This is a genomic window from Dehalococcoidia bacterium (assembly GCA_040902535.1).
GTDB lineage: Bacteria > Chloroflexota > Dehalococcoidia > DSTF01 > JACRBR01 > JBBDXD01.
Window position 1 is genome coordinate 42111 of the sequence record JBBDXD010000014.1, and the last position, 55051, is coordinate 97161.

Consider the following 55051-nt stretch of genomic DNA (forward strand, 5'->3'; position numbering starts at 1 on the left):
TGCGGCGCGCCAAAGCTGCGGCGGGTGCGCGCACCCGCGCGATTGGGGTGCGATTACCGTGGCAGCGTTATGCGCGCAGACGATCCTTCTCACGTACAGGACGCATCTAGTGTGGTGCAGGGATCACCGCAATTACTCAGGCCGCGGGGCCATTCAGGAGGGTTTGGAATGAGTCGGATTAGGGATTTCTTCCGCCGCGTGCGTGAGGAGCGCGGCATCACGGGTCTGGAGACCGCCATCGTCCTCATCGCGTTCGTAGTCGTTGCCGCCGTCTTCGCGTTCGTCGTGTTGAGCACGGGTCTCTTCAGTTCGGAGCGGGGCAAGGAGACGGTGTACGCGGGCCTGCAGAAGACCCGTGGTTCCATGTCGCTCACGGGCGGCGTCATCGCCACGAGCGATGGCACGGCAGTGACCAACCTGCAATTCGGGCTGACGCTCGCCGCCGGCGGCGACTCCGTTAACCTCGACCAGTCGGACGCCAACAACCGCACGGTCATCAGCTACATCGACACGGCCGTGAACACGCCCGACATGACGTACGTGACCACGGAGGTCGTCGGCGACGCCGACGAGCTGCTGGAGGCCGGCGAGCTGGCGCAGGTCGCCATCGACATGACCGCCGAGTGCGGCTGCACGATCAACGCGAACGAATCGTTCACGCTGGAGGTGAAGCCGCCGACCGGCTCGTACCTGGTCATCACGCGGACGACGCCCGCCTCGATGACCGAGACGATCGTCAACCTCAACTAAGACCAGACGTCACGGATCAGGAGGCCCCGCACGCGCGGGGCCTCTTGCTGTGCTCGCCGCGCCCGTGTGTCACGCAGGATTCGAGTAGGTGACCCCGCTGCGTGAAGTCGGGGGAATTCACCATGCGTTCTGGGGCGCCGCCACACGACCCTTCAATTGGTACTGGACGTACCGACTGGGCAGAAGGCATGGACAGCCGCAAGCCCGGGCCCGACCGCCACTCCCAACTGAGGCGGAGGGCGGACGGAAGCAAGGGAGTGCGCACCAGGCCTGCACGCGATCCGAGGACAGGCAAACGCGCTTCGTAAGGAGGTGGCGACGCGACAGTAGCAAACGACTGACCTCGATCGCGTCCCCATCGGAGGGACGAAGAACAATCGGACTTCCTTTCAAGGAGGAATGCAATGAAGCGGTTTATGGAGTCCTTTCGCCGCGGGAGCGAAGAGCGCGGCATCACCGGTCTTGAGACGGCCATCGTCCTGATCGCGTTCGTCGTCGTCGCGGCCGTGTTCGCGTTCGTCGTCCTGAGCACCGGTCTCTTCAGCTCCGAGCGGGGCAAGGAGACGGTCTACGCGGGCCTGCAGAAGACCCGCGGCTCAATGTCGCTCACCGGTGGCGTGATCGCGACATCCAACGGTACGGCGATCACGGACCTCTCGTTTGGTCTGACGCTCGCGGCCGGCGGCGACTCGGTCAACCTGGACCAGAGCGACGCGAACAACCGCACGGTGATCGCGTACATCGACACAGCCGTGACGGACAATGACCTGACGTACACGACGACGGAAGTGGTCGGCGACGCGGACGAGCTGCTCGAAGCAGGCGAGCTCGCACAGATCGACATCGACCTGGCGACAGCCTGCCCGACGTGTACTGTCGGCGCGAACGAACAGTTCACGCTCGAAGTGAAGCCACCGTCCGGTTCGTACCTGGTGATCTCGCGGACGACGCCTGCGTCGATCGCGGAGACGATCATCAACCTGAACTAACGGGACTCGCGCTCGAGTCTCACGGGCGGCCGCTCTTCGCAGGGCGGCCGCCCACCTGAGCAACCCACGCGAAAGGCGGAGTGCCGGTGGAACCCCAGCAGTTGGCCACGAAGGTCACACAGCTCGAGTCACGGGTCGCCACGCTCGAAGATGAAGGCAAGATCATCAAGGGCGAGGTCAAGCAGATCCTGACCGAGATCCGCAGCGCGATCCTCGTGCGGGAGAACCCGTTCGAGATGGAGAACGCGCGCGGCATGGCGGCCGGCGGGACAACCCACGTCATTTCAACAGCACCCTCCGCCACGAAGGTCGAACTCGTGATGCCGTCCGCGCCGGAGCCTGCACCCGTCGCTGAGCCCCAGCCGGAATTTGAGCCGGCGCCGGCCCGCACCCCGTACATCCCCGAGCCCTCGAAGGAGCCTGTGATGTTAAGGCCGCAGGCGCACATCGCGCCGTCCGAGCCGGATCGACCGCAGTGGAGCCTGCTGACCGTCGCAGGGCTATCGGCGTGGGCGGAAGAAGCCATGCGCCGCCTGGGTCCGCTGCGATTGGAGATCTTGCTGGACTTGTGCGAGGCCGCCGGCCACCTGACACCCGACGCGCGGACCGCACTTTCGCGCATAACGGAAATGGATACGGCCGAACCGGCGCAGGCGCCTTCCACCAACGATACGGTCGTCATTCTGCGGCAGCTCGAAGCGCTCGTGAACGACGATCAGGACTACGGCTCGCGACTGCAGCGCCACGCATAGCCGAACGAGGGAACGCGCGGCAAACGCTGAAGGAGTGGCGTCATCGACAAGGCAATCACGACCATCATGCTGACGATCGCGGCGATCGTAGCGATCGTCGCGGTCGTGAACGCCGTGCTGCCGTCCGTCAGCAGGACGAGCGGCGCGTTGATCTCCGCGTCCAACGTCGTGGAGGACCGTATTTCGAGCCAGATCGAGATCGTACACGCAACGGGACAAGACGCCGACCCGGACGCCGAAGTGTGGGTAAAGAACACCGGCTCATCGACGTTGGCGGCGGTCGACCGCGTCGATGTCTTCTTCGGGCCGGACGGCGACTTTCAGCGCATCCCGCAGGGTGACCCGGGTTGCACAGCGCCTTGCTGGGAGTACGAGATCGAGAACGCCGCAAGCTGGGAGCCGACGGCCACGCTGCACATCACCGTGCACGCGGACACCAACCTGGCGACTGGCACCACGTACTACGTGAAGGTGGTGACCCCGAACGGCATCGCCAATTCAAAGTTCTTCACGGTCTAGGGGCGCGACGTGGAAAACGGACTGCCCGCGCTGATGCTCGCCGCGATGATGATGCTGGCCACCGTGCTGATGGCGCGCGGCGGCTTCCTGGGGGCGGATGCGATCGGCATGTCGCTGCGTGAATCCGAAGGCCGATACGCGGAGCAGAGCCGCACCGGGCTTACCGTCACGGGCAGCAGCATCGACGGTACCGGCGCCAACGTGACGTTGACGGTGCGGAACGACGGCCAAACGCCGATTGCCGACTTCGCGGGCATGGATGTGGTGGTGCAGTACTTCGACGAGAACACAGACCGTTACGACAGGTGGGTGCCATACACGGGCGGCGCTCTGGCATCGAACACGTGGACTGCGGGGAACTTCCAGGACGATGTCTTCGAGCCGGGCATCCTCAACAGCGGCGAGTCGATGGACATCACCGTGCGGGTGAACCCGGTCGTCGGCGCGGGCAGCGTTAACTGGGCGATCGTCGGCACGGATAAGGGCGTGACGGTGCAGACGTACTTCGACGGGCCATAGGGGCGAGCATGGCGATCTACACAAAGCTCATGCCGGCGTTCCTGAAGAAGCCCCCGGGCCGCAGCGAAGCCGTCGAAGAGGCGGCGAACTGGCAGCGGTCCACGTCCCTGTTCGCCCCGGCGCCGATGGAGTACGACCTGATTACGCAGCTCACGTATATGTCGGCGCTGGCTACCGCGAACGTCGGCCGCGAGCACCTGTTCGAGAAGACGGCCGGATTGGGCTATTCAACGTCCGGCTACTTCCACCGCGTCCATTTGGTCGCGCAGCGCCTCAACTACGACTACGCGCGCGCATGCCAACTGGTCGCCGACGCGACGGAGAACAGCGTCGTCAACAGCCTGCTGCTTCGATTCGCGAGTTCGCTGTCATCGGGCGAGCCAGAATCTGTCTTCCTGGCGCGCGAGACAGAGATCCAGATCGAACAGTACTCCCGCAAGTACGAACGCGACCTGGAGTCGCTCAAGAAGTGGACCGATGCGTACGTCGCCCTGATGGTGTCCGTCACACTGGTCGTCGTCGTCTCGATGGTATCGATGATGATCTACAGCGTCGGCACCGTCTTCATCCTGGGGCTGGCGACTATGATGATCGGCGTCGCGGCGCTCGGTGACTGGATCATCTACCGCACGGCGCCGGTTGAGCCGAAGACGCATAAACGTGCCGTCCGGTCCCGCACCCAGGATCAGATGTTCGCGATCGCGAAGGTGTTATTGCCCGCCGGCGCCGCGCTCGGCGCGATCGTGGGCCTTGTCTTCAGCATCGGCGCGGGGATGGTCGCCGCAGGCATCACGATCGCACCGGTCGGCGTGCTGGCGTTTATGGACGATCGGCGCATCGACCAGCAGGACCGCGACATCTCGACGTTCCTGCGGTCACTGGGCTCCGTCGTCGGCGCGATCGGGACGACCGTCACCGAGGGCATGGACCGTCTCAATCAACGGTCCCTGGCATCGCTCGAACAAGGCGTCCGGCGTCTGCATGTGAGGCTGCGGAACGGCATTCGCCCTGACTACTGCTGGGACCGCTTCATCTCCGAAACGGGCAGTGAGCTTGTCGACCGTTCCGTCAGCACGTTCTGGGACACGACCAAAGTCGGCGGTGACCCTGACCAGATCGGATTCCTTTCATCGCTGTTCGCGCTGAAAATCTCGTTGATGCGAGAGAACCGCAAACTCGTATCACAGACGTTCATGTACTTGATGCTGCCCCTGCACACAGTGCTCGTGGGCATTCTGCTCTTCGTAACGGAAGTCATGGTCGTCTTCGCGCAACAACTCAACAACATCCAGACGCAAGCGCTGACCAATACCGACCCGACGACGACGGGCGGCATCGACGTCACGAACGTGCTGGCGTTCGCTTCTCCAAACGTCGCGTTCCTGCGTGGCTTTGCCTTGATCGTGACCATCTTTCTGACGGTCGTCGATACGTGGTCGCCGCACGTCACAGCGGGCGGGCACCACCACAAGGTGTGGGGGTATGCGGCCGTGATGCTCGTCATCTCAGGTGTGCTGCTGTTGGGCGTGCCGGCGATGGTACAGGGCTTGTTCAGCAGCGTTTCCGGTGGGTTGGAAGAAAACGACATCAGTACCGGTTAACTAGGGAGGTGATATGAAGAACTTCTTCAAGAAGGATCAACCGGACGAACGTGCTCTGGAGCTGCCGCTCCGCGAAGCGCGCGAGTTTGTGCCGTCCTCAGCACAGTCGCCCGATGCACGTCGCTTCAGTCTGTTCAACCCGGAAGAGGAAATCGATGAGTCGAACGACGAGGACCTGGTGTTTCTGGCCTCGTTGGTCGATGCAACAAACGCGCCGGTGAAGAAGCCGGAAGCACAGCCACAGCCTGCTGAGCAACGCATGGACGATATGGAAGTGTTCCGCGAAAGTGCGGCGCTTCGACAGCGGACCGAGATCGCCAAGCAACTGAAGGTCGACAACGTGGACATGGGGGATCTGCTGGAAGATCTCCAGACCACCCGGGCGGCGCTCCAGCACCGGCGAAAGGCCGCGTAGCGGATGCCACGATGGCTGCTTGGCTCACTCGTCGCCTTCATGGCGCTTTGGACGGTCTTCACCGCTGTTGCCGGCTGGTATGCGTGGCAGAGCACGAACTCTTCGAACGCGTCCGCACAGGACGGGCCGGCTGCGTCTGATGACGCTGGCCCTGGCGGCGAACGCAGTTCAGACACCACTGCTGCCGGCGTGGAGCCGGCCATGCCGGCGAGCCTGACTGCGACGCCACAGGAGACGCCGGCGCGCGCGGTCGGCATCGCGCGGCCGGTGCCTCGCGAGGCGACCTCCGGCGGCTTTGACGAGCGGGTGCGGCCGGCGAACGGAGAGGTGACGCGCAAACGGGCGGCGGCCGGGCGTTCGTCACTGGGCGTTGTCGTGCTCGATCCGGGCCACGGCCGCGGCGATCCGGGCGCAGTGCATTATCCTTCCGACGGCTCCGGCCGCTACGACGTCACTGAGGCGCAGTCGAACCAGCTCAACGCGGAGTTGATCCGCGTCGAACTCATCGCTCTCGGCTACGACGTGTATCTCACACGTGAAGGCGCCGGCCGCGGCCCCGGCGGCCCACTGCCGCTGCAGTTCATCGCCAACGACCTGTATTGGCGGGTGCAGCTCGCGTCCGCCGTCGATGCGGATGTGTATCTCGCGATCCACGGCAACGGCGCCGTCGTCAAGTCGATCAGCGGGCCCGAGACGTGGTATTGCGGCAAGCACGAGGAGGGCGCCGCGAACGAGCGGCTCGCTTCGCTCGTGCAACAGGCGATGATGGACGCGCTGCACGAGTATGGTTACGCCCCGCCAGATCGCGGCATCAAGGAAGACGCGCAGAGCCACCATTCCGGCGACTTCTGCCAGTTCGTAGTGACGCGGGAGACAGAGGTGCCGGCGGCGCTACTCGAGTTCCTATTCCTCTCGAACGACGCCGATGCGAGCGTGCTCGTCGACCCGCGTTCGCATGAACTGCTGGCGCGGCACGTCGCAGCGGCCATCGACGTATTTATGCGGGAGCGCCGCGGTGAGTAGCTTGGCGTTACAATCGCGGCCATGGTGAAGATCGTGGTGCTCGCAAGCTTCAACATGGACCTCGTGATGCGCACCTCGCGCCAGCCGGCGCCCGGCGAGACGCTACAGGGCGAGTTCGCGACGTACCTCGGCGGCAAGGGCTTCAACCAGGCGATCGCGGCGCGCCGTCTCGGCGCAGGCGTGAGCGTGATCGGTCGCGTCGGCGACGATGAGTTCGGGCAGCGCTTCCTGGATGCGCTCGACCGCGAGGGCATCGACCGCAGGTGCGTATCCGTCGATCCGGAAGCCGGCACGGGCGTCGCAACGATCGTCGTCGACGGTGATGGCGAGAACGCGATCGTGCAGGCGCCGCAGGCGAACACGCGATTGACCTACGACGAGATCGTTGCGGTTGCGCCAACCTTCGAGGTGCATGGCGTCAAGATTCCTCAACCGCTCGCGGAGGCGGATGCGTTTCTTACTTCGCTTGAGTGCCCGGTCGAACTGGGTGAGTTTCTTGCGTCCATCCTGCACGACCTGCGCACGGGAGTACCGCTGATCCTGAACCCCGCCCCCGCATCGCGCATTGAGAATCTCCCGGTACATCCATGGTCGGTGCTGGTGCCCAATGCCATCGAAGTCTCGACGATCACAGGTCACGCACGCGTCGACGTCGCGAGTGGCCTCGAAGCGGCACAACGGCTCGCGCGCATGGAGACCGCCGACTCTATCGTGGTTACGCTCGGTCAAGATGGCGCCGTGGTGGCAGACCACGGACGGCTGCTGCCCGTTCCGGCTTTCGACGTGAAGGTCGTCGATACTGTCGGCGCCGGCGATGCCTTCTGCGCGGCGCTCGCCGTCGCCATGGCCGAGGGCGCCGATCTCGCGGAGGCGGTGCGCTTCGCGAACGCCGCGGGAGCGCTCGCGACTACGAAGCACGGCGCAGAGCCATCGATGCCGCACCGGCACGAAGTCGAGGCGTTGCTCGCGAAGGGAGCCACCGTATGACGACATTCGATCCCGATCACGAACGGCACATCCTGCTCGCCCGAGAAGTCATCAAGAACGAGGCACGCGCGCTCGACGAGGCGGCGGCAAACATCGGCCATGACTTCGTCGAAGCGGTGGAAATGATCGCAACGAGCCATGGCGCGCTGGGCATCATAGGCGTCGGCAAGTCCGGTCACGTCGCCAGGAAGCTCTCGTCGACGTTCGCGTCAACGGGAACACCGGCAACCTTCCTCCACGCTGGCGATGTCGTACACGGCGATTTAGGCGGGCTGCACAAGGGCGATACCGTCATGATCATTTCGCACAGCGGCGAGACGCCGGAGATCGTCGCGCTGTTGCCGATGGTGAAGCGCATGGACCTGCCCATCATCGCCATCACCGACGGCGCGCGCTCGACGCTCGCCCTGGTTGCGAACATCGTCGTCGTGCCGGGCAATGTTTCGCGGGCGGACCCGATCGGCCTTGCGCCCACGGCAAGCTCCGCGGCTGCGCTCGCCATCGGCGATGCGATGGCGTTGGCGGTCGCCCAGCATCACGGGTACACGACGGCTGACTTTGAGCATAAGCCAGGCGGCGCGCTCGGCAGGCTCATGGAGTCCGTGTACCGCAGACCCTCTGACGGTTAGATGCCGTTTTCCTGCAGGAAGCTCACGACGGCTTCGTTGAACTGCTCAGGTTGATAGAGGTTGACGGCGTGCGCCGCGCCCTCGATCGTCACCAGGTGCGCGTTCGGCGCCTTCCCGGCGATGTACTCGCAGCCCGCCTTATAGCGCTGGTCGTCGGCGCCCCATACGACGAGTACAGGCACGTCGATCTTCTCGATGGCGTCGATCACCTTGGCGTCGCGCTGCGTGAGGATGCCCCGTCCAGCGAACGCCAACCCTGCCGCGGAACGCTGGTACTGCTTCGTGGCGTCGATCTCGATCCCGCGGCCGAAGCCCTCGAGTCCGCGCTCTTCAAACCGTTTGGCGTACCCGATCGAAAAGTCGTTCCAGCCGTCGCGCGCGTCGTCCTTGCGATATCCGGGACCTGTGTTGCACAGGACGAGCGCGCTGACCATCTCTGGATGCGCGACGTAGAACTCCAGCGAGATGTAGCCGCCCAGCGACAACCCGCCGATGACCGCCTTCTCGATCCCGAGGTGCCGCAGCAGTGCCGCCATATCTTCGACCGTGAGCTTCTCGGTGTAGGCCGCCTCGTCAGGCGGGCTGTCGGTGCCGCCGTGCCCGCGCATGTCCCAGGCGATCACGCGGTAGTCGCGCCAGCCTTCGAACTGCGGTTTCCACATCTGCAGCGTCGCTGCGTAGGCGTGCGTCAGCAGGATCGGTGAACCGTAGTGTGCACCGTGCTCTTCGTAGTTGATGCGGATCCCGTTGAGGTCGACGACCGGCATGCGCTCCCCAACCGTTGCAACGCGCGAAGGTCTCGTGGCGCCGCATCTTCGCGTACAGGCGCCCGGCGCACAAACTGGCACGGCAACGGTGTTAGAGCGTGAGGCGTCCAAGCCAGCCAAGCGACGGCGGCAGCTTTGGCGGCGGGGAAACGGGCGCCTTCGGAGACACGGACTGTCCCGGCTTTACCTTCCTCATCTTATGCACAGACTCGGCACGCTGCCCCGAATCTGAACGACGGCTGAGTTAACATTCATCGATGACCATCCACCCTTCCCGAGACGAATTCGCCTCGATCACGGAAAGCACACCTCTCGTCGACGAACTCCATGCGCGCATCGCGCGCCACGGGCCGATCACGTTTCGCGAGTTCATGGATGCGGCGCTCTACCACCCGCGCTACGGCTACTACATGGCCGGTGCCGAAGTGACGACGCGGGCCGGTGATTATGTCACGAGTCCCGAGGTGCACCCCGTCTTCGGGACGCTCGTAGCGAAGCAAATCATCGAACTCTGGCGCGCCCTCGACCGGCCGGCAACGTTCACGGTCGTCGAAGCAGGCGCGGGCCGCGGCGCGCTCGCTCGTGACGTGCTGGTGCGGGCCGCACGGGAGCCCGATTTTGGCGATGCGCTCAGGTATCGAATCTGGGAACGAAGCCCACGCGCGCAAGCGACACAACATGAGACCCTATCCGAAGCGGCGATGGATCATTACGTCGAGTGGAGCGCCGATTCTCCTCGTGACATCGTGGGCTGCATCCTTACGAACGAGCTGATTGACGCGTTTCCTGTGCATCGCCTGTTCCGGAGCGCCGACGGCTTGCGCGAAGTCTACGTAGCCTCCGACGGCCGTGGCTTCCGCGATCAGTTCGGCCCCCTCTCGGATCCGCGACTCACGGGGTACTTCGACGCACTCGGCTTGGTGCCCGGTATGGACTGCTACGCTGAAGCGAACCTCGATGCGCCCGCCTGGATCGCGGAGGTTGCGCGTTCGCTGCGCCGCGGTTACGTGCTGACGTTCGATTACGGATACGAAGCCGTCGCCCTATACGCCCCCTGGCGCCGCGATGGCACACTGCTCTGCTTCTACCGCCAATCCGTTAGCAGCGATCCCTATCAGCGCATCGGCAAGCAGGATATGACGGCGAGCGTCGACTTCACGACGCTGCGCATGGCGGGCGAAACGGCCGGTCTCCGCACCGTCGGTATGACGGACCAGGCGGCATTCCTTGTGGGGCTGGGCATCGCCGAAGGCGTCGCCGCGATCGCGAACGATCGGTCTCCGCAGATCGAGGAGTACTTCGCGCGACGAAACGTTGTGCTGGACCTCATCGATCCGGCGAAGCTGGGACGCATCAAGGTGCTCCTGCAGGGGAAGGACGCGCCGGAAGCGGCGTTTACAGGCCTCACTGATGCCTGACGCCATCGAAGTCGGCGATCCGGCGCCGGACTTCACCTTGCCCTCGACCGAAGGCGACGTATCACTGAGCGCGCTGCTCGGCTGCGGCGATCGCGTGGTGCTCGCGTTCTACGTCGAGGATGGCACGCCTTCGTGCCAGACCGAAGTTTCGCTGCTGAAGGATTCGTACGAACTGTTACGGGAGTTCGGTGCGAGCGTCGTCGCCGCGAGTGCGGATTCGCTCAAATCGCATCGCGCCTTCGCCGAACGGTTGAACGGCGTGCCGTTTCCGCTGGCATCCGATCAGGACCTTATCGCCGCGCGTGCGTACGGCGTTGTGGACGAGGGCGACCCGCGCCGCTCGCGGCGTGCGGCCTTCGTCATCGATCGCGACGGCCGTGTATTGCTGGCGCTCTCGCCATTTCAGCCCTCGAATCTCGCAAGCGCCGAGGCCATTTTCCAGGCGTTGGGTATGGAGACGTAGGCCTGCGCTACAAGCCCTGCTTGAACACCAGGTAATCAAGATCGCCCGGCGACGCGCCATGCTCGGACATCACCCCTGCGATCTCGGAGCGATGCTGCGTAGAGTGATTGATCACCTGGAAGAGCGTCTCGCCGAGCGGCAGCCGGTGGTCGTATCCCCAGCGCTTCCACCACTGCTCGGAACGGTGCCACCCCTCGTCCGTCAGCGCACCGAAGTAATCGCGCATCTCTGCGTGCGAAGCATCGAACGCCGCACGCAATGCGTCAAACGTCGGCGGCTTCGCCTCTTCGAACTCGCTGCCGGTCCAATTGGAATGCCAGAATTGCTGGGTGCCAAGGAAGTGCGCAAACGCGCCGGCGAGAGCCGCATATTGTTCGTCGGTAAGTGCACGCGCGGCTTCGAGGAGTTGGTAGTTCGCCCACTCGTTGTATGCGACGAGCTGGCGCGCGTGATCAGCGAGTCCCATCGTTAGCCACCCATTCGTCGAAGAAGTACACGATGTCGAGGTCTCCCGGCGACCAGCCGTGGGCAGCGAGCATCATACCGGTTTCGCCGCGGTGCGCCGCCCCGTGATTGACGACGTGCGTCAGGAGCAACCCGAGTGGTCGTTCGCGCGCAGTCCCTTCGCTGTCGCGGTAGGCGACGACGCGCGACCACTCGTCGGGTGGCATCCGGTCGAGAAGGGCGTGCCAGCGTGGGTACGATGCGTCGAATCCGGCGCGCACACGATCCATGGTCGTCATATCCACCGGGTCGAGATGCAGGAGCGCGATCCGCTGATACCAGGTGATGTGCGCGACGAGCACGTGCGCCATGCTTCCACGGATGCTCTCGACACCTGCACCGCCGGCATCCTCGAGCAGCGACGCCGGAACGTGGGATGCTGCGTCGAAGATCTTCGCGTTCGCCCACTTGTCGTAGGCGAACAGCATTCGCGCGTGTTCAACCAGACTACTCACTGGCGCAATCTCCGAATCCGTATCCCTGTTTCGGCGATTCTAACAACCAACAGCCGGCTGTGCTTCCGCCTGTGGGCGCCTAGAAGTTAAAATCATGCACCGTTTCCGACATGCCACCGCGCGAGGGCATCGCACGCCGGAGGGAACTCATGGCAAACGACGGCAATGTGACCGTCCGCCCCATCGACTTCATTCGCGACGAGGCGCCCCTCAAATCTTTTCTCGTCGAGCGCGATCGGATGCGCCTGGATCATCTAGAGCCCGCAGTGCAGGCCGGCGACTGCTTCGCAATGGTCGCAGAGGAGGACGGTCTGGCCATCGGGTGGGCCGTCGTGCACACGAATTTCCGCGAAGATCAGGACTGGAGCCCACCCGACGAGGACACGAAACGGTTCCAGTCGGGCGAAAACGCATATCTCGAAAACATCGAAGTCGCTGCCGGGATCCGCGGCAAGGGCGTCGGTACGGCGCTGCTTGAAGCGATCGAGCACGAAGCGAAGAAGCGCGGCAAGCAGCGGCTCTGGCTCCACACCAGCGAGAACAACGTCATGGCGCACAAGGTCTTCGACCGCGGCGGCTGGACGCATGAGACGAGCGTGTATCCGCCCTGGAAACCGTCATCGCGCACGCGCGTCTACACGAAGGAACTCTGAGCGACCATGTCTAAGACATTTCTTCGGCTGCTCATCGTCAACGCGGCCCTGCAGTTCTTTCTCACCCGGATACGAGCGGGGCGCGCTGAGGAGGAGGGCGCTGCCGAAGCGATGTGGATCCGCTATCCGATCACCGTTGCCATCAACGCATTGATCTGGACACTCATGTTCTCGACCCTCGGGCGGATCATTCGCCCGATGCGGTCGCGGAGAGACTGATGCGCACCATCCGCCACGTCGACGCCTTCACGACGGTACCGCTGGAGGGGAATCCGGCGGCGGTCGTCGATGGCGAGGACCTCTCGACGGACGTCATGCAGCGCATCGCGCTTAACCAACATCTGTCGGAGACGGTGTTCCTGCTGCCGCCGGAAGATCCGTCCAATCATGCACGCCTACGCATCTTCACGCCGGACACCGAGTTGCCCTTCGCAGGCCATCCCACGCTCGCTTCAGCACACGTGCTCGTGAGCGAGGGGCGCGTTTCACTGGCAGTTGGCGAGGCATTGCGGCTCGAAACCGGCGCGGGCGTCATTCCCGTCGAGATCGGTGCAGGTGAACCGCCGCGCTACACGATGACGCAGGCCAGGCCCGCGTTTCGGGATGCGACCGAGACGCGGGAGGAGATCGCGGCCTGGATCGGGCTGCGCCCCGAGGACGTCGTCCACGCCGAGCACGTGTCGACCGGGCTGTTCTGGCTGCTCGCGCAGATCTCGTCGCTCGATGCGATGATGCGCGTGCAGCCGGACTTCGGCGCGCTTGCCGGCAAGGAAATCTCGATCTTCTGCATCGGCGCCGAGCAGCCCGACGCACAGGTGCATGTGCGCACCTTCGCACCGGGCGCCGGCGTCACGGAGGATCCGGTCACCGGCAGTAGCAACGGCTGCATCGGCGCGCTCATCGCCCGGCTGGGGTTGCTGCCGCAGCGCGAAGGCGTCATCGAATACGTGGCGGAGCAGGGCATTGAGATGAAGATGCCGGGACGCGTGTTCGTGCGTTTGACGGGGACGGGCGACGAGATGCAGGTGCAGGTCGGCGGCTACGCGGTCACCGTGCTGCGTGGCGAACTGCTGCTCCCGGGCTGATGGCGCTCGCTGCGATCATCATCGCGACAGCGCGCGCCCCCTGGTCAGACGCAGCGATCGCACTCCTTCCGTGGAACGACGGCCAATCCTTGATCGAGTTTCACATCGCGCAGCTCAAAGCAGCGGGTGTCCGCGACATCGAAGTCGTGCTCGGACACGACGCGGAACGTGTGATTCCAGTCGTCTCGGGAGGAGACACCGAGCCGATCGTGAACGCGCTGTGGGAGCACGATGCGGCATCGTCGCTGCGCGCGGGCGCGGCGGCAGTCGTGCGGGGTACCACCGCCGCCTTCATCGTCGATGTGGCGGAGCCGCGTGCCTCCGCCGTCTTGCGCGCACTGATCGATGCGCACGCCGAAGGTGACTCAGACGTCACGCTGCCAGGATTCGGGGGTATGCATGGGACGCCGCTCATCATGAGCGATCGTGCGCTTGCAGCGCTGCGCAACGTCCGCGGAAACGCCGATCAATGGTCGATCGTCGAGCGGTTTCCCGATACGACGCGCGTGGTCGCCGTCGAGTCGGATCAGGGCCTGATCCGCATCGGCTCGCTCGATGACTATCACCGAGCGAAGCGTGCATTGGGTGCGGGCTAGTGGGAACTACAGCTAGTCAGGCCGGCACAGATGCACTCGCGGGTAGCAGGCGCTGGAACAACTCGTTGCTCAGCAAGCGGCCCCGTCGCGTCAGGCGAAGATGCGTCGTCGTGCGTTCGAGGATGCCGTACCCCTCAAATTCGACAAGCAGGTTCCCGTGCACATCATCGACCGTCCCCCCATAGCGTCGACAAAACGCCGCCATGTCCACGCCATCGTTGAGCCGCAGCCCCAGGATGAGCGTGTCGGCAATCGAGAGCTCTTCGGTGATCGACTCCGCACCGATCACATGCTTCATCGCCCCGCGCCCGTCCGACATCTCGTCCGCCGACTCGTCCACCAACTCGATGTAGCGGTTCGGGAGCAGCACGGTCGAGAAGCGTGCGCCGTTAAGGAATGAATGCGCGCCCGCGCCCAGGCCCAGGTACTGCCGGTTTCGCCAGTACACAAGATTATGCTCGCAGCGACGTCCCGGCAGTGACCAGTTCGAGATCTCGTACTGGTCGTAGCCGGCCCGAGCCATGCGGTCCAACGTCCACTCATAATGGTCGGCCTGCATGTCGGGGTCGGGCGCTGCGACGCGCCCGCGTGCGACATCGCGAGCAAGCGGCGTGCCCTCTTCGATCGTCAATGCATAGAGCGACAGGTGCTCGGGTCTCAGAGCGATCGCTTGTTCCAACGTCCGCTGCCAATGCTCGAGCGGCTGCTGCGAAAGGCCGTAGATAAAGTCGAGGTTGACGTTCTCGAACCCCGCTGCGCGTGCGGCCGCATACGCATCGCGTGCCTCGGCGCCAGTGTGAATGCGGTCCAGCGACACCAGCTCCTCATCATCGAATGACTGGACGCCGATCGACAGGCGATTGAATCCAAGATCGCGTAATCCGCCCAGATATTCCGCCGTGAGGCTGCCGGGATTGGCTTCCAGTGAGATCTCGGCGGTTGGCTCGAAGGCGAAGATCCCGCGCAACCCCTCCATCAGGTGGGCCATCTCCTCGACGGGCGCGAGGCTCGGCGTGCCGCCGCCGAAGAACAGCGTCCCGATCGTTCGCGCACCGACGGCATCCTTCCAGAGGGCTGCATCCTTCAGCAGCGACTGCGAGTATGCAGGGATCAGGTGGTCGTGGCCGGCGTACGAGTTGAAGTCGCAGTAGCCGCACTTCGCCGTACAGAACGGGATATGGACGTAAAGCCCTATTGAGGCGTCGAGAATCACGCTACAGCCTAGCAGCCACGTTCGCCGGCGAGCAGGTTCACGTCACTGCAGCGAGCCATCCGACGGCAATGACCACGGAGGCTATGCCGATGCCGCCGAAGCCAATCTGAAGCGCGAAGTCATCCCTGCGGACGGCGTAGATGGCGATTGCGCCCGCAAGGCAAATGGCGCCAGACCCGGCGGCAGGCGCGTACACGGCCAGCTCATAGTCGAGCAGCGGTACGAGCGCGACGCTGATCAGCAGCGCCAGCGCAAACGACGACCACCCGATCGCTGCAGAGCGAGTGGCCCCAAGCCGGTGAGCCAGCCCGCGCACGCCGAAGCGCGCGTCCTCGCGGAGGTCCGGGAGCGTGTTCGCCAGGTGCAGCGCCAGTCCGATGAGCGCGCCGAGCGGCGCCAACCACAACAGCGAATTCTCCCATTCGCCGAGCGTCACCCACACCCAGATCGGCAGCGTCGGGATGGCGACCATGAATGGGACCGCGCTGAACATCGAACGCTTGAGCCGGACGTCGTAGGCCAGGCCGCATGACAGACCCAGCATCGCAAGCGCGAAGCTCGCGACGCCGAGCGTGATGCCAAGGATCGCCGTTGCGGCGACGAGCGCGATCAGGAGCGCGGTGGCCATCTCCGGCCGGATGACGCCGGCGACGAGCGGCTTCCATGGCTTGGTGCGCGCGTCCAGCTCGCGGTCGAACAGGTCGTTCGTGGTGCCGATCGCACTTTGCGCAAAGAGCATGAGCAGCATCATTCGGACCAGGCGCGACGCATCGGGTGCTCCGTCTGCGGCGACGAAGGCGAGGCCTGCCGTCGCCGCGACGTTCAGCAGCGTTGGGAATGGGTGGATGATGCGCAACGCCTGCACGGGGCGCCGCGGTGCTTCGACAGCCCCCGGCCCCGTCCGCGCCATCGGCGCCGCCTGCGGCTTCATCGGCGTTCCGCCTCTCTCGGTGTCGATAATACTCCCGCCCGCGAGCGGCAGGCAGCATGGAGGACGAATTGTGCCCCTTTGTGATGCCTGCTTCACACGGCGTGCTTGACAGGTCGGACGATCCCGCAATATGTTAGAAAGTGCCCGATCCGGACGGGCGCACATGAGCACTGAATGGACCAAGGAGGTGCTTCATGAACAACCGCATCCGTTGGGGTGTTTGGCAAGTTGACTGGTGAGCCCTGTCTTCACAATGGGCAGGGCGCGCCGACAAGGCAGGCTCCAAGAACATTCGCTGGCATACGGGACTTCTGATGAAGCTAAATCCCAGCCGTGATGGGGGTTTCCTATCATGGGGTCTGCCAAAGACACAAGACTACATAGTCGATGAAAAAGGCTTTCCCGATCGGAAGGCCTTTTCATTTGCCCCATGAGCGACGAAGCGCTTTCCAACCAGTCCAACCTCTGGCTTGCCGATACGCTCTGGCGCCTCGGTGCCGTGCAGTTTGGCGACTTCACGCTCGGCCGCACGACGGTCAATTCGCCGATTTACGTGAACCTGCGGCTGCTGATTGCGCATCCGACGGCGCTGCAGAAAGCCGCGCACATCCTGCAGCACGAAATCATGGCGCTGCAGGCGATGCGCCATCCGCAGATCGACGAGTTCGACGTGGTCTGCGGCGTGCCATTCGGCGGTATGACCATCGGACAGGCCTATTCGCTGGCATCAAAGGTGCCGCTGATCTACCTGCACCCTCACAAGGACGACCTGGAGTTCGACGTCGAGGGGATTTACCACCCGAGCCAGACCGCGCTCATCATGGACGACCTCATCACCGGCGGCGGCAGCGTCCTCGTTACGGCTAATCGGCTACGCGACGAGGGGCTGTTCGTTCGGGACGCCGTCGTGCTCTTCGACCGGCAGTCGGGGGGCCGCTCAAAGCTCGAAGAACTCGGCATCCGCCTCGTGTCCGTCCTCACCCTCGACGTCCTGCTGACCTACCTGCGCTCGAGCGGGAAGATCGGCGACGACTGGTATCGCAAGAGCATGGCGTACCTCGAAGCGACGCGCGAAGGGTAGGGGTGCATGGGGCAGGAGGCGGGTGTCGGGCTAGAGGAGCCTTCGTATCGGCTTGCGGCCCGGCCTGGGGTCGTAGTTCGACTTGAACATCTCAAGCTTGTCCCGTTCGATCAGGTACTTGCCTGCGAAGAGAACCGCGGGCACCTTCTTCTGCTTAATCAGGCGGCGCAGGCTCTGAGGGTGGATCCCCAGCGTGCGCGCCGCCTCCACGAGGTCCAGATAGTTCTCGAACGGGCTGGTGACCATCCGCGGCCCCACTACTAATCCGCTATATCAGATGACCGATTGTAACATGAAGTGTCAAGCGAGGGAAGCGCGCAGCACGGGCGGTTTCGCGGTCTATGTCAACGGCGGAATGGCCATAAGCCCCGCCGTTTGGTGTCTGCCGCAGGCAACGAATCCGGTGCGCGCTCGGGTGATGGTCGCAAAGCCCGCTCGATCCGCCGGTGCAGCATCATCATCGACTCAGCGACCTCCAGCGCGGCCTCCGGCTCCGGCGCGATCTCCGGGAAGATGTCTCGCGCCGTCTCCGTAAATCGTCCGACCGTGCTCTCGGCGCCGCTACGCATATGGTAGAGGCGCAACTCGTTGACCGAGCCGTAGATGGCGGACAGCAGACGCTCTACCTGGTAGTCGTCGACTTCGATGACGGCGGCGTCCTGAAGGAGTTGATTGCCAAGCGCGAGCTTCACCTCACGCAGGCCATGTTCGAGGGGTTGCTTCGTCGCGGGATCTAGCTCCGAACCAGGTCTGCCCAGGTGATAGACGAGCGCCAGAAATACCAGCTTGGGTTCGTCGTGAGTGAGCTTCAGGGCGATAGTCACCCAGTCATTGTAATGGCGGACGCTCGGCGAAACGAAAAGAGAGGCCCCGGAACGAGACCTCTCTTCGAAAAACCCTACAGCGCGGCGCGCTGAGCTACTTGTGCTTGCGCTGCCAGCGCGTCTTCTTCAGCATCTTGCGGTGCTTGTGCTTGCGCATCTTCTTACGGCGCTTTTTCACAACAGAGCTCATAGGCGCTCTCCTCCTCTCGAAGAGTTGGCGCGAAGCCGATGGAACAGCGATTCGGGCCGGGCGAGAGTATATCGGAGCGAGCGCTTGCGCACGAGGGTTCGCTTCCGCGCGTAGATGAAGCTGTGATAAACTCAGGTCAAGGCCGACCGGTGCGACACTCCGGGCCATGGTAGCCGGAGCGCTGCACGGGGCGGCTCATTTTGTTAGGGAGGACGCACATCGTTGACGGAATTGAGTAGTGGTGAAGTCGCCGATCCGGAGGTAGCCGCCTCCGACGAAGACTTCACGATGCAAAGCTGGCTGGACTCGCAGACCGACTTCCGGACGCTCCGCCGCGGAGAGGTCGTCGAGGGGACGATCATGGGCATCCAGCGTGATGGCGTGCTCGTCGATCTCGGCGCAAAGTCGGAGGGCGTGATCCCGCCGCACGAAATGCACTCCCTTGGCGCTGATCCGCTCAGCAAGGTGCAGGTCGATGAGAAGATCCTGGTCTACGTCATGCAGCCTGAGGCGGACCAGGGACAGATCATGCTTTCGGTGGACCGCGCCCGCGGCGAGCGCGGCTGGCGCGTGCTGCAACAGCGGTACGAAGAAGGCGAAGCGTTCGAGGCGGAAGTGACCGGCTCGAACAAGGGCGGCCTGCTCGTAAACGTCGAGGGCGTGCACGCGTTTGTCCCGTTGTCGCAAGTTGTCGGCGTGCGCCCGGATCAGGAGGGTGAGGGCGGACTGTCGTCGGTCGTTGGCAAGCAGTTGCGGCTGAAGGTGATCGAGATCAATCGCCGCCGCAACCGCGTGATTCTTTCTGAGCGCGCGGCGCTGCAAGAATGGCGGTCCCAGCAAAAGGATCGGCTGCTCTCGGAACTCAAGGAAGGCGAAATTCGCAAGGGCCGCGTCTCGAGCGTGCGGAGCTTCGGTGTGTTCATCGACCTCGGCGGCGCCGACGGCCTGGCGCATCTCAGCGAAGTCTCGTGGGATCGCAACCGGTCGCCGGAGGACATGTACAAGATCGGCGACGAAGTCGACGTATACGTGATGAAGGTCGACCCCGATACGAAGAAGATCGCCTTGAGCCTGCGTCGCGCGCAGCCTCAAGCGTGGGATGACATCGTCGACAAGTACGAGGTCGGTCGCGTCGTGCCGGGCATGGTGACCAAGCTGGTGACGTTCGGCGCATTTGCACGCATCGAGGGGCCCGTCGAGGGGCTGATCCACGTCTCGGAACTCGTCGACCGGCGCATCCAGCACCCGAAGGAAGTCGTGCGCGAGGGCGATCTGCTGCCATTGAAGATCGTGCGGATCGAGCGCGACCGGCATCGGCTCGGGCTGAGCCTGCGCGAAGCGCGCGAAGAAGGCGAGCGCATGGGCTTCCGGTTCACGGACGCCGGCGAGGTTATCGAAGTACCAGAGGACGTGCGCAGAGAGTTCGAAGAACGAGAAGGCGTAGCGATTCCGCAGCGGTCGCCGGAGGAGATTCGGAGCGCGCTCGCGGAGAACGCCGAGCCGGCGGGCGTCACGACAGCCGACGACGAAGTGTCAGCGACGGCAGCGCCGGAGACGCCGGCAGCCCCCCCGCCGCCGGTGGAAGAAGAAGCGCCTTCGACGGCAATGGCGGAAGCGTTCAAAGCGGCCAGCGCTGCGGTCGACGCAGACGACACCGACGCAACGGCGGAGCCAGTAAGCACGGCGGCGTCGACCGAACCAACGGAAGCGACGCCCGCGGATGCGACGGAGGCTGTCGACGACGCAGGTGCTGCCGACATACCGTCGGCTGCTGCTGATGCCGGCGAGCAAGAGCCGGCCGCCGCCGACACCAGCACCGCCGCCACACCCGTGACGGAAGAGACAGACAAAACCGAATAGCGCGCGCAACGCGAAGTGAGCCCGACGGATCCGGGCCGCGGGTGCGGCCCGACGGAGATAAGGGGATCGCCGGTCGAGACGCATCTGTAAGAGTCCGAAGACCGATGTACGTACCGGCCCGCGAGCCGATCGCAACATCGTCCTACTAGACTCGCCGCTTCCGTTGTGCTAGAATCGATAGGCAAGGTTAGCAATTATATGGTTGGAGCGGAGCGATGGCTGACCGGTTCGATAAATTCACAGAACGCGCCCGCAGAGTCCTCACCCTGGCCCAGGAAGAGGCTCAGCGGTTCAATCACAACTACATCGGCACGGAGCACCTGCTCCTCGGCCTCGTCCGTGAGGGCGATGGCGTTGCCGCCAAGGTATTGGCCAACCTCGGCGTTGAACTCAACAAGGTCCGTTCGGCGGTCGAGTTCATCATCGGCCGCGGCGACCGAGCTGTGCTCGGCGAGATCGGCCTGACGCCGCGCGCGAAAAAGGTCATCGAGTTAGCGGTCGATGAGGCGCGGCGCTTGAATCACCACTACATCGGCACAGAACACCTGTTGCTTGGTCTTGTCCGCGAGGGTGAAGGCATCGCGGCGGGCGTGCTCGAAAGCCTCGGCGTGAACCTGGAGCGCGTGCGCGCGGAGACGACGCGCATTCTCTCGCAGAGCATGCCGCAGAGCGCCGGCGCCGGCGCGCGGTCATCGACCCGCACGCCGACGGTCGATCAGCTTGGCATGGACCTGACGCAGGCGGCACGCGCGGGCAAGCTCGACCCGGTGATCGGACGCAGCAAGGAGATCGAGCGCGTCATCCAGATCCTGTCGCGCCGCACCAAGAACAACCCCGTACTCATCGGCGAGCCCGGCGTTGGCAAGACCGCTATCGCCGAGGGGCTTGCGCACCGCATCGTCGCCGGCGACGTGCCGGAAACGCTGCAAGGCAAGCGCCTGCTCACGCTCGACATTGGATCGCTCGTCGCGGGCACGAAGTACCGTGGTGAGTTCGAAGAGCGCCTGAAGAAAGTCATCGAAGAGATCAAGTCGAGCGGCAACTGCGTGCTTTTCGTCGATGAGCTGCACATGCTTGTCGGCGCGGGCGCGGCGGAGGGTGCGGTCGATGCGGCGAACATCCTGAAGCCATCGCTTGCACGCGGTGAGCTCCAGTGCGTCGGCGCGACAACGCTCGACGAGTACCGCAAGCACATCGAACGCGATGCTGCGCTCGAGCGCCGCTTCCAGCCGATCGTCGTCGAGGAGCCGACCGTCGAAGAGACGATCGAGATCCTCAAGGGCGTGAAGGGAAACTACGAAGAGCACCACAAGCTGACAATTTCCGACGAAGCGTTGAAGGTCGCGGCGGAACTGGCATCGCGCTACGTCGCGGACCGCTTCCTGCCCGATAAGGCCATCGACCTCGTCGATGAAGCATCGAGCCGCGTGCGCATCCGGCGCTCCGCGACGCCGCCCTCACTGAAGGAAGCGTCGCGCGGGCTCGAGTCGCTGCGTCGCGAGAAGGACGCGGCGATCTCATCGCAACAGTACGAGTACGCAGCGGAGCTGCGCGATCGCGAGGTCAAACTCCAGGAGAAGATCGAGTCGATGGAGGAAGGACTCGAGGTCGCGCGCGAGGGCGAAAAGCCCGTCGTGACCGAAGAGGACATCGCCGAAGTCGTCAGCATGTGGACCGGCATTCCCGTCGCGCGCATCGCGAGCGAGGAGTCCGCACGGCTGCTGCAGATGGAAGACGTGCTGCACAGCCGCGTGATCGGCCAGGACGAAGCGATCACGGCGATCGCGAAGTCCGTGCGGCGCTCACGCGCCGGCCTGAAGGATCCGAAGCGCCCGATCGGCGTCTTCATGTTCCTGGGCCCGACCGGCGTCGGCAAGACGTACCTGCCGCGCGTGCTCGCGGAGTTCATGTTCGGCAGCGAAGACTCGATGATCAAGCTCGACATGAGCGAGTTCATGGAGAAGCACAACGTCTCGCGGCTGGTCGGTGCGCCTCCCGGCTATATCGGTTACGACGACGGCGGGCAGCTCACGGACACCGTGCGGCGCAAGTCCTATTGCTTGATCCTGCTCGACGAGATCGAGAAGGCACACCCCGACGTCTACAACATGCTGCTGCAGATTTTCGATGACGGGCACCTGACCGACGCGAAGGGCCGGCGGGTCGATTTCCGGAACACGATCATCATCATGACGAGCAACGTCGGGTCGGACTTGATCCGCCGTGAAGGCAACCTGGGATTCAGCGTCCAAAAGGACGAGGTGAAAACGGCGGAGCAGCAGTACTCGAGGATGAAGGACAAGGTGCTCGAAGAGCTGAAGCGCGTCTTCCGCCCGGAGTTCTTGAACCGCATCGACCAGCAGGTGGTGTTCCACACGCTGAGCAAGGAGCACATCCGCAGCATCGTGGAGCTGGATTTGAAGGACCTCGAGAAGCAGCTCATCCTCAAGGGCGTGGCGCTCGAGATGTCGGGCGCCGCGAAGGATTGGCTCGGCGAGAAGGGCTACGACCACGTGTTCGGCGCCCGGCCGCTGCGCCGCGTGATTCAGAACGAACTGGAGGACCGCCTTTCGGAGGCGCTGCTCCAGGAGCGCTTCGGCCCCGGCGACACGGTGTTCATCGATGTCCAGGGCGAGGACCTCGTCATGGAGAAGAAGGAGCCAGAGCCCGCAGAGCCGGCGCTGACGTAAGCCCGGCGAGACCGAATCGACAGAAGCCCCTCGCGGTTGCGAGGGGCTTCTTGTCGGTTACCTTTTGCGCGCTCAGGCGTTATACGAACCATGAGAGCGCCCTTCTTAGCATCGCTCACGATTTTGGCGCTGGCGTCCGCCGCTCCGACATGCGTCACGTCGTCTTCGCAACGCGGTGACGCCGGGCCATGGGTGGGCGAAGTTCGCAACACTGGAAACGAGTTCGTGTCAGAATCGCTGGTGCGCGCCGAAATTGTGGATCCGAGCGGCACACACTACTCCGTCGCCGCGCCCACCTGTCCGCAACAACTCGCCCCCCGCGAGACGGCAACGTTCCAGATCTTCGGCCCGGAGGCGCACTTCGGCCTCCAACCTCCGCTGAAGGCCACCTTCGTCGCTGAGAGCTTCACCGTCGATCACGGACGGCGTACCGTAGACATCCGCCCGGAGATCATCGAACGCGATCCCGCGCGCCACTACGTTCGTGCGGCTCACGAACAATACCGACGAGGACCTCCGCGGACTTACCATTTGCGCGAACCTGCGCGCTCCCGACGGACGTCTGCTCGAAGTTGGCAATTCCTACGTCCGGCCCAGCTCGCTCGCCCGTGACGAGAGCGTCACCGCGATTATCTACTTCAACTCGTTCCCCGCCGACGCAAACGTGGAGTTCTTTCCGCAGGCGAACCGCGGCTGTTGCGCGGTGCCAAAGATTGATGCGCGGGACATCCGCTTCGAGTCGACGCAGATCGTCACTGGCGCATCGGGCGGGCGATTCCTGCTCGTCGCGGCGAGCGCCGTGAACACGACAGGTTTGACGTTTGACGCGTCGCAGTTCGACGCCTACGTCGAAGGATCGGCCGGCGACCGCATAGAATACGCGACCGCGGGATGCGACGGCGTGATGGGGGCGGGGGGCGAACCCGTTCCCATGACGTTCCTGCTGCCGCTTCCCGGGTCGGCCGCTTCGCCGACGCCCGTCATCTCCGGCATCGAAGGGCGGGTTGCGCAGTTCGATTACCACAGGCTCCGTACCCGCAACGTACGCCGCGACGGCAACACCGTCGGCGGGACCATCGTCAATGACACCGACCGGCGCCTCTGGGTCTCGGGGGTCTGCTTCGTCCTTCGCGAACAGGGGGGCCAGCTGCTCGGCAGCGCCGCGACGAGCCCCCAGGTCCCGCTCGAGCCCGGCGAGTCGGTCACGCTCGAAGCGATCGTGCCGTCGACTGTTGATCCGGAAGTGGCCGAGATCATCGCTTACGGCGACGACGCTCCCCGTGTCCCTCCTCCCTCGTGAAGCGCCCGTAGCACTCCATAGCGCCAGGCGTTTCCGCGGCCGACGCCGCCGGATAAGATCATCTCAGCAGCGAACACCAGCGGAAGGACACGATCATGGCGGTGCGCGGGTACGTACTCATCGAGGCGGAAGTCGGCAAGGCGAAGGCTGTCGGCGAGGCGATACGCGGCGTCAAGCACGACGAGGCGCGTGTGCTCGCCGTCGATACGGTGACCGGGCCGTTCGATGTCATCGTGCAGCTCGAGGCAGATGACCTGGACAAGCTCGGTAACGCCATCACGGAAGGCGTGCAGAAGGTCGAAGGCGTGCAACGCACGACGACGTGCCTGGCAGTGAAGCTCGGGTGACGCCGAAGCTATAAGTTCTAAGTTGTAAGTAGATCGCCACTGCGCGCGCGACGCACAACTTAAGCCTTACAACTCACCTAGTCGCATTCCTCAGAAACGCCGCGCGGTTCCTCGAACTGCGGCGGTGACTGCGCATCTCCCGTGTACAGAAAGATCACGTTGTCGTTGTCGTATTTGAGGAGTTTGTGGTCGTCCGTGGTGGCGAACCACGCTTCGTGCGACTGCCCTTCGGCAAGGATCGCCATGTACCAGGCGTCGAACGACCCGGCGGGGGTTTCGACGCGTTCCTGGCGAATGACGCTCAGCGTCACGTCGCGTCGCAGCCGCCTGTTCGGGATCGACGCCGTGTAGATCACGTCGTGATCCTCCTCGAACTGGATCGTCCGCCACAGAAACAACGACGAGTCGTTGTCGTACGCGTTCTCGGGCAGCTTGAGCGGATTGCATCGCTCGCTTTCCGGGTCTTCTTCCGTGGCCGGGTCGAAGTTGCGTTCCCGGATGCGTACGCCGTAGGAGCCGTCGCTCAGCTCGCTGTACTGCGTATCCAGCAGCACGCGGCGATCATCCTCGGCGTCGACGATCTCGCGCGCGCCGGCGAGTGGCTCGAGCGTCTCGGCATCGACGAGCAATACCGAGCGGTCTGAATTGCCATCCTCGTCGTCGAAGTCCTGGATGATCGCGAACCGCCCCGCCTGCTCGATCACGCTCAGCGAGCCCGATCCCTGCTCCTGGCCGTCGTCATCCATCAGGATGTACTCATACGACTCCGGCGCGGTCCAGGGTACATCGATGACGATCTCGTTTGCCGGTTCCAGGTCCTCGTCGCCGCAGGCGAGGACGCCCATAGCGACGGTCAGGGTCAGGGTCGCGGCAAGCGCGAGCCGTCGCAGCGTCATGCGAGCGCCGCGGCGGCGTTACTAGCGCGTTCCAGCGCATCTTCGATGTCGGCGCGCTCGATGCCGAAGTGCGTGACGGCGCGGATGCGTCCGGGCACCGGTGCGGACGTCAGCACGCCGCCCTGCTTCAGCGCACGCGCAAAGCTCATCCAGTCGACGCGCACGTCGAAGATGACGATGTTCGAGTCGATGTTCGTCGGGTCGAGGTCGACCATGGGCAGTGCGGCGAGGCCGCGCGCGAGCAGACGTGCGTTTTCGTGATCGTCGGCGAGCCGCCCGACCATGTTCTCCAGCGCGTACACGCCGGCGGCGGCGATGATGCCGGCCTGCCGCATGCCGCCGCCGACCATCTTGCGCATCTTGCGCGCGCTGGCGATGAACGCGCCTGAGCCGCAGAGCACGGACCCGACGGGCGCCCCGAGCCCCTTCGAAAGGCAAAAGCCGACGGAGTCTGAGGGCTCGGAAAGCTCGGCGACGGTCTTTCCCAGCGCAAGCGCAGCGTTGAAGATACGGGCGCCGTCAATGTGGACGCGCGCACCATGGCGGTGTGCGACCTCCGCGAGCGCCCGCGTGTCGTCGGCGGTGATCGCCGCGCCCGAGCAGCGGTTGTGCGTATTCTCGAGGCAGAGGAGTGACGTGCGCGGCAGATGCACGTTCTGGCCTCGCACGGCGGCTTCTACATCTGCTGGACTGATTCGTCCGCGCGCGTCATTCGGGACGGCCCGCAGCTGAACGCCTGCCACGCCGGCCGCGCCTGCCACTTCGTAGTGCAGGATGTGCGCCTCGCTGCCAACGATCGCTTCGTCGCCGCGCGCGCAGTGCGCCATGATGGCGACGAGATTGCTCATGGTGCCACTCGCGACGAGCAGCGCGGATTCCTTGCCGGTACGCTCGGCGGCCAGTTCTTCCAGCCTTCGCACTGTGGGGTCTTCGCCGTAGACATCGTCGCCTACGGCCGCCCCGGCGATGGCGCGGCGCATTGCGTCCGACGGCAGCGTCACAGTGTCAGATCGCAGGTCGATGATGCGGCCGGCCATGGTATTAACCCCGTTCCCACAGCGTCTTGAAACCCTCGCCGCCGCGTATCGCCGTGATCTCAGCGCGGCGCTCAGCGGCGATCAGTTCGCGCATCGCCGCCTCGCAATCGTCCGATGTCGCAGGCCCCCCGATCGCCACGGCGCGCCGCGCCAGGTGCTCCCACAGTCCCGAGTCGACGAGAGATCGCGCGTGACGCGGCCACTGAAACGTCAGGATGCGTTCAGGTGGCGGGAATCCTGGCCGCAGGGCGCGCAACGCCTTGAAGCGCTCCTCGCCCGACGCTACGGGCGGCACGACGCGCACCAACGGGCCGTCGGCATCGTTCGTCCGTGTGTCTACGAGCAAACGCCGGTCTGTGAGAGAGAATCGCACCACGAGGACCACCGCGCCGTCGATGACACGGCGCACCTCTTCCAGGTCAATGCCAAAATCGGTGCTCACAGTTCCTCGCCCAACGTCATTTTAGATTCGCACCGGTGGCCAAACAAGCGTGCGATCGTCCGACGGACGCGAGGAAGGCCGTCCGTCCCTTCGTACATTCCTCTAGCCTAGAGCGCGCTCTTGTAGATTGCTGAAAGGTCCTCTGCCGTCGCAGGTCGCGGTGCGGCGATAAAGATCCCCTGCGACTTCTGCGCATCATCGACAAACTGCGGCACGTCGGACTCGCTCATGCCGACCTCGCTGAGCTTCGAAGGGATGCCGATCTCCTTGCGGAGCGACCGGACATTCTTCACGATCTCCGCCGCTGCTTTGTCAGCCGGCATGCCGTGCGCGTTGATCCCCATCAGCGGTGCAATCTCCAGCATTTGTTCCTTGAGAAAGTCCTTGTGGTAGTCGAAGACCTGCGACAGCAAGATCGCGTTCGCGACGCCATGGGCGGTGCCGAGGCGGCCGCTGACGACGTGCGAAAGTCCGTGGACCTGGCCGAGGCCGGATGCCATCGATTGGCCAGCGATGTTCGCTGCATACAGCATGTTGCGCAGTGCAGCCGTCCGGTCAGGCCCGTTCACCGCCGTGCGCAAGTGGGCGCTGATCTGGTGAATGGCGCGCGTCGCGAACATGCGTGTGAACGGCGTGTTGCCCGGATTGACGTATGCCTCCATCGCGTGCGTCAGCGCATCCATGCCCGTCGCAGCGGTGATCGGCGGCGGCATCTTCGCGACCAGGTTCGGATCGAGGATTGCGACGTTGGGCGTGGTGTTCAGCAGCAGGTGCTTGTAATGCGTATCGGGGTCTGTGATCACGGCTGCCGGCGAGATCTCCGAGCCCGTGCCGCAGGTCGTGGGAATCGTGAACAGCGGCTTCATGCTGGCCGGAAACGGCACCGTGCCCGCCCCAAACAAGTACGTCTTCGCGGAGCCGCCGAGCTGCGCCGTAACGGCGATGCCCTTGGCGGCGTCCATCGCGCTGCCACCGCCCACCGCGACGACAAAGTCCGCCCCGGCGTCATGGAAAGCCTGCGTGCCGCCATCAACCTCGGGAATCGTCGGATTGGGCGTAACGTTGTCGTAGACGCTGTGCGCGATCTCGGCCTCATCCAGCGACGAAAGCACCGAATCGAGTATCCCCGCAGCCTTGATGCCCGGGTCCGTGACGACAAGCGCGTGTTTGTAGCCGGCGGCCTTGGCGCGCTGCCCGAGTTCGGCGATCGATCCATCACCGAAGACGGTCTCGACGCGCAAGGCGAATGATGGCATGTGTCCTCCTGTCTGGACGGATGTGTACGTCTGCCTCCGAGGCGGAGACACTATGCATAACGGCGACGCTTCGATCAATCTGCCGGTGATCGGTGCCGGAGGCGGGCCGTCGCCGACGCATTCGGGCCGGTGTTTGCAAGCCATTCGCTAGTATGGTTGTGCCTATGCCGGATCGTTCAATGGTAGGACAGCGGCCTTTGAAGCCGTGAATCTAGGTTCGAATCCTAGTCCGGCAGCCAGTGCTCACTTCCCGCGTGGTGCCACATGACGCAGATCGTCCGGCTCGAAGGTGCGCGCACACGCATTTCGATCGCCCCTGAACTCGGTGGGCGCATCGCGCAGATCGAGGCGCTCCATCGCGGCGCATGGGTGTCGTTGCTGCACGAACCGGTCGAGATCATGCCGGGCGAACGCGATCCGATGACCTGGGGCTCGTTTGTGATGGCGCCCTGGCCCAACCGCGTCGCGAACGCGCGCTTCGATTGGCGAGGGGAGACGATCCTCCTGGCGGCCAACGACACACCGCACGCCATCCATGGCGTCTGCTTCGACCGGCAATGGACTGTCGATGCGCAGACGGATAGTGCGTGTGCGCTGCGCATCGTGTTCGACGAGACGTGGCCCTTCGGCGGCCATGCTGTGCAGCACATTGAAGCTCTCGATGATGGTGTCGCGCAAACCATTGAAGTGCATGCCGCGCGCACGCCGTTTCCGGCCGGCGCGGGCTGGCACCCGTGGTTCCGGCGCCAGATCTATGGCGCTGAGCATGTGCACGCGCAGGTCGACGCGTCGACGCGATACGAGTTACGCGATCAAGTTCCGACCGGGCGTCTCCTTCCGGTCGATGGCGAACACGATCTTCGCGCGTATCGCCCGCTGGATGCACGCCGGCTTGATGATTGCTATCGATGCCCGTCGGGCACGTTGCGGCTGCGCTGGGACGACCTTGAGCTGTGGATGGAGTCATCCGCAAACGTCGACCACGCGATGGTCTACACGCCCGAGCACGCCGTATGCCTTGAACCCCAGACGTGTGCCGCCGATGCGTTCAACCTCGCCGCGCGCGGCGTGCCGGGCGCCGGTGTGTTTGTGGTCGAGCCGGGCCGACCACTGGTCGCGACCACCACCTGGCGCTGGGCCACCGCCGAGCCTCAATGGCAACAGATCCATCCAGGCGGCGCCGATGCTTAGCACGACGGCCGGGCGCGCGCGCTCCCGCGCCTTCGGCGACCGCCATGGTGCGGCTCACAAGCGGCGCCTCGGGTGGGGGAGCGAACGACCTCGTCTGCGGCGAGGTCGTTTCCTGTATGTCTAGAACGCGCCCTGCTTTTGCAGCCACGTCCAGAACGCGGCGGGTGCTTCCATCGTGCTGAGACGGCCCATGCGGACGAGCGCCCAATCGTCGAACTCGTGTGACTCCTTGATCTCGCGCAGCGTCACCGGTCGCTTAGCGTGCTTCACGTACTTGAAGTCGGCGACCCAACTCCTGCCATCGTTCGCATCGGGGCGTGGTTCCGAAACGACTTCAGCCAGGCCGACGACTGCCGTTTCCTTCTGCGAGTGATAGATGATCACCTTGTCACCGGGCTTCATCGCTTTGATTGCGTTGATCGCGGCCGGATTGCGGACGCCGTCCCACTCGGTCTGCCCGTCCTTCTTAAGATCGTCGAGCGAGTACGTCTCGGGATCGGTCTTCGCGAGGAAGTAGGCCATGCCTTTGGCTCCACCGTTGCATCAGCATTGCGGCGAGCGTACCACGGCGGACGGCTACTTGCGGAGTTGCACAGGTATATACGTGAAGGCCACGGTGTCCGGAGATTCCGTTGCGCGCGTGTACGTCAGTTCGTGTCGAAGCCAGCCGTTAGCCTCGTCCAGCCACGCGAGAGGCGCCATGAGTGAGCGCATGTCGCGCCCGACGGCCTCCTCGTGCAGGCGGTCGAGGAGCATATTGAGCTCTTCGGCAAGTTGGGAGACGCGATCCATCGGTCGTCCTCCTTGACGTGGTTGAGGGAGCGTCGCCGATTATACGCCGCTCGCCACTCGGTGCAATGGGGCAGCGGATTAAGAATTGGTGTAATCTCGACTGCTGTCCCGGCGCCCGCGATGAGCTACCATAATCGCAACCGTCACTATCCGTTATCGAAGCCGCCAAAAAGAGACGCATGGACCTCGAAGATCTTCACCTGAGCGCCGGCGTGGTCAGCGTCGATGGACACAGGCTGGGCACGCTGAGCCGGTTTGTCGTCGATACCGAATCGTGGCGCCTTACCCATATCGTCGTGGACACGGGCATCTTCCGCAGCGGCGAAGCGCTGTGGAAGGGCGGATGGGGCATGTCCCACGACCGCGTCGTGCCATTCGGCGCCCTTGCAGCGGCCACGTCGGACGAGATTCACCTAACGATGTCCGCGGACGAATTCAAGGAGTTGTCGACCGACTACCTGGAGGAGTATTTCATCCGCGTGCCCGATGCGAAGCCCGGCTTCCCCGACTCGTCCGATGTCCAGCGCTTGGTGATGTCGATTCCGGGCGAACCGGGCCCGTACCTGCTGCAACAAACGATGGCGCTGCGCCCGGACGAAGCCGAGATCGGCAAGGATGCGCCGGTATGGCGACTCAGCCCGCATCAAAAAATCGGTGAAGTCGAGCGCGTTCTATACGACGATACAAGCAGCAAGCTGAGCGCACTCGTCATTCGGCGCGGCTTCGTGTTCACGAAGGATGTCGTGTTAGCCATGCAGTACGTCGACGAGGTTGTCGGCGATATCGTCCGCGTCAGTATCGACGATGACACCCTCGGCAAGCTGCCCGAGTTCCAGGCGCCTGACTAACAGTCGTGCTTCATTTGCGCTCGGTTCTCCCGTGACGTCCAACGGAACTGTGCTCCGCGCGCGCGACCGCATATTTCCGTTGGGCGCGCGCACGTACATCATGGCGATCCTCAATCTCACCAGCGACTCATTCTCAGGCGATGGAATCGGCGCCGACCTCGACGCCGCCGTGCGCCATGCGGCGGCCGCAGTGGCCGATGGCGCCGACATCATCGACGTGGGCGCCGAGAGCGCACGCGCCGACGTGCCGGCACGCGCACCCGGCGAGGAGGCAGAACTGGTTGGCGAAGCGATTCGTCGCATAAGCGCGGAGACGGGTGCGATCGTCTCCGTCGATACCTACAAGGGCGCCGTCGCCGATGCTGCGCTGGAGGCGGGAGCGCACATCGTCAACGACATTGGCGGATTCAAGATCGATGCCAGCACGACGCGAGCCGCCGCAAAACATGGCGCCGCGCTCGTGATCAACTACACGTATGAGCGGCCGAAGGTGCGTCCCGTAGAACCGCCCCGCTACGACGATCTCATTGCCGAACACCTCGCGCTCCTTAAGGAGCAGATCGCCGTCGCCGAGCGCGCCGGCCTCGCGCCCGATGCGGTGATCGTCGATCCCGGGATCGCGTTCGGAAAGTCACACGACGAGGACCTGCAGGTACTGCGACGGCTTCGCGAATTCACGTCGCTGGGACGCCCGGTCCTCGTCGCAGCTTCGCGGAAACACTTCATCGGCAGCGTGACAGGACTGCCACCGTCCGCGCGCGATATCGCGACCGTCGCGGTGACCGCGCTCGCGATTGCCGCCGGCGCCGACATTGTGCGGGTGCACGACGTGCGGGCGAACGTGGAAGCAGCGCGCATAGCCGACGCTATTGTGCGAAGCGCGCCGGGAGATTACGCGGCGACGGGGGAGTCGTGGCCTTGGGCGTCCAGCGCTCAGCCGATCGCCGGGACGACGATCCAGCCTCACGAACCGAAGACATAGGCACGCGCAGGCGCTAGCTGGTCATTCCCTCGAGGCCGACAAGCGCGCGACCGTGCTCTATCTCGCCCATATGGCGCAGACCGTGCTGGTAGACGAAGCATTCCAGGACGTCGAGCTTGCGGAGCGGCGCGTCGGGTCCGATGACGATGGCGCAGAAGATGTTCTGCATGTTCGGAGGCAACTTCGGCAGCAAGACCTGCTCGAGCGTCTCCTGATCGAGGGACGCCAACACGTTGTCGGTGCGCGCGAGCACCTGCTGCTGGTAGGCGCCCCACGCGTCGAGGTCTCCGAAACGCAGGTGCTGCATCTCGTCGATCGTCTCTTCGCGGCCCAACGCATCGACCGTGACGCCGACCCTCTCCGCCCAGCCGCCCGTCTCCCACAGCGGCGCCTCGGCGAGGAAGGGGCGGCTGATGGCCTGATCCTGCGCACGGATGTAATGGCTCAGACTGAACGCGATCGGCAACACGCGGTCGCGCTCCTGGTAGTTGACGTGATCGAGCGTCATGTCTTCGATGCAACGTGACCAGAGCGTGTTCATCGCGCGGATGCGGTTACGAAGCGATGCGACGAAGATGTCCGACACGAGCGACCGTTCCTAGCCCAGGTACATGCCCGAGATCGCCCGGGCGATGACAAGCCGTTGCACCTCGGATGTACCTTCGAAGATGGTGTAGATCTTCGCATCGCGCGCCCAGCGCTCGACCGGGGCTTCGCGGACGTATCCCATACCGCCGAGGATCTGGATCGCCTGCTCGGTGACCCGGACGGCGGTCTCGCCTGCCTTGAGCTTGGACATCGAGCCTTCGGCGGCGGTGAACTGCTTGCGGTTGCGCGCCATCCACGCGGCGCGCCAGACCAGCAATCGTGACGCATCGATCTCTGTTTTCATGTCGGCGAGCGCGAACGAGATCGCCTGGTTCTCGATAATCGGACGTCCGAACTGGCGTCGCTGCTTCGCGTACTCCAGAGCGTATTCGTACGCAGCGCGCGCCGTGCCAAGCGCCATGGCGCCCACCGAAGGTCGCGTTGCCTCGAACGTCGCGAGCGCGGCCTGGGTACCGGTGCGCTTGCCTTCGCGGGCGCGGGCGAGCCGCTCGTCGAGGCGCTCCTTGCCGCCGAGCAGGTTCTTGCCGGGCACGCGCACGTCATCCAGGTACACCTCGGCGGTGTGCGATGCCTTGATGCCGTGCTTCTTGAACTTCACGCCCTGCCGCAAGCCCGGCGTATCGGGGCCGACTACGAACGATGCCTGTCCGCGCGTCCCAAGCGTCGGGTCGACGGACGCGACGACCACATGGACCGCAGCGATGCCGCCGTTCGAGATCCAGGTCTTCTGTCCGTTGAGCACCCACTCGTCCTTCGCCTCGTCATAGACGGCGCGCGTCTTCAGCGACGACACGTCAGAACCGGCGTCCGGCTCGGAGACACAAAATGCGCCGAGCTTCGGCTCATCGACGGTGCCGAAGCACTGCGGGATCCATTCTCCGATCTGCTCCGGCGTACCATTGCCCGCGAGGGCGGCGACCGCCAACGACGTGCCCATGATCGCCATGCCGATACCGGCGTCACCCCAGAAGATCTCCTCGATCGAGATCGGGAGCATGAGGCCCGTCGGGTCGGCGGTCATGTGTCCCAGGAACTGCGGGCCGTAGATCCCGACCTTCGCCGCTTCCTGGATGATCGGCCAGGGCGTCTCCTCGCGCTCGTCCCATTCGTGGGCGGCCGGGCGGATCACGTTCTCGGCGAACTCGTGCAGCCACTGCTGCATCTGGGTTTGTTCGTCGTTCAGCTCCAGCGAGAACGCCGGAGCCGCGGCTACTTCGGTGGTCATGTGCTACCTCTGCTCATCGATGAACCTGAGGCAGTGTTACCTAAATACGCTCAATCCGCGAGGTACGGACAGCAGAATCCTGATTCGGGATAGCCAGATCGTGCTAACCCAGGGATACCTTCTGCCGGTCCTGGGCGACGATCAACTCACCCTTAAAGATGTCCCGCATGCCCACGACGAATTGCTCGACGAGCGGTCCTTCGTTCGGGATCGGCGGGATCAGGTGCGTCAGCACAAGCTTCGGCACGCCGGCGTCGCGCGCCATCTCTGCGACGTCGTGCGTCGGTGCATGGTAGGCGCACGCTTCCTCCAGCATCTGCGCCATGCGCTCGTTGTCGGAGCCTCTCAGCATCTTGATGCGATCAGCCATCATGCCAAGATGCACGGCCTCACTGACCAGCATGTCGGCGCCTTTCGCCGCGTCGACAAGTGACTGCACGCGCACCGTATCGCCGGAGAACACGACTTTCTTGCCCCGCGCCTCCACCTTGAATCCGAACGCGGGCACCACCGGACGATGGTCAACCTCGAACGAACCGACCTCGATGGCATCGACCGTCGCGACATGCGATACCGCAGACGTCGCCGGTATCTCGTGCACGATGACTTCGATGCCGTCGCGCGAGAGCTTCTCGCCGTGATGTGCGAATCGATAGCGGACGTCAGGGTTGAGGCCGGCGCGAAAACCCTCGATCGCCTCCCGCGTCCCTTCAGGACCGTAGACGTGCAGCGGCTTCGTCGACCCGCCGAGCGTCCAGCGCATCATCATGAAGTCCGGGAAGTCCGTGATGTGGTCCGAATGCATATGCGTGAAGAAGACGTTATCGATCATCCCGAGCGGCACGCCTGTCGCAACGAGCCGTCGGGCGGCGCCCCAGCCGCAGTCGATGAGGACGGCGCGTCCCTCGGACACGACGAGCTGTCCCGCTCCGCAACGGTTGCCTGACGGCAGCGGACTTCCCGTCCCTAGCAGCGTGATCTCCATGTCCGGCATCGGGTTCTCCTCTATTTAGTCTTGCTGCAATTTCCTCATTGAACGCGCCCCTGTCTACGTCGGCGCTTCGACGGCCAGCCGCGGATCGCGTGCCGCCGGCATATTGTCGTAAAGGTCGCGGACCAGATCCTTCTTGATCGACGCGTATTTCTCGTCGTTCCAGAGGTTACGCCACTGGTGCGGATCCTCACTGTGGTCGTACAGTTCGCCTTCCGAGCCGTCGTACAAGATGTCGGTCGATGGCAGGCTGCCGTCTCGGCGTCGCATCGCGATACCGCCGAGCCTCGGATCCAGTGACGCGTCGAGACCAGTATCGTCGCGCGTGCTCGGCTCGTAGACCGTACACGTGATGCCGTCGCGGTGAATCGTGCGCAGGTGCATGCCGTAGCCGGGAAATTGACTGTCCCACTCGGTGATCATGCGCTCGTGGCCGGTACCGGGCGTCTTCGGCAGAGCCTTGCCCTGCATCCAGTCCGCCGCGGGCAAGCCTGCGATCTCGCAAAACGTGGGCGCGAGGTCGACCTGGCCGACCGGGTCTTCGATCTCGGCCCGCGGCACGGCGGCGGAAGGTCCGGGCCGCCAGATCAGCGGGATGCGCATCAGCGCGTCGCAATGGTACGGGCCTTTGAACATCAGTCCGAAGTCGCCTTGCAGTTCCCCGTGGTCGGTCGTGAAGAAGACGTCGGTGTCATTGGCCCAGCCCCGCTCCTCCACCCGTTTGATGACACGCCCGCAGGCCTCGTCGATGAGTTCGTTCTGGATATGCATCATCGCGTTGATTTCGCGGACCTGGTCGTGCGTCATGAGCTTCGGCACGAAGCGCGCCGGACCGCCCTCGACGTTGCGATAGCGCCCCTCGAAGTACGCGAGCCAGTGCGCGGGCTTCTGCGCCAGGATCTCGACGCATTTGTCCACGCTGCCAGGATGCCCTTCCGGCAGATCGAGGTCCCGCCAGTTGACGCGATTCAACTCGGACTCGGGCGGGTCCCAGGGATGGTGCGGGTCGGGGAAGCTCATCCAGATGAACCAGTCGCAGTCCGCCGGCAGCGAGTTGATGTGGCGGATAGTGCGTTCCGCAACCCAGTCGGTGTGGTAGTACTCACGCGGCAGCGGGTTGAACTTCACTTCCGGCGCGCCGGTGTCGCCGCCGCCTTCGTCGTTCATGCCCTTCGAAGTGAAAAGCTGGTAAAACCCGCTGACGTACGCCGGGTGGTTGTCGCCGAGCCACTTGCCGTAGTGCCACTGCGGTTGCGGGCCGTGCATCGCAAGTTCCATGTGCTGAAAGCCGCGATACGGCCCGGTCGAGTTCTCCCGCGCCAGGCGATTTTCGGCCCACTTGCCGGCGAGATCAAACGCCGGCTGAAAGTGCGCCTTCCCGATCAGCGCCGTGCGATAGCCAGCTTGCTCGTGCAGGTAACCGACGACACTCGGCGCGTCCTCCGGAAGCGGCACGCCGTTCGCGACGACACCGTGCGTGCGCGCGTACTGCCCGGTGATCATGCTCGAACGCGCCGGCATGCAGACGACGTTCTGATTGTTCGCGCGACGGTAGTTGATGCCGTTCGCCGCCAGCGCATCGGCCACCGGCGTGCGCGCGATCTTGCCGCCGTTGCACCCCAGGGAGTCGTAGCGCATCTGGTCGGTGGTGATGAAGAGAATCTTGCGGCCCACGGCTCAGCCTTTCGATGAGGAACGTGATTGCGGCGTCGTCGCGAGCAGCACGGTGCGCTCGAGTCCCGCCTCGCGGTGCGTATGCGCCTGCTGATAGTCCTTGCGGCTCACCATCTCGATGAATGCGCCACGTGATGGGTACTCGACCAGCGCGATCGCGTCCCAGGCCTGAGAGTCGTCGCCGATCAACACCTGGTCGCACCGTCCGATGTACAGCACGCGACCGCCGCCTTCGGCGACCATCTTTGAAGCCGCACTGCCGTACGCGTCGTATTCTTGTGCACCGTCACCGGCCTTGAACTTGAGCAGGTTGAGCATCACGACCGGGCCTTCTTCGGCGCTCGCCGCAAGCTCCCGAAACTGTTCGGCGTTCGGCGTGATGCTGCTCATTTGCTCTACTGTCGCCGCTAGCCACCCATGCCGATGTCGATCTTGTTGATCTTGTCATCGGCATTGAACGTCAGGGTCATCTTGATCGGTCCGAAGGGCAGGCCTGTGCCGACCGAACTCACGTTGTCGCCTTCCGCCTGCGGATCGCTCCACGTGATCTCCATGCCCGGCATTTCCGGTTGTGACCGCATGCCCGCTTCAACGGCCGCTTTGCCGCTCACGGCGCCGGTCATCGGGTTCGATGCGACGACGTCGTCGGCGAGCATCTTCGACACGTCGTCGAACTTCCGGTCGGTCGAGAGCGCCATGAACTCCTTCGCGAGTGCTGTCCGGTCTGCCATGGTTGGTGTTCCTCCTTCGCGCTTACGTGCGCCTCATGAAATCCACGACCACGTACGCAAGTTCCTCGCCGTGGTCTTCCTGGATGAAGTGTCCACCACCAGCGATGGTTGTGTGAAGCTGTCCTTTCGCGCCGGGCACGCGCGCCTGGAAGGCCTTGTCGGCGTTGCGCGTGATCGGGTCGCTGTCGCCGAACGCCGTCAGGAACGGCTTGTCCCATCGATCGAGCACCTTCCACGCTTCGCGATTGGGCTCGGATGCAGGGTCATCGGGACGCGTGGGCACGAGCGCCGGGAATCTGCGCGCGCCTGCTTTGAAGCTGTCGTCCGGGAACGGGGCGTCGTACGCCGCCACGACGTCGGCGGGCAGGTCCGTCGTCGTGCCGTTGTTGATGATACGGCCGATCTCGAACGACGGCGCCGTTTGCGAGAACTTCTGCCAGCGAAGGAACGCCTCGCCCGGCGGCAGGTCACCCGTGGGCAGAAACGTGTTGGCCGCTACGATGCGTGCGAAACGATCCTCGTGCTCGGCGACGACACGCAGCCCAATCAGCCCGCCCCAGTCCTGGCAGACGAGCGTGATACGGCGCAGGTCGAGCTGCGCAACGAACGACGCGATCGCGTCGACGTGCAGTTGATACGTGTAGTCGTCCTGGCTGGCGGGCTTGTCGCTCCGGCCGAAGCCGAGCAGATCCGGCGCGACAGATCGATAGCCAGCCCCTGTGATGATCGGGATCATCTTGCGATACAAATACGACCACGATGGCTCTCCATGCAGCATGAGCACCGGCTCTGAATCGCGCGGACCGTCGTCGATGTAATGCATGCGTATCCCGTCGACGTCTGCGTAATGCGGTTCGAAGGCGTAGCCGGGCAGGCTCTGAAACCGCTCGTCGGGGGTGCGCAGTACGTTCATAAGTGTGGCTACCCCTGTTCCAGCAGCGCTGACAGCATGCGTTTCATGACGCGTCGTGCTTGCGCGATTGAAAGCCCCTGGTGCGCACGCAGCGCCTCCCACGTCGACCAGGACGCAGCGGCGGTCAACGCCTCCGTGACGTCGCGCCGCGCGGCAGGAGGCAGCCGCTTGAGTTCGATGGCGAACACTTTCTCGATCTCGAGGCGACCGCGACCGCGTATCCATGAGAGGTGCCTCGCGATTACGGGTGACGACGGCTCGAAGGACAGCGCGGAGCGTCGCACCGGCGAGATCACCTCGAGCGCCGAAGCACGCGAAGCTACCAGCGCGTCGATGCGATCCGCCAGCCCGCCCTCCCGCCGTACGCGTCTCAGGTCCGTCAGGTGACGCTGCATCTGGCGCCGCGCGCCCGTGGCAAACAGCGCCTCCAGGTCTTCGAAGTGGTGGAATACCGTGCGGAGCGACACGCCAGCGCGCTCAGCGATGCGTGGCGCCGTTGGCCGCAGGTCTCCCGTCTCAATGAGGTCGAGCATCGCGCTCACGACGGCATCGTGCGTGCGTTCGCCGCGTTCGGCGCGTCCATCCCGTACGGGTGCGGGCGTCGTTGTTTCTGTCATGGGCACGACGATACCACTACTTGCACTGATAGTGCAAGAAGATTTTATCATCGCCTCTCAGGACGTCTAGCTGCTCACATTCCCGCTCGGCGCAAGGGTAGGCGCGCCAAAGCGGTTCGTGCAGCGACGAGAGATTGCCGCGATGTGATCGGACCATCTCAGATGTGCTCGAGCCGATCGCGCCGATCCTGCTCGCGCGCGTCGATGAGACCGCCGGTCACCGATATATGCCGGCCGCGCGCCGGGCACTTGTCTGAGCGAACGTGTATCGTGCGCCCGTGCCGCGAGCTTAGTCCGGGAGCAATGCCTTGAACCTCGTCGAATTCATCCACGCCGAACTGCGTCGCCTGCACACGATGCTCGACCGCTCGACCGCCGATCTCACACCGGAGCAATGGCACACGATTCCGGCAGCCAATCCGGCCGCAAATCACCTCGCGTTCGAGATGTGGCACTACGCACGGACCGAGGACAACGTCGTGCGATTTATCTTGCAGGGGCTGCGCCCAACCGTCTGGATGGAAGGCGGATGGGCGGAGCGGCTGGGATTGCCACCCGTCACGCAGGGCACCGGTATGCCTGCTACCGATGCGCAGGCGTTGCGGATCGACGACCTGTCGCTCTTCGGCGAGTACGTCGACGCCGTTTGGGCGAGCACCGAAGCGTATCTTTCGAACCCCGACGAGTCGGCGTTCGACACGCTGGTGACGGTGAAGCCGCTCGGGGATATGCCGGCCATCCGCGCACTCGGCCAGGTGTGCATGACGCACGGCTTCACCCATCTCGGCGAGATCGAACTCGTGCGCACGTTGCTGGGATTGAGGCCCGCGATCGGGGTGTAGAGGGCCGCTGTCCTACAACGCACAGCCGTTCATAATCCGAAGGACAGGACCGAACAGACAAGGAGCGATTGCCATGACCTACCGGCTGTGCATCGGCGTCAACTGGCAAGGCGAGTTCGACCGCGAGAAGGTCTTCGAGCGCGTAAAGATCGCCGATGACGCCGGCGTCGAGTCGTGCCTCGTCGCGGAGGCCTGGGGGCGTGACGCGTTCACGCTGCTGACGCAACTCGCCGAACGCACGAACCGCATTCAACTCGGTACGGGCATCGTGAACTACTACTCGCGCAGTCCGGCAGCGCTGGCGCAGCACTTCGGTACGCTCGACGAGTTGAGCAACGGCCGCATGATCATCGGCCTCGGCGCGTCGAGCGCGAACGTCATCGAACACTTTCACGGCATCAAGTTCGAACCGGCGCTCGCCCGGATGCGCGAGACCGTACAGATCATCAACATGCTCATGGCGAATCAGAACCTGGTGTACAAGGGGAAACTGTTCCAGATGGAACGCGGCTTCACGTTGCGCTTCCAGCCGGTGCGCGAGCACATTCCCGTCTACATCGCTTCGTTCCGGCCCAAGGCCACGAAGGTCGTCGCGGAAGTCGCCGACGGCTGGATGCCGACGATGATTCCGATTCAGCAGGCGAAGGCGCAGGTCGACCGCTTCATGGGTTACGTGCGCGAGGCCGGCCGCGATCCATCGACGATGACCGTGCGCTTCGGCGGCGTGACGGTTGCGAAGGACAGGGAGCGCGCCCTGCATGGTGCGAAGGCGGGCACCGCGTTCTACATCGCACGGATGGGCGATTTCTACTACCAGCAGCTCAGCGACATGGGTTTCGCCGACGAGGCGAACGCGATTCGCAAGGCGTGGAAAGATGGCGGTTCGGGCGCTGGCATCGCCGCCGTGACTGATGAGCTGTCTAACTCACTGGGCTTCATCGGTTCGGTCGATGAGTGCCGCGACCGTCTCGCCGAGGAGGAGCACGCGGGCATTAACCTCCACTCCGCGGGCGTCGCGGGCTACGACGCGATCGAAGAGGGCAAGATCTTCGAGCAGTTGATGAAGTAACTCCAGCTACTCGTCGTGCTCGGACGGCTCGGGCTTCGCGGAAGTGACGTACTGCTGCACGAGCGGCAGCCAGTCCTTCTCGTCCTTCTCGCCGAAGTCCCACCAGACCTGCTCACCCTGGGCTGTCTCGACGACGAGGCACTGCTGACGGCTGGACGGCATGCCCATCGTCGCGCCGGGCCACGGATACAAGCCCGTCGACGTGACGTCGGCGTAGGGCACGGACATCCACTTCGCGTCACCCTTCTCCGCTTCGAAGAGCAACCGGCGGTTCGTCATGTGCAAAACGCCCTTCTTCACTTGTTTGCCGTAGAGCAGCGTGGCCTTCGTCGCTTGCTTCACCTCTTCGCCGGAAGGCAGCGCCATGGAGGGCGGCGCCAGCGGTTTCGGCGCACGGTCCTTCTTGCCGAAGAACGGGATCCTCATCGCATCGACCTCGCGTACTTCATCGCCGGGCGCAGCTGCGTGCGATGGCGCCGGTCGTGGTTCGAGAACATCAGCACATAATCGAGGATCGTATGCCGGTTGGGACGGGGCTGCCACCAGAATTCCGCCGTCAGTTCCAGGTGCTTCGGTTTGAGTTGCGACAGCAACAGCAACGTCTCGTGACGCATCGAAAGATACTCGTCGATCAGCGCGCGATCCGGCGAGTATTGGCGCTCGCCGACACGCTCCGCGTTGCCCGCCTCGACATCGGGCCACTCATCTACGCTGTCCGTCTCGATGATGTGGCGCAGATGGCCCTGCAGCACCCAGTCGCCCGTCGCGATGTGCGCCAGGAGTTGGCGATTCGTCCAGCCCGGGTTCACCGATGGTAGTTCCCACGCCGCAGCGTCGACGCTATAGATCACGTACAGGCTTTCATCCGGCGCCAGCGCGTCGACGCCTGCCTGGATCGCAGGCAGGAACTTCAGGTTCTGCGGATACCAGCTCTGTTCGCGCGCGCGCCGAACGTCAGCCAGGTGCAGGCGGTCGTGATAGCCGAGCCAGATCCGTTCGCGCACCGAGTTGTGCTCCGCACCGAACGCCGGCAGCGACAGCGCGAGGTGCCGCGGCTCCAGCAGCTCGAACAGGCTGAGGAGCAGTTGGCGTCGCGAGTGCATCTCTTCGATGAGCTGTGCGGGCGTGCGCTGGCGGCCGCGTTTCACGGCGCGTTCGCGGGCAGCGCGCGCTTCCTCCGGTGTGATCGGCTTCGCGTCCGCGCCCTCGCCCCGGAGCAATCCCTTGGCCGCGAGCGCCCAAGTGTGGTCTGCCGCGGCTATGTGCGCGAGCACGTCGTGCAGCGTGCGCGAGCCGTAGGGGACGAACTTGCCCCATTCTTGCGGTTGCACGCCTTCCAGCGTCTCGGTCAGGACATCACGCGCCATCTGCATGTCCTGCACAGCGTCGTGAACGTAGGCCTCCATGGGCGCAGTGTATCGATGCCGCGCCATCACAGCATCGCCGGATACGTCACGCGCCCATGCTCGATCCGGGCGAATCGCGTCATCCGGTGCGTATCGGCGTTCGATGCGGACATGATGTGATCCACGGAATGGCCGCGCGCAGTGAGCGCATCGGCGATCAGCGAGCGATGGCATCGCCACGGCACCGCCTCCGCGCACATGATGGCGGCTCTCGACGCGCCGGCGAGCGCGATCAGGCGTTCGAGCGCAGCCGCGAAGTCTGCGGTGAGCATGTAATCGGCGTATCCGCGGAACGACTCATTTTGCCACGCCATGTTCGCCGAGTCTGCACGCGGCTTGCGGAAGCCACCGAGCTCCGGCAGATGCACGTACGCGATGCTTCGCTCCGGCAGCGCCGCGGCGAGCGCATCGCTGTTGAAGTGCGGATGCCGCCGCGAACGGGGCACCGTGCGCACGTCGACCAGCGTCTCGATGCGCCATGCTGTGAGCATCGATACGAACTCATCGAACGTGCGCGTCGAGTGGCCGACCGTCCACAGCTCGACCGCGTCGCTCATCCCGTCTGCGGCTCCGCAAGCCCGAACGCCCATCGGAACTGCGTAACGAGCAGGTCGAGCGGAGCGTCCCACTCACCTGCGAAGCGCATCCCGAGGTGGATCAGCCGTGCGCACTGGTTCGCGAATTGCACGCGGTCGACGAAGCCGTCGTCCGCCGGCCGCGCGTAATGGGCGAGCACCTGCTCGACGAATGGCATCCCGAGCCACAGCGCTACGCCTACGAACTCCGTCGCTGGATCGCCGATCGCCGCGTCCGCCCAGTCGATAATCCCGTGAAGATCATCGCCTTTCGGCGTCAGGATGTAGTGCTCACCCTTCAGGTCGTGATGCAGGAGCACCTCGGGCAACGTTGACGGACGCGGCGGCTCCACCTCCCCAAGCAGGTAGCGCTCGACCTCGTCCGTGAGGAGCGCCGGTGCTTCGCGACGGATCAGATCCGCATAACCCTCGATGCGCCGCCTCAGCTCCGATGCCGGAGGCGCAGCGTGCGGCACGACGCCGCATGCCCGGGCATCGGCGAGCGGAAACGCGTGCAGGATGGACAGCGCGCGGCCCAGCGTCTCCGCGCAACATGCACGATCGGCGCCGACGGGCCGATGCGTCTCCCCCGACAGCCCTTCGACCTTTCGATACGCCGCAACCCCGTACGGGAAGCGCTCGTCGGGCTCATGCACGTACTCGAACACGGGGATCGCGACAGGCAGCAGTGGCGCCAGCCGTGGCAACAGTTCCCGCTCGATCCCGAGACACCGCGCCGACGTGTCGTCGCGCGGTACGCGGATTACCACGTGGCCGTCGATCTCGTAGTTCGTGAAGTCGCCACGCTCGTCCATCAACCTTACGTGGCCAAAGGTCAACGACGGAAAGCGCGCACGGAGCGCCGATAGACCGCTGAAGTCAGGGATCGCAGACTGCATATTCGCCGGTATCCGCTCCGCCGCGTACTCCACTCCGTCGATGCGTTCCGCGCATCGCGTTATGTCGTGTTATCGTCCTCGCCAGATTCAGATCTGCTATTCTGGACTCAACGGTATCATGCGAGACCATACGGGCTGTGAACGAGGAGGCGGGAATGTCCAGGGCGAAGGTGGCAGTGCTGTTCTCGAAGCCTGAAACGGTGCACGAGGACTACGAGCGGCTCATGGACATGGCGGACTTTCGCCAGCACCTGAACCCCAACGCCACGACCATCCTCAAGGACAACATCTCCTGGCACTTCCCGTTCCCGTCCGCCAACACGACGCCCTGGCAGCTCGAGGCGGCTATTACGGGCCTGCGCAAGGCCGGCTACGACGACCTGATCTGCGTGCAGAACAAGACCGTCGTGACCGACGCCTTCAAGGGCGAAGACCTCAACAAGTACCTGCCTGTCTTCAAGCACCACGACGTGCCGGTGAAGTTCAACTTCCGCGACCAGGACATGACCTGGGAGGTCTACCGGCCCCGCAAGCCCATGCTGGTGCTGGACAAGATCTTTCCGGACGGCGTCAAGATCCCTGACTTCTTTCATGGCAAGAACATCGTCCACCTGCCGACGGTGAAGTGCCACATCTATACGACGACGACCGGCGCCATGAAGAATGCGTTCGGCGGGCTGCTGAGCACCAACCGCCACTACACGCACAGCCACATCCACGAGACGCTCGTCGACCTGCTGACGATCCAGAAGGAGATCCACAGCGGCATCTTCGCGCTGATGGACGGCACTTCCGCCGGCAACGGTCCGGGGCCGCGCATCATGAAGCCTGAGCAGAAGAACGTTATTCTCGCGTCCGGCGACCAGGTCGCGATCGACGCCATCGCGGCGAAGATGATGGGCTTCGACCCGATGAGCATCCAATACATCAACCTGGCGCATCACGCCGGACTCGGCGTCGGCGACCCGCGCGACATCGAGATCGTCGGCGCGGACATCACGAACGAGTCGTGGGGGTTCAAGGTCGGCGCGACGCTGCACAGCGTCATGGGCTACCTGGCGTGGTTCGGCCCGACGAAAGTGCTGCAGAAGGCGATCTTCCGCACGCCGCTCGTGCACGCGACGAACCTCTTCTCGGAGGCGTTCCACGACTACTACCACTGGCCGCTGAAGGAAAAGAAGATCTACGAGCAGTGGCTCACCGAATCCCCGTGGGGCCACCTGTTCCAGAAGTACATCGACGAAGGGGCGCAGTCCCCATCGACGGCGCCGGTCGCCACCGCATAACGGCCTCCTGCGATGATCGCCGTAACGGCCACGCTGCCCGATGACGCGGCGCTTCGTGCGTCGGTGGTGCTCGTGCACGGCGCGGCGAATTCAGCGTCAGTGTGGACGTACTGGCAGCGCGCGCTGGCGGAACATGGCTTCGCTTCGTACGCGGTCGACCTGCGCGGGCACGGCGCGAGTGACCCCGTCGACCTGTCCCGGACATCGATGCGGGACTACGTTGACGACGTCGTAAACCTCATTAACGAACTCGGCGGCAAGCGGGATTACTGGATCTCCATGGGATGGAGCATGGGCGGGTTGGTGGCGATGCAAGCCGCGTACGACCAGTGCGCGCTGGCATTCGTCGGGCTGGCGCCGAGCACGCCGGCGCTCGCGCGTGACGCTTCGATGCCGCTCCGCGAAGGCGTGTTCGGCATCGAAGAGTACGGCATCACGGACTTCGATCCGGACGCGGATCAGCCGGCGATGGTCGACCTCGATCAAGAGGAGCGTGCGATCGCGCTGGCATCGCGATCGTCGGAGTCACGCTACGCACGCGATGAGCGTGCGGCGGGCGTCGTGGTGAGCGACCTCGACTGTCCGTCGCTGATCGTGACGAGCACCGGCGACACGCAGTGGCCGCGCTCGCGCTACGACTCTATGCATCTGCCGGTCGAGCACCTGAGCGTCGAAGGCGCGTCGCACTGGGGGTTGGTGCTGAACCGGCGCGTCATCGAGGCGCTTGTTCCGCGCGTGGTGGCATGGATTGATGGCGTGGCGCCTGAGTGAGATTTGCCTTCGGCCTGGCCAAGGACGTGTGTGTGCAATTCGTGAGAGATTCTTCGCTGCGCTCAGAATGACCGCGAGCGTTACTCCGTAAACAGCAGCAGCCGATAGTCCGCAGGCGCATAATCGATGATCTCACGGCCCGCCTGCGTGGCGCCACCTTCCGTGAGCAGATCGAAGTGCAATACGGGCTGCACCTGCGACAGATCGATGTCCAGCCGGATGCCGGCGATCTGGCTGTCCGCCGAGGCGAGCGGCGCAAAACCGGTGAACTTCGGCGGACCCGCGAAGCCGACCACGTAGCGCCACGGCTCGGGCCGTGATTGCACGGCGAGCTTGAGCGCGAGCGGCGGCTCGGTGAGCAACGGCTCCACGTACTCGCGGATGACGGCCTCGGATGCGTATTCGGTCGTCGGCCCCACTCGAATCGTATTCACAGACGCGCCTTCGTACCGCTGGCAGATGGCGGAGCCGCGGAGGCCGCTGCAGATGCGCGGCTCCCAGTTGAACGTCGCCAACAGCGCATCGACGTTTTGTGCGGCGATGGCCGAGATGATCGCGTCGAGCGCTGGCTCCTGCGAGAGCATCGCAGCCGCGGCGTCGGGAGGCAGGGCTTCGCCGAGGTCGGGGGTCGCCGTCGAGACGACGAGCCCTTCGGGCACGAGACCGGCGGTCGCAGCCGCGACGAGCGTAGCGCGCGCTTCGGTTGGGTTCGGCGTCGGTGTTGTTACCCCTGCCTGTGACGGCGGCGGCGCTTCGCAGGCTGACGCGAGAGCCGCCATCATCAGCATCACCAGTACGACGTTCTTCCGCATCACCGCCACCTCACACCTCGTCGCGTGACGCGATGGTAGCGGATTCGCCGGCGTTGATCCCGACGCGTTGCCTACGCCCGGGTGACGCCATCCGCGCGAGCTTACACGCTACGTCGAATGTTCAGCGTGCGCCGGGTCGCGCTCTTCCGCGACGTTGAAGCGGCGCACAAGGCGGAAGTAGGCGAGGTCCACGCGCCGGTTGCGGCCCACGACCTCGCGCAGCGGCACCGCCACGATATCCAGCCCCTGCGCGGCGGCGATAACGCCCGTGCGCTTTTCGTGCAAGAAATCGACGGCTGTGGCGCCCATGCGCGTCGCCAGCACGCGGTCGAACATCGAAGGCGAGCCGCCGCGCTGCACGTGGCCGAGCACGGTGACCCGCGCTTCCGCGCCCGTGCGAGCTTCCAGCGCCTCCGCCAGGCGCGTCCCGATGCCGCGCGTGGCAAGCTGCGCGTGCCCGAACTGGTCCACGCGGCCCGCCGCATCGCCGGAGTCGACACCTTCGACCTTCGCGCCTTCGGCCACCACGACGATGCTGAAGCGGCGCGACTCCATCCGGTGCTGCACGTGGTGTACGCACAGGTCGAGCGAGATCGGCTCTTCCGGAATGATGATGAGATCGGCGCCGCCGGCAATGCCCCCCGTGAGGGCGAGCCAGCCTGCATCGCGGCCCATGACTTCGACCACCATGACGCGCCGGTGCGCTTCCGCCGTCGTATGCAGCCGGTCGAGCGCTTCGCCCACAATGTCGACCGCCGAGTCGAAGCCGATGCAGTAGTCCGTCCCCCAGACGTCGTTGTCGATCGTCTTGGGGACGCCGATGACCGAGAAGCCCCGCTCAGCGAGCTTCGCCGAGACGCTGAGCGTGTCGTCGCCGCCGATCGTGATCAGCCCTTCGATCCCGCGGCGCTGCAGGTTGTCTTCGACCTGCCGCATTTCCTCCTCGTTACGCGCCGGGTTGGTGCGCGACGAACCGAGGATGGTGCCCCCCAGGTGCAGGATGCCCGCGACTTCCTCCGACGTCAGCAGCAGCGAGTTGCCGGCGCCGAGCAGCCCCGCCCAGCCCTCGCGGAAGCCGTGGACCTCGTCGCCGCGCATCCACGCCCGGTGGGCGATTGCCCGGATGGCCGCATTGAGGCCCGGGCAGTCGCCGCCGCCCGTGAGGACTGCGATGCGCATGGGCGTCACCTCCGTGCGTCGATCATGCGGTCTTGCCTGCAGCATACGGGAATCAGGAAGACCCTGAGTTCAGCCGACGAACGGACTCGGCATTGAGGGGAGCCTGAGCGTCAAGTTTCATGAGCGGCGCGTGGCGGTGTCCGGCGGCGCTACGTTATGGTAGGACGCACACTCGAACGAACTTGACGGCTGCCCCGCCCGCCTCGGACGCGTGTTTTCGCGTTTCGGGTAGGAGGGGGAACGTGTCGTACTGCCACATAGAGCCCAGGAGGACCGCCTGATGAGCGACTCGTCGTTGCTCTCCCAGTTGGAGCAGCGCACACAGCAGGTGAAGATCACGCTGGCGAACCTCGAAGCGGAGAAAACCCGCATCGAGAACCTCATCGGCCAGTTGCAGCCTCTTGTGCCGCAGTACGACGCACTCATTTCCGCCGAGAAGCTGCTCGGCGAAGCGAATATTGAACTGCACTCGTTGGCGCAGGATCGCCCGGACGAGCACCAACCGCAGCACAACGGCTGGGGTGATGCGCAGCCGCAGCAACAGGAGCAGGAGCAGGAGCATCCCTGGGGCGGCTGAACGTTGGAAGCGTGAAGCGAGAGGCGGGAAGCAGGATCAACGCCTCCGTTGAGCCGTCGGTGCAACAGGCCGTTGGTGCAATCGGCCTCCGTCCTCCGTCACACCGCTTCCCGCTACTATCACGTAGCCTATGCGCTGCCGCGGCGCTGACGTAGCATGTAATGGAGGCAGGAGACACATCCTGCCTTCGTCATGTCCGGCGCATCTGCATCGACCGAAGCCCTCCAGAAAGGGACAGCGATGACAAGCGAAGTCGAGACGAAGCACCCCGTCCAGATCATGGACGGCCTGTTGCAACTCAAAGTCCCGATCCCCAACAACCCGCTCGGGTGGGTGCTCCCGTACCTCATCGAGGGGCACGACGGCTGGACGCTCGTCGACTCCGGGTGGAACGTGCCGGAGGCGTGGGATGCTCTGGAACAGCAACTGCGCGACGCCGGAGTAACGTTCGACAAGCTGAAGACGCTGCTGGTCACGCACATCCATCCCGACCACTACGGGCTTGCCGGGCGCGTGAAGGAGCATAGCGGCGCCAAGGTCATCGTCCACCAGCGCGAACGCGATCTGATCCGTTCGCGCTACCGTGATCCGTCGCAACTGCTGGCGACGATGGGCGACTGGCTGATCATGAACGGCGTGCCGAGAAGTTCGATGGAAGACCTCAAGGCGTCGGCGATGCCGGTGCGCGCGTATGTGGACCCCGTCGAACCCGATGAGGTCGTGTGGGGCGGCGAACGCCTGCCGATCGGCCGCTTCGAGTTCGAGGTGTGGTGGACGCCCGGGCATTCGCCCGGCCACATCTGCTTTCTCGAGCGCGGCAAGAAGTTCATTCTCACGGGGGACCACGTGCTCCCCACGATCACGCCGAACATCAGCCTGCATCCGCAGCAGCAGGGCAACCCGCTGGGCGACTACATCGCATCGCTCGAACGGCTTGAGGATCTCGACGTCGAACAGGTGCTTCCCGCGCACGAGTTCATGTTCAACGACCTGAAGGCGCGCCTCCGCAGCATCGAGTTGCACCATCGCGAGCGGCTGGACGAGATGATCGCCGCGATCGGGCGCGCCCAAAAAACTGCGTACGATGTCGCGGCGAAGGTGAAATGGGCGACGGGCGACTTCAGCACCTTCTCTTCGTGGATGCAGCGTGCCGCGATCGGTGAGACGATCGCACACCTGGACTACCTGGTGATCGAAGGCGTGCTGGCGAAGTTCATGCAGGAAGGTGTGCAGTACTACAAGAAATCTGGCAATGACTGAGCTGTCTGTCGCGTACTACACGCACGCCAGCACGGCCGTCGGTCCGTTGCTGATCGCGGGCGACCGCTGCAGCCTCATGGCCATCAAGTTCGACGTCGAGGTGTACCAGATCGCTCGGGAAGTCGAGCGGCTCTACGACGAACTGCGCCAACGTTTCGTGCTGGAGCGCGACGATGCGCGGATGGCGGGCGTCGTACAACAGGTGGTCGACTACGTCGAAGGCAAACGGACGAAGTTCAAACTGTCCCTCGATCTGTCGTTCCTGACGCCGTTTCAACAGGCGGTACTGCTCGAGTGCGCACGCATCCCCCGCGGCGAGATCGCGAGTTACGCCGAACTCGCGCGGCGCGTCGGCAAGCCGCTGGCGTTTCGCGCCGTCGGCAACACCATGCGCATCAATCCGATCCCGATCGTCATCCCATGCCATCGCGTCGTGGCGAGCGACGGCATCGGCGGCTACGGGGGTGGGCTGGCCGTCAAGCGGCAACTGCTCGCGCTCGAAGGCGTGTCGATCTAACTTCGCCTCTGTTTCTCGCGCGGCCCGTGCCTGCTTCACCGCGCCGGCCGCGTCGGCCCAAGATCGCGCAGGCGCTCAACCTTCGTCCAATGATCACGCAGGACGCGTGTGCGACGGCGAGCGCGGGGGAGCTTCGCATGCACAGGCCACTCGCGCTACTGGCGGCGGTCGTCTTCTTGGTGGCCGCAGGATCCGTCTCTTCCGTCGTTCCACGCGTCACCGAAGCGGCGCCGGTGTTCAACGAGGCGGCTTGCGACGACCGCGCGTTATCGCCGGAAGGCTTTGACAGATCAAGGATGCGCTGCGGATTCGTCACGGTTGAAGAGTCGAGCCGCAGCGATACCCGAATGATCGACATCTGGGCGGTCGTGATCGAGGCAACCTCGCCGAACCCTGAGCCCGATCCCATCGTCTTCCTGCCTGGCGGCCCCGGACAACCGGGGGTCGACTTCGCGGCGTACTCCTCGGAGTGGTACAGCCAGGCGCTCGACGACCGTGATTTCATCTGATTTCATCGCGTTCGATTTCCGTGGCACGGGACTATCCGGAAAGCTCGCGTGTACGGAATACGACTCGGTGCTCGCTGATGCGCTCAAGGAAAAGCTGACCGAACAGCAGACGGACATGCGATACGACGCAGCGATGGACTTGTGTCTGGAGCGCTACGCGGCGGACGGTGTCGATCTCAGCACCTACGATAGCGCGACGATCGTCGAGGACATGGTCGAGTTGATGACAGCGCTCGGATACGACGAGTGGAACCTGATCGGCGGTTCGTATGGCACGCGGCTAGCACTCACGGCGGTGCGCGATGCGCCGGAGCACATCCGCAGCGCTGTGCTCGATGCGCGTCGCGCCGGTGATCGATGTCGACGTCGAGCGCATAGCGTTGTTCGAGTCCAAGCTGAATGAGCTTTGGGACGCATGCCTGGCGGACGCGGAATGCGGTGGCGCGTACCCGGCCATCGAGCAGACATTCTGGGACCTTGTCGCGCGGGCGAACGCGAATCCGATCGCCGTTCAAGCAACGGCACCCGATGGCACGCCGGTGGATGTCGAGATCGACGGATCCGCCATCATCGAGGGCACATTCCGTCGCGATGTGGGACACCTCGCTGTTGCCGCTCATACCGTTCGCGATCGACGACATTGCCCGCGGGAACACGGGCGTGCTCAGCCAGGTCACATCCCAGCTGTTGTTCCAGGATTTCGGCATCGCCACCGGCATGTTCTGGAGCGTGCAATGTAATGAGGAGTGGCCGTTCTATACGGCGGCGGCCGTCCGCGCGGCGACGGAGGGGGTGCGAGAAGAAGTCATCGAAGCGGGGATCGGTGGCGCGACGAGTCCCGCCGCGGTCGACGAACTGCAAGCGCTCTGCGAAGAGCTGAGCACCCCGGATCCGGATGCGATCGAACGTCAGGCCGTAACGAGTTCGATACCGACATTGATCCTCGCCGGGGAATTCGACACCAACACTCCGACGGAGTTCGGCGAGGTGGCCGCGGAGACGCTCTCGAACAGTTATCTGATCGAGGTGCCATCGTCGGGCCACTTCGTGACGTTCCCGCGGCAGGAGTGTACGAATCCGCTGATCGCGGCGTTTTTCGCCGCGCCGCAGCGGCGTCCCGATGATTCATGCGTGCAGGCGATCCCGCCGGTGGACTTCATCGTGGCCGGTGAGGAAGCCGCACCGTCCCCAACGCCTGCCGGTCCGCCGACGCCGCCGGAACCTGTGGGCGTGATCACCGCGCCTGACACTGGCACTGGCCAACTCATGCGCGACGATCGGCCGTCGTGGGTCCTGTCGGCGATGGCGCTCTTGGGGATGTCACTGCTGGTGCTCGGTTCGAAGCGCGGGGTTCGCGGCCGGTAATAGTCCCGCCGCCCGGTGCTGTGCGCAGCCAGTCCCTCCGGCGCGTACCTCTGTCAGCTACTCAGATCGGCGCCGTCCGTCGAAGGGGCGGGCTTTGGCGGGGCGGGTGGCGTATAGGTGGCCGTGCTGGGACGGCGCGGGCGCGTCAGGCGAGATGGCTGCTGGGCGGGAGACGGCGCGCCAACTCCCGACGATGCGTCGGCGGCGACCGGCTGAGGACGCTGAGGCATCGCTTGCGGGCCGCGGTCGGCGCCGCAGTACGGGCACACCACCCAGCGCGCCAGCAGCGGCTTCTGGCACGACTCACAGGGTATGCGCAGCGTCGAGCGGCAGTACGGGCAGGCCACGAACGCGTCCTCGATCCGGCGCCGGCACGACGGGCACGTCGCCTGCTCCTGGATCTCGTGCAGAAGCGCCTCGGCTTCGAGCTGGCGGTCGTAGCGGTCAGCAATCGTGTCTTTCGGCCGCAGGATCAGGTACAGGAACATGCCGGGCAGGTTGAAGACGAGCACCGTGAGCACCGATACAGTCTGCGTGAGCGGGTCGCGTGTGCGCGAAGCAATGTCGCGGTAGGTCCACACGAGCGCCGCGATCCACATGACGATCAAGTAGGCGACCATGATGATCACCGCTATCGTCAGGGCGTCTTGCCAGACGCCGTCATCCCAGATCGCGAGCAGCATGTGCTTCTCCCTCGCTACGGCGGCGGTGCGGGGCCGCCGGCCGTGATCCCGCCGATTATATCAGCATTGCGATGCCATCCCGTCTCAAGCGAGCATCACAAATGGGCCGTCAACCATAGGACGATCCGTCATCGTCGTCCGATGCCTGTCTGCCGGCCATGGCGCTGGATACCCTGAGAGACGATGCCCACGACGGTCGATCACATCCTTGGAGAACTGAATCCACCGCAGCGAGAGGCCGTCACGGCGACGCTCGGGCCACTGCTGATCCTGGCGGGCCCGGGGTCTGGCAAGACCCGCGTCATCGCCCACCGGATAGCCTATCTCGTCGAGCACGAGGAGGTGGAGCCGTGGCGTATCGTCGCGGTGACGTTCACGAACAAGGCCGCGCGCGAGATGCGCGGCCGCGTCGTATCACACCTCGACGAACGCGCGAGCGAGGTGATGCTGGGCACGTTTCACTCGATCTGCGCCCGCATTCTGCGCATCGACGGGCAACGGATCGGGCTCGATCGGTCATTCAATATCTACGATGACGCCGACCAGATGGCGCTCATGAAGCGCGTCGCCGACGCCCTTGCGATCGACACGCGCGCGATCAAGGAGCGGGCGATCCTGTCGGCGATCTCGCAGGCGAAGAGCGAACTGATCACGCCGTCTGACTACGCATCGAAGACGCACGACTGGTTCACGGAGGTCATCGCGCGGGCATACGAGCGTTACCAGCAGATGCTCGCGGAGAACAGCGCGCTCGACTTCGACGACCTGATCGTGAAAACCGTGCAGCTTCTGCAGGACGACGAGCACACCCGCCGCAAGTACCAGGATCGATTCCTGCACGTGCTCGTAGACGAGTTCCAGGACACGAACGTGGCGCAGTACCAGCTCGCACGGCTGTTCGCGGCGTTTCACGGCAACATCTGCGTCGTCGGCGACCCGGACCAGTCGATCTACTCGTGGCGCAGCGCCGATATCCGCAACATCCTCAACTTCGAGCGCGACTTCCCGAATGCGAAGATCGTGCTGCTCGAGCAGAACTATCGCTCGACGCAGACGATCCTCGATGCCGCACACGCCGTGATCGCCGGCAACAAGCAGCGCAAAGAGAAGTCGCTCTGGACCGACCGCGGCGCCGGCCAGCCGATCTGCGTGTACGAGGCGTACGACGAGCAGGAAGAGGCCCAATTCGCCGCAGACGAGATAGCCGGGCTGCTGCGCAACGGGCACGACGAGCGTGACTTCGCGGTGATGTATCGCACGAACGCCCAGTCGCGAGCGCTCGAAGAGGCGCTGATCCGGGCCGGCATCCGCTACCAACTCGTCGGCGGCACGCGATTCTACGAGCGCCGCGAAGTCAAGGACGTGCTGGCCTACATGCGGCTCGTCCACAATCCATATGACGTCGTGAGCTTCGCGCGCGTCGTGAACGTGCCGGGCCGCGGCATCGGCGACAAGACGATGGAACAGCTCGAGCTGTGGGCGGGGCGCCTCGGCATGCCGCTGTACACCGCGCTGCAAATCCTCTCGGCGCAACAGGGCGGCAACCACGAGCACGAGGCCGCGAAGCTGGAACCGCACCCCGTAGGCACGCGGCAGGCCAACGCGCTGGTCAGTTTTCTGGAGATGCTCGACGAGTTGATCGACGTCGCAGCGAAGAACAACGTTTCGACGTTGATCGATGGCGTGCTCGAACGCACGCAGTACCGCAAGTGGCTGTTTGCATCCGCAGAGGACGACCTCGAGGCGGAGGAGCGCTGGGCGAACGTCGAGGAACTGCGCAACGTCGCAAGCGACTACGACGGCCTGGCGGCGGGCCACGGACTGGTGTCGTTCCTCGAAGACGTGGCGTTGATCTCAGACGCCGACACGATCGACGACACCGAGGACGACGGCGGGCGGGTGACGCTGATTACGCTGCACTCGGCCAAGGGGCTGGAATACCCGGTCGTGTTCATGATCGCCATGGAGGAAGGCGTGCTGCCGCACGTGCGGTCGTTCGACGATCCCTCGCAGATGGAGGAGGAACGGCGACTCGCGTACGTCGGCATGACGCGCGCAAAGTCGCGACTGTACCTGCTGCGTTCGTTCCGCCGCTACGGGATCGGCATGTCGACGCACAACCCGCCTTCGCGGTTCCTGCGCGACATCCCCTCCGAGTTGATCACGGCGAAGTCGGCGGTGTCGGAGGCGTCGGGGACGCAGGCCGAGCGCGGCCAGTTGCGCTACCGCGCAGCCGAGCGCGTTCGCGAACGCGACACCGCGGATGCCGACGCAGCGTTCTTCTCGGGCGGCGAGCGCGTGCGTCATCCGCGCTTCGGCGAGGGGATCGTCGTCGCAGCGGTGACGAAGGGCGACGACCAGGAGCTGACGATCGCGTTTAAGGGCGAGGCCGGAATGAAGAAGCTGATGCTGTCGTTCGCGCCGTTGGAGCGGATGTGATCGTCATCACGGCGCTAAAGCCGTACGCTTGAGCAAACTCTTCTTGAAGTCTGCAACGTCGCCGGTTGACCGGCAGCGCACGACCTTCTCTGCGTAG

The 55051-nt window shown here is 64.5% G+C and carries 65 protein-coding genes and 1 tRNA gene (1 of these 66 running past the window's edge); 36 read left to right on the forward strand and 30 right to left on the reverse strand.

Annotation, left to right across the window (positions count from 1 at the left end; genetic code table 11):
- Nucleotides 1–168 precede the first annotated feature (168 nt).
- The 10 genes from WEB52_06490 (at nt 169) to WEB52_06535 (ending at nt 8184) form a co-directional block, all read left to right on the forward strand.
- Complete coding sequence (locus WEB52_06490) at nt 169–750, forward strand: archaellin/type IV pilin N-terminal domain-containing protein (GenBank protein MEX2226078.1); 582 nt, start codon at nt 169–171, stop codon at nt 748–750.
- 404 nt (nt 751–1154) lie between these two features.
- Nucleotides 1155–1739 carry an archaellin/type IV pilin N-terminal domain-containing protein gene (locus WEB52_06495; GenBank protein MEX2226079.1) on the forward strand — a complete coding sequence of 195 codons (585 nt, stop codon included), beginning with the start codon at nt 1155–1157 and terminating at the stop codon, nt 1737–1739.
- Between the two features lie 86 nt (nt 1740–1825).
- On the forward strand, nt 1826–2491 hold the full coding sequence (locus tag WEB52_06500; GenBank protein MEX2226080.1) for a hypothetical protein: 666 nt from the start codon (nt 1826–1828) through the stop codon (nt 2489–2491).
- A 63-nt stretch (nt 2492–2554) separates the two neighbouring features.
- Entirely contained in the window at nt 2555–3010 is a 456-nt protein-coding gene (locus WEB52_06505) for a hypothetical protein (GenBank protein MEX2226081.1), read from the forward strand.
- 9 nt (nt 3011–3019) lie between these two features.
- Nucleotides 3020–3529, forward strand: coding sequence for a hypothetical protein (locus WEB52_06510; protein MEX2226082.1), 510 nt, complete (start codon nt 3020–3022; stop codon nt 3527–3529).
- An 8-nt stretch (nt 3530–3537) separates the two neighbouring features.
- Nucleotides 3538–5130, forward strand: a complete 1593-nt coding sequence (locus tag WEB52_06515; GenBank protein ID MEX2226083.1) for a hypothetical protein — start codon at nt 3538–3540, stop codon at nt 5128–5130.
- A gap of 13 nt (nt 5131–5143) precedes the next feature.
- Nucleotides 5144–5545: a hypothetical protein gene (locus tag WEB52_06520; GenBank protein MEX2226084.1), complete on the forward strand. Its 402-nt coding sequence runs from the start codon at nt 5144–5146 to the stop codon at nt 5543–5545.
- A gap of 3 nt (nt 5546–5548) precedes the next feature.
- Entirely contained in the window at nt 5549–6568 is a 1020-nt protein-coding gene (locus WEB52_06525) for an N-acetylmuramoyl-L-alanine amidase (GenBank protein ID MEX2226085.1), read from the forward strand.
- A gap of 21 nt (nt 6569–6589) precedes the next feature.
- A complete protein-coding gene (locus WEB52_06530) occupies nt 6590–7555 on the forward strand; it encodes a ribokinase (protein ID MEX2226086.1) in 966 nt (321 codons plus the stop codon).
- Nucleotides 7552–8184, forward strand: a complete 633-nt coding sequence (locus WEB52_06535) for an SIS domain-containing protein (protein MEX2226087.1) — start codon at nt 7552–7554, stop codon at nt 8182–8184. The genes WEB52_06530 and WEB52_06535 overlap by 4 nt, the downstream gene beginning before the upstream one ends.
- Here WEB52_06535 and WEB52_06540 read toward each other — a convergent pair.
- Nucleotides 8181–8951, reverse strand: a complete 771-nt coding sequence (locus WEB52_06540; protein MEX2226088.1) for an alpha/beta hydrolase — start codon at nt 8949–8951, stop codon at nt 8181–8183. The genes WEB52_06535 and WEB52_06540 overlap by 4 nt on opposite strands.
- 257 nt (nt 8952–9208) lie before the next feature.
- On the opposite strand from WEB52_06540, the gene WEB52_06545 reads away from it, so the two are divergent.
- Both WEB52_06545 and WEB52_06550 read left to right on the forward strand, forming a co-directional pair.
- Nucleotides 9209–10369, forward strand: a complete 1161-nt coding sequence (locus tag WEB52_06545) for an SAM-dependent methyltransferase (protein ID MEX2226089.1) — start codon at nt 9209–9211, stop codon at nt 10367–10369.
- Nucleotides 10362–10832, forward strand: coding sequence for a peroxiredoxin (locus WEB52_06550; protein MEX2226090.1), 471 nt, complete (start codon nt 10362–10364; stop codon nt 10830–10832). The genes WEB52_06545 and WEB52_06550 overlap by 8 nt, the downstream gene beginning before the upstream one ends.
- Before the next feature lie 7 nt (nt 10833–10839).
- Here WEB52_06550 and WEB52_06555 read toward each other — a convergent pair whose 3' ends face one another.
- Entirely contained in the window at nt 10840–11298 is a 459-nt protein-coding gene (locus WEB52_06555; GenBank protein MEX2226091.1) for a DinB family protein, read from the reverse strand.
- Nucleotides 11285–11791 carry a DinB family protein gene (locus tag WEB52_06560; GenBank protein MEX2226092.1) on the reverse strand — a complete coding sequence of 169 codons (507 nt, stop codon included), beginning with the start codon at nt 11789–11791 and terminating at the stop codon, nt 11285–11287. The genes WEB52_06555 and WEB52_06560 overlap by 14 nt, the downstream gene beginning before the upstream one ends.
- Before the next feature lie 149 nt (nt 11792–11940).
- On the opposite strand from WEB52_06560, the gene WEB52_06565 reads away from it, so the two are divergent.
- From WEB52_06565 to WEB52_06580, 4 genes are read left to right on the forward strand one after another with little or no spacing between them, the layout of a single operon-like run.
- Entirely contained in the window at nt 11941–12444 is a 504-nt protein-coding gene (locus WEB52_06565) for a GNAT family N-acetyltransferase (GenBank protein MEX2226093.1), read from the forward strand.
- 6 nt (nt 12445–12450) lie between these two features.
- Nucleotides 12451–12663, forward strand: a complete 213-nt coding sequence (locus WEB52_06570; GenBank protein MEX2226094.1) for a hypothetical protein — start codon at nt 12451–12453, stop codon at nt 12661–12663.
- A complete protein-coding gene (locus tag WEB52_06575) occupies nt 12663–13529 on the forward strand; it encodes a PhzF family phenazine biosynthesis protein (protein ID MEX2226095.1) in 867 nt (288 codons plus the stop codon). Before WEB52_06570 ends, WEB52_06575 begins: the two co-directional genes overlap by 1 nt.
- Nucleotides 13529–14125, forward strand: coding sequence for an NTP transferase domain-containing protein (locus WEB52_06580; GenBank protein ID MEX2226096.1), 597 nt, complete (start codon nt 13529–13531; stop codon nt 14123–14125). Before WEB52_06575 ends, WEB52_06580 begins: the two co-directional genes overlap by 1 nt.
- A 16-nt stretch (nt 14126–14141) precedes the next feature.
- Here WEB52_06580 and hemW read toward each other — a convergent pair whose 3' ends face one another.
- Both hemW and WEB52_06590 read right to left on the reverse strand, forming a co-directional pair.
- On the reverse strand, nt 14142–15338 hold the full coding sequence (gene hemW / locus WEB52_06585; GenBank protein ID MEX2226097.1) for a radical SAM family heme chaperone HemW: 1197 nt from the start codon (nt 15336–15338) through the stop codon (nt 14142–14144).
- A gap of 37 nt (nt 15339–15375) precedes the next feature.
- A complete protein-coding gene (locus tag WEB52_06590; GenBank protein MEX2226098.1) occupies nt 15376–16269 on the reverse strand; it encodes a UbiA family prenyltransferase in 894 nt (297 codons plus the stop codon).
- Nucleotides 16270–16699: 430 nt separating this feature from the next.
- Between WEB52_06590 and WEB52_06595 the strand changes: the two genes are divergently transcribed.
- Nucleotides 16700–17350, forward strand: coding sequence for a phosphoribosyltransferase (locus WEB52_06595; protein ID MEX2226099.1), 651 nt, complete (start codon nt 16700–16702; stop codon nt 17348–17350).
- Nucleotides 17351–17380: 30 nt separating this feature from the next.
- Here WEB52_06595 and WEB52_06600 read toward each other — a convergent pair whose 3' ends face one another.
- The 3 genes from WEB52_06600 to WEB52_06610 all read right to left on the reverse strand — a co-directional run bounded on the left by WEB52_06600 (nt 17381) and on the right by WEB52_06610 (nt 18364).
- Nucleotides 17381–17596, reverse strand: a complete 216-nt coding sequence (locus tag WEB52_06600; protein ID MEX2226100.1) for a helix-turn-helix domain-containing protein — start codon at nt 17594–17596, stop codon at nt 17381–17383.
- 98 nt (nt 17597–17694) lie between these two features.
- Complete coding sequence (locus WEB52_06605) at nt 17695–18174, reverse strand: hypothetical protein (GenBank protein ID MEX2226101.1); 480 nt, start codon at nt 18172–18174, stop codon at nt 17695–17697.
- Nucleotides 18175–18268: 94 nt separating this feature from the next.
- Nucleotides 18269–18364, reverse strand: coding sequence for an AURKAIP1/COX24 domain-containing protein (locus WEB52_06610; GenBank protein MEX2226102.1), 96 nt, complete (start codon nt 18362–18364; stop codon nt 18269–18271).
- Nucleotides 18365–18586: 222 nt separating this feature from the next.
- On the opposite strand from WEB52_06610, the gene WEB52_06615 reads away from it, so the two are divergent.
- From WEB52_06615 to WEB52_06630, 4 genes are all read left to right on the forward strand, one after another.
- A complete protein-coding gene (locus WEB52_06615) occupies nt 18587–20224 on the forward strand; it encodes a S1 RNA-binding domain-containing protein (GenBank protein MEX2226103.1) in 1638 nt (545 codons plus the stop codon).
- 215 nt (nt 20225–20439) lie between these two features.
- Nucleotides 20440–22914: an ATP-dependent Clp protease ATP-binding subunit gene (locus tag WEB52_06620; protein MEX2226104.1), complete on the forward strand. Its 2475-nt coding sequence runs from the start codon at nt 20440–20442 to the stop codon at nt 22912–22914.
- 484 nt (nt 22915–23398) lie between these two features.
- The gene (locus WEB52_06625; protein ID MEX2226105.1) at nt 23399–24214 is read left to right on the forward strand and encodes an FxLYD domain-containing protein; all 816 of its coding nucleotides are present in this window, start codon (nt 23399–23401) and stop codon (nt 24212–24214) included.
- A 95-nt stretch (nt 24215–24309) separates the two neighbouring features.
- The gene (locus tag WEB52_06630; GenBank protein MEX2226106.1) at nt 24310–24561 is read left to right on the forward strand and encodes an Lrp/AsnC ligand binding domain-containing protein; all 252 of its coding nucleotides are present in this window, start codon (nt 24310–24312) and stop codon (nt 24559–24561) included.
- Nucleotides 24562–24638: 77 nt separating this feature from the next.
- Here the strand turns inward: WEB52_06630 and WEB52_06635 are convergent, their stop codons facing one another.
- The 4 genes from WEB52_06635 to WEB52_06650 form a co-directional block, all read right to left on the reverse strand.
- The gene (locus WEB52_06635; protein ID MEX2226107.1) at nt 24639–25457 is read right to left on the reverse strand and encodes a DUF3108 domain-containing protein; all 819 of its coding nucleotides are present in this window, start codon (nt 25455–25457) and stop codon (nt 24639–24641) included.
- Nucleotides 25454–26494 carry a GntG family PLP-dependent aldolase gene (locus WEB52_06640; protein ID MEX2226108.1) on the reverse strand — a complete coding sequence of 347 codons (1041 nt, stop codon included), beginning with the start codon at nt 26492–26494 and terminating at the stop codon, nt 25454–25456. Before WEB52_06640 ends, WEB52_06635 begins: the two co-directional genes overlap by 4 nt.
- A gap of 4 nt (nt 26495–26498) precedes the next feature.
- On the reverse strand, nt 26499–26936 hold the full coding sequence (locus WEB52_06645; GenBank protein ID MEX2226109.1) for a hypothetical protein: 438 nt from the start codon (nt 26934–26936) through the stop codon (nt 26499–26501).
- 107 nt (nt 26937–27043) lie between these two features.
- A complete protein-coding gene (locus WEB52_06650; GenBank protein ID MEX2226110.1) occupies nt 27044–28192 on the reverse strand; it encodes an iron-containing alcohol dehydrogenase in 1149 nt (382 codons plus the stop codon).
- A 165-nt stretch (nt 28193–28357) separates the two neighbouring features.
- Between WEB52_06650 and WEB52_06655 the strand changes: the two genes are divergently transcribed.
- Nucleotides 28358–28431 (forward strand) — tRNA-Gln (locus WEB52_06655).
- Between the two features lie 25 nt (nt 28432–28456).
- Nucleotides 28457–29383, forward strand: a complete 927-nt coding sequence (locus tag WEB52_06660) for a hypothetical protein (GenBank protein MEX2226111.1) — start codon at nt 28457–28459, stop codon at nt 29381–29383.
- A gap of 120 nt (nt 29384–29503) precedes the next feature.
- On the opposite strand, the gene WEB52_06665 is transcribed toward WEB52_06660, so the two are convergent.
- Together WEB52_06665 and WEB52_06670 are read right to left on the reverse strand one after the other, a co-directional pair.
- Nucleotides 29504–29905, reverse strand: coding sequence for an EVE domain-containing protein (locus WEB52_06665; protein MEX2226112.1), 402 nt, complete (start codon nt 29903–29905; stop codon nt 29504–29506).
- A 54-nt stretch (nt 29906–29959) separates the two neighbouring features.
- On the reverse strand, nt 29960–30175 hold the full coding sequence (locus tag WEB52_06670) for a hypothetical protein (protein MEX2226113.1): 216 nt from the start codon (nt 30173–30175) through the stop codon (nt 29960–29962).
- Nucleotides 30176–30354: 179 nt separating this feature from the next.
- Here WEB52_06670 and WEB52_06675 point away from each other — a divergent pair, with 179 nt between their 5' ends.
- Together WEB52_06675 and folP are read left to right on the forward strand one after the other, a co-directional pair.
- Nucleotides 30355–31023, forward strand: a complete 669-nt coding sequence (locus WEB52_06675; GenBank protein ID MEX2226114.1) for a hypothetical protein — start codon at nt 30355–30357, stop codon at nt 31021–31023.
- A 31-nt stretch (nt 31024–31054) separates the two neighbouring features.
- Nucleotides 31055–32005 carry a dihydropteroate synthase gene (gene folP, locus WEB52_06680; GenBank protein MEX2226115.1) on the forward strand — a complete coding sequence of 317 codons (951 nt, stop codon included), beginning with the start codon at nt 31055–31057 and terminating at the stop codon, nt 32003–32005.
- Nucleotides 32006–32018: 13 nt separating this feature from the next.
- On the opposite strand, the gene WEB52_06685 is transcribed toward folP, so the two are convergent.
- From WEB52_06685 to WEB52_06720, 8 genes are all read right to left on the reverse strand, one after another.
- A complete protein-coding gene (locus WEB52_06685; protein ID MEX2226116.1) occupies nt 32019–32591 on the reverse strand; it encodes a hypothetical protein in 573 nt (190 codons plus the stop codon).
- A 12-nt stretch (nt 32592–32603) separates the two neighbouring features.
- Nucleotides 32604–33839, reverse strand: a complete 1236-nt coding sequence (locus WEB52_06690) for an acyl-CoA dehydrogenase family protein (protein MEX2226117.1) — start codon at nt 33837–33839, stop codon at nt 32604–32606.
- Between the two features lie 103 nt (nt 33840–33942).
- Complete coding sequence (locus WEB52_06695; GenBank protein MEX2226118.1) at nt 33943–34833, reverse strand: MBL fold metallo-hydrolase; 891 nt, start codon at nt 34831–34833, stop codon at nt 33943–33945.
- A 54-nt stretch (nt 34834–34887) separates the two neighbouring features.
- Nucleotides 34888–36504, reverse strand: coding sequence for a sulfatase-like hydrolase/transferase (locus WEB52_06700; GenBank protein MEX2226119.1), 1617 nt, complete (start codon nt 36502–36504; stop codon nt 34888–34890).
- A gap of 3 nt (nt 36505–36507) precedes the next feature.
- Nucleotides 36508–36894 carry a DUF1330 domain-containing protein gene (locus WEB52_06705; GenBank protein ID MEX2226120.1) on the reverse strand — a complete coding sequence of 129 codons (387 nt, stop codon included), beginning with the start codon at nt 36892–36894 and terminating at the stop codon, nt 36508–36510.
- Nucleotides 36895–36911: 17 nt separating this feature from the next.
- Nucleotides 36912–37235, reverse strand: coding sequence for a nuclear transport factor 2 family protein (locus WEB52_06710; protein MEX2226121.1), 324 nt, complete (start codon nt 37233–37235; stop codon nt 36912–36914).
- A 22-nt stretch (nt 37236–37257) separates the two neighbouring features.
- Complete coding sequence (locus tag WEB52_06715) at nt 37258–38148, reverse strand: haloalkane dehalogenase (GenBank protein MEX2226122.1); 891 nt, start codon at nt 38146–38148, stop codon at nt 37258–37260.
- An 8-nt stretch (nt 38149–38156) separates the two neighbouring features.
- Complete coding sequence (locus WEB52_06720) at nt 38157–38765, reverse strand: TetR/AcrR family transcriptional regulator (GenBank protein ID MEX2226123.1); 609 nt, start codon at nt 38763–38765, stop codon at nt 38157–38159.
- A gap of 308 nt (nt 38766–39073) precedes the next feature.
- On the opposite strand from WEB52_06720, the gene WEB52_06725 reads away from it, so the two are divergent.
- Both WEB52_06725 and WEB52_06730 read left to right on the forward strand, forming a co-directional pair.
- On the forward strand, nt 39074–39607 hold the full coding sequence (locus WEB52_06725) for a DinB family protein (protein ID MEX2226124.1): 534 nt from the start codon (nt 39074–39076) through the stop codon (nt 39605–39607).
- A gap of 73 nt (nt 39608–39680) precedes the next feature.
- A complete protein-coding gene (locus WEB52_06730) occupies nt 39681–40676 on the forward strand; it encodes an LLM class flavin-dependent oxidoreductase (protein MEX2226125.1) in 996 nt (331 codons plus the stop codon).
- Between the two features lie 6 nt (nt 40677–40682).
- Here WEB52_06730 and WEB52_06735 read toward each other — a convergent pair whose 3' ends face one another.
- Genes WEB52_06735 through WEB52_06750 form a run of 4 tightly spaced genes read right to left on the reverse strand, consistent with a single transcriptional unit; the run spans nt 40683 to nt 43472 of the window.
- Nucleotides 40683–41102 (reverse strand): hypothetical protein, encoded by a 420-nt coding sequence (locus tag WEB52_06735; GenBank protein MEX2226126.1) that lies wholly within the window; start codon nt 41100–41102, stop codon nt 40683–40685.
- A complete protein-coding gene (locus WEB52_06740; GenBank protein ID MEX2226127.1) occupies nt 41099–42082 on the reverse strand; it encodes a DinB family protein in 984 nt (327 codons plus the stop codon). Before WEB52_06740 ends, WEB52_06735 begins: the two co-directional genes overlap by 4 nt.
- A gap of 26 nt (nt 42083–42108) precedes the next feature.
- The gene (locus WEB52_06745) at nt 42109–42639 is read right to left on the reverse strand and encodes a DUF488 domain-containing protein (protein MEX2226128.1); all 531 of its coding nucleotides are present in this window, start codon (nt 42637–42639) and stop codon (nt 42109–42111) included.
- Nucleotides 42636–43472, reverse strand: a complete 837-nt coding sequence (locus WEB52_06750) for an aminoglycoside phosphotransferase family protein (GenBank protein ID MEX2226129.1) — start codon at nt 43470–43472, stop codon at nt 42636–42638. The genes WEB52_06745 and WEB52_06750 overlap by 4 nt, the downstream gene beginning before the upstream one ends.
- Nucleotides 43473–43711: 239 nt before the next feature.
- On the opposite strand from WEB52_06750, the gene WEB52_06755 reads away from it, so the two are divergent.
- Together WEB52_06755 and WEB52_06760 are read left to right on the forward strand one after the other, a co-directional pair.
- On the forward strand, nt 43712–44842 hold the full coding sequence (locus WEB52_06755) for a DUF362 domain-containing protein (protein MEX2226130.1): 1131 nt from the start codon (nt 43712–43714) through the stop codon (nt 44840–44842).
- Nucleotides 44843–44854: 12 nt separating this feature from the next.
- Nucleotides 44855–45613 carry an alpha/beta hydrolase family protein gene (locus WEB52_06760; protein MEX2226131.1) on the forward strand — a complete coding sequence of 253 codons (759 nt, stop codon included), beginning with the start codon at nt 44855–44857 and terminating at the stop codon, nt 45611–45613.
- Between the two features lie 80 nt (nt 45614–45693).
- Here the strand turns inward: WEB52_06760 and WEB52_06765 are convergent, their stop codons facing one another.
- Nucleotides 45694–46425 (reverse strand): hypothetical protein, encoded by a 732-nt coding sequence (locus tag WEB52_06765; GenBank protein ID MEX2226132.1) that lies wholly within the window; start codon nt 46423–46425, stop codon nt 45694–45696.
- A 108-nt stretch (nt 46426–46533) separates the two neighbouring features.
- A complete protein-coding gene (locus WEB52_06770; GenBank protein ID MEX2226133.1) occupies nt 46534–47604 on the reverse strand; it encodes an ATP-dependent 6-phosphofructokinase in 1071 nt (356 codons plus the stop codon).
- A gap of 280 nt (nt 47605–47884) precedes the next feature.
- Here WEB52_06770 and WEB52_06775 point away from each other — a divergent pair, with 280 nt between their 5' ends.
- The 6 genes from WEB52_06775 (at nt 47885) to WEB52_06800 (ending at nt 51832) form a co-directional block, all read left to right on the forward strand.
- Entirely contained in the window at nt 47885–48181 is a 297-nt protein-coding gene (locus WEB52_06775; protein ID MEX2226134.1) for a hypothetical protein, read from the forward strand.
- Between the two features lie 240 nt (nt 48182–48421).
- Entirely contained in the window at nt 48422–49441 is a 1020-nt protein-coding gene (locus tag WEB52_06780) for an MBL fold metallo-hydrolase (protein MEX2226135.1), read from the forward strand.
- Nucleotides 49434–49958 carry a methylated-DNA--[protein]-cysteine S-methyltransferase gene (locus WEB52_06785; GenBank protein MEX2226136.1) on the forward strand — a complete coding sequence of 175 codons (525 nt, stop codon included), beginning with the start codon at nt 49434–49436 and terminating at the stop codon, nt 49956–49958. The genes WEB52_06780 and WEB52_06785 overlap by 8 nt, the downstream gene beginning before the upstream one ends.
- Before the next feature lie 137 nt (nt 49959–50095).
- Nucleotides 50096–50467: a hypothetical protein gene (locus WEB52_06790; GenBank protein ID MEX2226137.1), complete on the forward strand. Its 372-nt coding sequence runs from the start codon at nt 50096–50098 to the stop codon at nt 50465–50467.
- Complete coding sequence (locus tag WEB52_06795) at nt 50454–50870, forward strand: alpha/beta fold hydrolase (protein MEX2226138.1); 417 nt, start codon at nt 50454–50456, stop codon at nt 50868–50870. Before WEB52_06790 ends, WEB52_06795 begins: the two co-directional genes overlap by 14 nt.
- Nucleotides 50871–51058: 188 nt before the next feature.
- Nucleotides 51059–51832, forward strand: a complete 774-nt coding sequence (locus tag WEB52_06800; GenBank protein MEX2226139.1) for an alpha/beta hydrolase — start codon at nt 51059–51061, stop codon at nt 51830–51832.
- 53 nt (nt 51833–51885) lie between these two features.
- Here WEB52_06800 and WEB52_06805 read toward each other — a convergent pair whose 3' ends face one another.
- Nucleotides 51886–52515 (reverse strand): zinc ribbon domain-containing protein, encoded by a 630-nt coding sequence (locus WEB52_06805; GenBank protein ID MEX2226140.1) that lies wholly within the window; start codon nt 52513–52515, stop codon nt 51886–51888.
- Between the two features lie 183 nt (nt 52516–52698).
- Between WEB52_06805 and WEB52_06810 the strand changes: the two genes are divergently transcribed.
- Complete coding sequence (locus WEB52_06810; GenBank protein ID MEX2226141.1) at nt 52699–54954, forward strand: UvrD-helicase domain-containing protein; 2256 nt, start codon at nt 52699–52701, stop codon at nt 54952–54954.
- 6 nt (nt 54955–54960) lie between these two features.
- On the opposite strand, the gene WEB52_06815 is transcribed toward WEB52_06810, so the two are convergent.
- Nucleotides 54961–55051 carry the final stretch of a hypothetical protein gene (locus WEB52_06815; GenBank protein ID MEX2226142.1) on the reverse strand. It continues 440 nt past the right edge of the window, so the window shows 91 of its 531 coding nt (coding positions 441–531); its start codon lies beyond the right edge, outside the window; its stop codon occupies nt 54961–54963.

Coding starts and splice junctions, on each gene's coding strand:
- WEB52_06490 (MEX2226078.1), top strand. CDS start 169: ATGAGTCGGATTAGGGATTTCTTCCGCCGCGTGCGTGAGGAGCGCGGC.
- WEB52_06495 (MEX2226079.1), top strand. CDS start 1,155: ATGAAGCGGTTTATGGAGTCCTTTCGCCGCGGGAGCGAAGAGCGCGGC.
- WEB52_06515 (MEX2226083.1), top strand. CDS start 3,538: ATGGCGATCTACACAAAGCTCATGCCGGCGTTCCTGAAGAAGCCCCCG.
- WEB52_06520 (MEX2226084.1), top strand. CDS start 5,144: ATGAAGAACTTCTTCAAGAAGGATCAACCGGACGAACGTGCTCTGGAG.
- WEB52_06525 (MEX2226085.1), top strand. CDS start 5,549: ATGCCACGATGGCTGCTTGGCTCACTCGTCGCCTTCATGGCGCTTTGG.
- WEB52_06530 (MEX2226086.1), top strand. CDS start 6,590: ATGGTGAAGATCGTGGTGCTCGCAAGCTTCAACATGGACCTCGTGATG.
- WEB52_06535 (MEX2226087.1), top strand. CDS start 7,552: ATGACGACATTCGATCCCGATCACGAACGGCACATCCTGCTCGCCCGA.
- WEB52_06540 (MEX2226088.1), bottom strand. CDS start 8,951: ATGCCGGTCGTCGACCTCAACGGGATCCGCATCAACTACGAAGAGCAC.
- WEB52_06545 (MEX2226089.1), top strand. CDS start 9,209: ATGACCATCCACCCTTCCCGAGACGAATTCGCCTCGATCACGGAAAGC.
- WEB52_06550 (MEX2226090.1), top strand. CDS start 10,362: ATGCCTGACGCCATCGAAGTCGGCGATCCGGCGCCGGACTTCACCTTG.
- WEB52_06555 (MEX2226091.1), bottom strand. CDS start 11,298: ATGGGACTCGCTGATCACGCGCGCCAGCTCGTCGCATACAACGAGTGG.
- WEB52_06565 (MEX2226093.1), top strand. CDS start 11,941: ATGGCAAACGACGGCAATGTGACCGTCCGCCCCATCGACTTCATTCGC.
- WEB52_06570 (MEX2226094.1), top strand. CDS start 12,451: ATGTCTAAGACATTTCTTCGGCTGCTCATCGTCAACGCGGCCCTGCAG.
- WEB52_06575 (MEX2226095.1), top strand. CDS start 12,663: ATGCGCACCATCCGCCACGTCGACGCCTTCACGACGGTACCGCTGGAG.
- WEB52_06580 (MEX2226096.1), top strand. CDS start 13,529: ATGGCGCTCGCTGCGATCATCATCGCGACAGCGCGCGCCCCCTGGTCA.
- WEB52_06590 (MEX2226098.1), bottom strand. CDS start 16,269: ATGAAGCCGCAGGCGGCGCCGATGGCGCGGACGGGGCCGGGGGCTGTC.
- WEB52_06595 (MEX2226099.1), top strand. CDS start 16,700: ATGAGCGACGAAGCGCTTTCCAACCAGTCCAACCTCTGGCTTGCCGAT.
- WEB52_06600 (MEX2226100.1), bottom strand. CDS start 17,596: ATGGTCACCAGCCCGTTCGAGAACTATCTGGACCTCGTGGAGGCGGCG.
- WEB52_06610 (MEX2226102.1), bottom strand. CDS start 18,364: ATGAGCTCTGTTGTGAAAAAGCGCCGTAAGAAGATGCGCAAGCACAAG.
- WEB52_06620 (MEX2226104.1), top strand. CDS start 20,440: ATGGCTGACCGGTTCGATAAATTCACAGAACGCGCCCGCAGAGTCCTC.
- WEB52_06630 (MEX2226106.1), top strand. CDS start 24,310: ATGGCGGTGCGCGGGTACGTACTCATCGAGGCGGAAGTCGGCAAGGCG.
- WEB52_06635 (MEX2226107.1), bottom strand. CDS start 25,457: ATGACGCTGCGACGGCTCGCGCTTGCCGCGACCCTGACCCTGACCGTC.
- WEB52_06640 (MEX2226108.1), bottom strand. CDS start 26,494: ATGGCCGGCCGCATCATCGACCTGCGATCTGACACTGTGACGCTGCCG.
- WEB52_06650 (MEX2226110.1), bottom strand. CDS start 28,192: ATGCCATCATTCGCCTTGCGCGTCGAGACCGTCTTCGGTGATGGATCG.
- WEB52_06660 (MEX2226111.1), top strand. CDS start 28,457: ATGACGCAGATCGTCCGGCTCGAAGGTGCGCGCACACGCATTTCGATC.
- WEB52_06665 (MEX2226112.1), bottom strand. CDS start 29,905: ATGGCCTACTTCCTCGCGAAGACCGATCCCGAGACGTACTCGCTCGAC.
- WEB52_06670 (MEX2226113.1), bottom strand. CDS start 30,175: ATGGATCGCGTCTCCCAACTTGCCGAAGAGCTCAATATGCTCCTCGAC.
- WEB52_06675 (MEX2226114.1), top strand. CDS start 30,355: ATGGACCTCGAAGATCTTCACCTGAGCGCCGGCGTGGTCAGCGTCGAT.
- WEB52_06690 (MEX2226117.1), bottom strand. CDS start 33,839: ATGACCACCGAAGTAGCCGCGGCTCCGGCGTTCTCGCTGGAGCTGAAC.
- WEB52_06695 (MEX2226118.1), bottom strand. CDS start 34,833: ATGCCGGACATGGAGATCACGCTGCTAGGGACGGGAAGTCCGCTGCCG.
- WEB52_06705 (MEX2226120.1), bottom strand. CDS start 36,894: ATGAGCAGCATCACGCCGAACGCCGAACAGTTTCGGGAGCTTGCGGCG.
- WEB52_06710 (MEX2226121.1), bottom strand. CDS start 37,235: ATGGCAGACCGGACAGCACTCGCGAAGGAGTTCATGGCGCTCTCGACC.
- WEB52_06715 (MEX2226122.1), bottom strand. CDS start 38,148: ATGAACGTACTGCGCACCCCCGACGAGCGGTTTCAGAGCCTGCCCGGC.
- WEB52_06720 (MEX2226123.1), bottom strand. CDS start 38,765: ATGACAGAAACAACGACGCCCGCACCCGTACGGGATGGACGCGCCGAA.
- WEB52_06730 (MEX2226125.1), top strand. CDS start 39,681: ATGACCTACCGGCTGTGCATCGGCGTCAACTGGCAAGGCGAGTTCGAC.
- WEB52_06735 (MEX2226126.1), bottom strand. CDS start 41,102: ATGAGGATCCCGTTCTTCGGCAAGAAGGACCGTGCGCCGAAACCGCTG.
- WEB52_06740 (MEX2226127.1), bottom strand. CDS start 42,082: ATGGAGGCCTACGTTCACGACGCTGTGCAGGACATGCAGATGGCGCGT.
- WEB52_06745 (MEX2226128.1), bottom strand. CDS start 42,639: ATGAGCGACGCGGTCGAGCTGTGGACGGTCGGCCACTCGACGCGCACG.
- WEB52_06750 (MEX2226129.1), bottom strand. CDS start 43,472: ATGGACGAGCGTGGCGACTTCACGAACTACGAGATCGACGGCCACGTG.
- WEB52_06755 (MEX2226130.1), top strand. CDS start 43,712: ATGTCCAGGGCGAAGGTGGCAGTGCTGTTCTCGAAGCCTGAAACGGTG.
- WEB52_06760 (MEX2226131.1), top strand. CDS start 44,855: ATGATCGCCGTAACGGCCACGCTGCCCGATGACGCGGCGCTTCGTGCG.
- WEB52_06765 (MEX2226132.1), bottom strand. CDS start 46,425: ATGCGGAAGAACGTCGTACTGGTGATGCTGATGATGGCGGCTCTCGCG.
- WEB52_06770 (MEX2226133.1), bottom strand. CDS start 47,604: ATGCGCATCGCAGTCCTCACGGGCGGCGGCGACTGCCCGGGCCTCAAT.
- WEB52_06775 (MEX2226134.1), top strand. CDS start 47,885: ATGAGCGACTCGTCGTTGCTCTCCCAGTTGGAGCAGCGCACACAGCAG.
- WEB52_06780 (MEX2226135.1), top strand. CDS start 48,422: ATGACAAGCGAAGTCGAGACGAAGCACCCCGTCCAGATCATGGACGGC.
- WEB52_06785 (MEX2226136.1), top strand. CDS start 49,434: ATGACTGAGCTGTCTGTCGCGTACTACACGCACGCCAGCACGGCCGTC.
- WEB52_06790 (MEX2226137.1), top strand. CDS start 50,096: ATGCACAGGCCACTCGCGCTACTGGCGGCGGTCGTCTTCTTGGTGGCC.
- WEB52_06800 (MEX2226139.1), top strand. CDS start 51,059: ATGTGGGACACCTCGCTGTTGCCGCTCATACCGTTCGCGATCGACGAC.
- WEB52_06805 (MEX2226140.1), bottom strand. CDS start 52,515: ATGCTGCTCGCGATCTGGGATGACGGCGTCTGGCAAGACGCCCTGACG.
- WEB52_06810 (MEX2226141.1), top strand. CDS start 52,699: ATGCCCACGACGGTCGATCACATCCTTGGAGAACTGAATCCACCGCAG.